Annotated in this window: 52 protein-coding genes and 1 tRNA gene (2 of these 53 cut by a window edge); 16 read left to right on the forward strand and 37 right to left on the reverse strand. The window is 71.2% G+C overall.

Annotated elements, in window-relative coordinates; translation table 11 throughout:
- Positions 1 to 618, reverse strand: the 5' portion of a protein-coding gene (locus QWU11_RS31250; protein WP_290118056.1) for a hypothetical protein. Its footprint begins 63 nt before the window's first position; only the first 618 of its 681 coding nucleotides appear in the window; its start codon is at positions 616 to 618; its stop codon lies beyond the left edge, outside the window.
- 92 nt (positions 619 to 710) lie between these two features.
- On the opposite strand from QWU11_RS31250, the gene QWU11_RS31255 reads away from it, so the two are divergent.
- Both QWU11_RS31255 and QWU11_RS31260 read left to right on the forward strand, forming a co-directional pair.
- Positions 711 to 1352, forward strand: coding sequence for a response regulator transcription factor (locus tag QWU11_RS31255; RefSeq protein WP_290118057.1), 642 nt, complete (start codon positions 711 to 713; stop codon positions 1350 to 1352).
- A 25-nt stretch (positions 1353 to 1377) separates the two neighbouring features.
- Positions 1378 to 1453 (forward strand) — tRNA-Gly (locus tag QWU11_RS31260).
- A gap of 2 nt (positions 1454 to 1455) precedes the next feature.
- Here QWU11_RS31260 and QWU11_RS31265 read toward each other — a convergent pair.
- From QWU11_RS31265 to QWU11_RS31330, 14 genes are all read right to left on the reverse strand, one after another.
- Positions 1456 to 2061 carry a PH domain-containing protein gene (locus QWU11_RS31265; protein ID WP_290118058.1) on the reverse strand — a complete coding sequence of 202 codons (606 nt, stop codon included), beginning with the start codon at positions 2059 to 2061 and terminating at the stop codon, positions 1456 to 1458.
- Entirely contained in the window at positions 2058 to 3164 is a 1107-nt protein-coding gene (locus tag QWU11_RS31270; RefSeq protein WP_290118059.1) for an adenosine deaminase, read from the reverse strand. Before QWU11_RS31270 ends, QWU11_RS31265 begins: the two co-directional genes overlap by 4 nt.
- Positions 3165 to 3174: 10 nt before the next feature.
- A complete protein-coding gene (locus tag QWU11_RS31275; RefSeq protein WP_290118060.1) occupies positions 3175 to 5460 on the reverse strand; it encodes a Xaa-Pro dipeptidyl-peptidase in 2286 nt (761 codons plus the stop codon).
- Positions 5461 to 6128: 668 nt separating this feature from the next.
- A complete protein-coding gene (locus QWU11_RS31280; protein ID WP_290118061.1) occupies positions 6129 to 7406 on the reverse strand; it encodes a thymidine phosphorylase in 1278 nt (425 codons plus the stop codon).
- Between the two features lie 2 nt (positions 7407 to 7408).
- Positions 7409 to 7795, reverse strand: coding sequence for a cytidine deaminase (locus tag QWU11_RS31285; protein ID WP_290118062.1), 387 nt, complete (start codon positions 7793 to 7795; stop codon positions 7409 to 7411).
- Positions 7795 to 9054 (reverse strand): ABC transporter permease, encoded by a 1260-nt coding sequence (locus QWU11_RS31290; protein WP_290118063.1) that lies wholly within the window; start codon positions 9052 to 9054, stop codon positions 7795 to 7797. The genes QWU11_RS31285 and QWU11_RS31290 overlap by 1 nt, the downstream gene beginning before the upstream one ends.
- The gene (locus QWU11_RS31295; protein WP_290118064.1) at positions 9051 to 10145 is read right to left on the reverse strand and encodes an ABC transporter permease; all 1095 of its coding nucleotides are present in this window, start codon (positions 10143 to 10145) and stop codon (positions 9051 to 9053) included. Before QWU11_RS31295 ends, QWU11_RS31290 begins: the two co-directional genes overlap by 4 nt.
- Positions 10142 to 11662, reverse strand: a complete 1521-nt coding sequence (locus QWU11_RS31300; protein WP_290118065.1) for an ABC transporter ATP-binding protein — start codon at positions 11660 to 11662, stop codon at positions 10142 to 10144. Before QWU11_RS31300 ends, QWU11_RS31295 begins: the two co-directional genes overlap by 4 nt.
- A 74-nt stretch (positions 11663 to 11736) precedes the next feature.
- Positions 11737 to 12741, reverse strand: coding sequence for a BMP family ABC transporter substrate-binding protein (locus QWU11_RS31305; protein WP_290118066.1), 1005 nt, complete (start codon positions 12739 to 12741; stop codon positions 11737 to 11739).
- A 222-nt stretch (positions 12742 to 12963) separates the two neighbouring features.
- On the reverse strand, positions 12964 to 14226 hold the full coding sequence (locus QWU11_RS31310) for a M20 family metallopeptidase (RefSeq protein WP_290118067.1): 1263 nt from the start codon (positions 14224 to 14226) through the stop codon (positions 12964 to 12966).
- Entirely contained in the window at positions 14213 to 15379 is a 1167-nt protein-coding gene (locus QWU11_RS31315; protein WP_290118068.1) for a glutamate--cysteine ligase, read from the reverse strand. The genes QWU11_RS31310 and QWU11_RS31315 overlap by 14 nt, the downstream gene beginning before the upstream one ends.
- 255 nt (positions 15380 to 15634) lie before the next feature.
- Entirely contained in the window at positions 15635 to 16408 is a 774-nt protein-coding gene (locus QWU11_RS31320) for a maleylpyruvate isomerase family mycothiol-dependent enzyme (RefSeq protein ID WP_290118069.1), read from the reverse strand.
- 26 nt (positions 16409 to 16434) lie between these two features.
- Positions 16435 to 18048, reverse strand: coding sequence for a methylmalonyl-CoA mutase family protein (locus QWU11_RS31325; protein WP_290118070.1), 1614 nt, complete (start codon positions 18046 to 18048; stop codon positions 16435 to 16437).
- A 62-nt stretch (positions 18049 to 18110) separates the two neighbouring features.
- Positions 18111 to 18326 carry an SCO4848 family membrane protein gene (locus QWU11_RS31330; RefSeq protein ID WP_290118071.1) on the reverse strand — a complete coding sequence of 72 codons (216 nt, stop codon included), beginning with the start codon at positions 18324 to 18326 and terminating at the stop codon, positions 18111 to 18113.
- A 115-nt stretch (positions 18327 to 18441) separates the two neighbouring features.
- On the opposite strand from QWU11_RS31330, the gene QWU11_RS31335 reads away from it, so the two are divergent.
- The gene (locus QWU11_RS31335; RefSeq protein WP_290118072.1) at positions 18442 to 19884 is read left to right on the forward strand and encodes a D-alanyl-D-alanine carboxypeptidase; all 1443 of its coding nucleotides are present in this window, start codon (positions 18442 to 18444) and stop codon (positions 19882 to 19884) included.
- Here QWU11_RS31335 and QWU11_RS31340 read toward each other — a convergent pair whose 3' ends face one another.
- From QWU11_RS31340 to QWU11_RS31355, 4 genes are all read right to left on the reverse strand, one after another.
- Complete coding sequence (locus QWU11_RS31340; protein WP_290118073.1) at positions 19885 to 20838, reverse strand: YihY/virulence factor BrkB family protein; 954 nt, start codon at positions 20836 to 20838, stop codon at positions 19885 to 19887.
- Positions 20839 to 20910: 72 nt separating this feature from the next.
- Entirely contained in the window at positions 20911 to 21420 is a 510-nt protein-coding gene (locus QWU11_RS31345; RefSeq protein WP_290118074.1) for a 2'-5' RNA ligase family protein, read from the reverse strand.
- Between the two features lie 22 nt (positions 21421 to 21442).
- Positions 21443 to 22486 (reverse strand): tryptophan--tRNA ligase, encoded by a 1044-nt coding sequence (gene trpS, locus QWU11_RS31350; RefSeq protein WP_290118075.1) that lies wholly within the window; start codon positions 22484 to 22486, stop codon positions 21443 to 21445.
- 12 nt (positions 22487 to 22498) lie between these two features.
- Positions 22499 to 23806: a hemolysin family protein gene (locus QWU11_RS31355; RefSeq protein WP_290118076.1), complete on the reverse strand. Its 1308-nt coding sequence runs from the start codon at positions 23804 to 23806 to the stop codon at positions 22499 to 22501.
- Between the two features lie 99 nt (positions 23807 to 23905).
- Here QWU11_RS31355 and galE point away from each other — a divergent pair, with 99 nt between their 5' ends.
- The 3 genes from galE to QWU11_RS31370 are packed head-to-tail and all read left to right on the forward strand — an operon-like array spanning position 23906 to position 26437.
- Entirely contained in the window at positions 23906 to 24853 is a 948-nt protein-coding gene (gene galE, locus QWU11_RS31360) for a UDP-glucose 4-epimerase GalE (protein ID WP_290118077.1), read from the forward strand.
- Positions 24854 to 24895: 42 nt separating this feature from the next.
- A complete protein-coding gene (gene galK, locus QWU11_RS31365; protein WP_290118078.1) occupies positions 24896 to 26008 on the forward strand; it encodes a galactokinase in 1113 nt (370 codons plus the stop codon).
- A gap of 42 nt (positions 26009 to 26050) precedes the next feature.
- Complete coding sequence (locus QWU11_RS31370; RefSeq protein WP_290118079.1) at positions 26051 to 26437, forward strand: hypothetical protein; 387 nt, start codon at positions 26051 to 26053, stop codon at positions 26435 to 26437.
- 50 nt (positions 26438 to 26487) lie between these two features.
- Here QWU11_RS31370 and QWU11_RS31375 read toward each other — a convergent pair whose 3' ends face one another.
- The 4 genes from QWU11_RS31375 to QWU11_RS31390 all read right to left on the reverse strand — a co-directional run bounded on the left by QWU11_RS31375 (position 26488) and on the right by QWU11_RS31390 (position 30281).
- Positions 26488 to 27468, reverse strand: a complete 981-nt coding sequence (locus tag QWU11_RS31375; RefSeq protein WP_290118080.1) for a malate dehydrogenase — start codon at positions 27466 to 27468, stop codon at positions 26488 to 26490.
- 155 nt (positions 27469 to 27623) lie between these two features.
- A complete protein-coding gene (locus tag QWU11_RS31380) occupies positions 27624 to 28541 on the reverse strand; it encodes a tetratricopeptide repeat protein (RefSeq protein ID WP_290118081.1) in 918 nt (305 codons plus the stop codon).
- Between the two features lie 20 nt (positions 28542 to 28561).
- Positions 28562 to 29776, reverse strand: a complete 1215-nt coding sequence (locus QWU11_RS31385; RefSeq protein WP_290118082.1) for an NADP-dependent isocitrate dehydrogenase — start codon at positions 29774 to 29776, stop codon at positions 28562 to 28564.
- 46 nt (positions 29777 to 29822) lie between these two features.
- On the reverse strand, positions 29823 to 30281 hold the full coding sequence (locus tag QWU11_RS31390; protein ID WP_290118083.1) for a DUF3017 domain-containing protein: 459 nt from the start codon (positions 30279 to 30281) through the stop codon (positions 29823 to 29825).
- Between the two features lie 243 nt (positions 30282 to 30524).
- On the opposite strand from QWU11_RS31390, the gene QWU11_RS31395 reads away from it, so the two are divergent.
- Positions 30525 to 31274, forward strand: a complete 750-nt coding sequence (locus tag QWU11_RS31395; protein ID WP_290118084.1) for an FHA domain-containing protein — start codon at positions 30525 to 30527, stop codon at positions 31272 to 31274.
- Between the two features lie 16 nt (positions 31275 to 31290).
- Here the strand turns inward: QWU11_RS31395 and QWU11_RS31400 are convergent, their stop codons facing one another.
- Genes QWU11_RS31400 through purN form a run of 4 tightly spaced genes read right to left on the reverse strand, consistent with a single transcriptional unit; the run spans position 31291 to position 35160 of the window.
- Positions 31291 to 32142, reverse strand: coding sequence for a bifunctional methylenetetrahydrofolate dehydrogenase/methenyltetrahydrofolate cyclohydrolase (locus QWU11_RS31400; RefSeq protein ID WP_290118085.1), 852 nt, complete (start codon positions 32140 to 32142; stop codon positions 31291 to 31293).
- Positions 32139 to 33002 (reverse strand): hypothetical protein, encoded by an 864-nt coding sequence (locus QWU11_RS31405; protein ID WP_290118086.1) that lies wholly within the window; start codon positions 33000 to 33002, stop codon positions 32139 to 32141. The genes QWU11_RS31400 and QWU11_RS31405 overlap by 4 nt, the downstream gene beginning before the upstream one ends.
- Positions 33002 to 34558: a bifunctional phosphoribosylaminoimidazolecarboxamide formyltransferase/IMP cyclohydrolase gene (gene purH / locus QWU11_RS31410; RefSeq protein ID WP_290118087.1), complete on the reverse strand. Its 1557-nt coding sequence runs from the start codon at positions 34556 to 34558 to the stop codon at positions 33002 to 33004. Before purH ends, QWU11_RS31405 begins: the two co-directional genes overlap by 1 nt.
- Positions 34555 to 35160, reverse strand: coding sequence for a phosphoribosylglycinamide formyltransferase (gene purN / locus QWU11_RS31415; protein ID WP_290118088.1), 606 nt, complete (start codon positions 35158 to 35160; stop codon positions 34555 to 34557). The genes purH and purN overlap by 4 nt, the downstream gene beginning before the upstream one ends.
- Positions 35161 to 35314: 154 nt before the next feature.
- Here purN and QWU11_RS31420 point away from each other — a divergent pair, with 154 nt between their 5' ends.
- The gene (locus QWU11_RS31420) at positions 35315 to 35815 is read left to right on the forward strand and encodes a hypothetical protein (protein WP_290118089.1); all 501 of its coding nucleotides are present in this window, start codon (positions 35315 to 35317) and stop codon (positions 35813 to 35815) included.
- Between the two features lie 9 nt (positions 35816 to 35824).
- Here the strand turns inward: QWU11_RS31420 and QWU11_RS31425 are convergent, their stop codons facing one another.
- The 3 genes from QWU11_RS31425 to sucC form a co-directional block, all read right to left on the reverse strand.
- Positions 35825 to 37333, reverse strand: a complete 1509-nt coding sequence (locus tag QWU11_RS31425; protein WP_290118090.1) for a DUF6350 family protein — start codon at positions 37331 to 37333, stop codon at positions 35825 to 35827.
- A gap of 149 nt (positions 37334 to 37482) precedes the next feature.
- Positions 37483 to 38367, reverse strand: coding sequence for a succinate--CoA ligase subunit alpha (gene sucD / locus QWU11_RS31430; RefSeq protein ID WP_290118091.1), 885 nt, complete (start codon positions 38365 to 38367; stop codon positions 37483 to 37485).
- Between the two features lies 1 nt (position 38368).
- Positions 38369 to 39559 carry an ADP-forming succinate--CoA ligase subunit beta gene (sucC, locus tag QWU11_RS31435; RefSeq protein WP_290118092.1) on the reverse strand — a complete coding sequence of 397 codons (1191 nt, stop codon included), beginning with the start codon at positions 39557 to 39559 and terminating at the stop codon, positions 38369 to 38371.
- Between the two features lie 232 nt (positions 39560 to 39791).
- On the opposite strand from sucC, the gene QWU11_RS31440 reads away from it, so the two are divergent.
- Complete coding sequence (locus tag QWU11_RS31440; RefSeq protein ID WP_290118093.1) at positions 39792 to 41159, forward strand: glycoside hydrolase family 15 protein; 1368 nt, start codon at positions 39792 to 39794, stop codon at positions 41157 to 41159.
- 51 nt (positions 41160 to 41210) lie between these two features.
- Positions 41211 to 43754, forward strand: coding sequence for a hypothetical protein (locus tag QWU11_RS31445; protein WP_290118094.1), 2544 nt, complete (start codon positions 41211 to 41213; stop codon positions 43752 to 43754).
- Here QWU11_RS31445 and QWU11_RS31450 read toward each other — a convergent pair.
- The 4 genes from QWU11_RS31450 to QWU11_RS31465 all read right to left on the reverse strand — a co-directional run bounded on the left by QWU11_RS31450 (position 43751) and on the right by QWU11_RS31465 (position 46604).
- The gene (locus QWU11_RS31450; RefSeq protein WP_290118095.1) at positions 43751 to 44173 is read right to left on the reverse strand and encodes a cobalamin B12-binding domain-containing protein; all 423 of its coding nucleotides are present in this window, start codon (positions 44171 to 44173) and stop codon (positions 43751 to 43753) included. The genes QWU11_RS31445 and QWU11_RS31450 overlap by 4 nt on opposite strands.
- Before the next feature lie 110 nt (positions 44174 to 44283).
- Positions 44284 to 44775 carry a carbonic anhydrase gene (locus QWU11_RS31455; RefSeq protein WP_290118096.1) on the reverse strand — a complete coding sequence of 164 codons (492 nt, stop codon included), beginning with the start codon at positions 44773 to 44775 and terminating at the stop codon, positions 44284 to 44286.
- Positions 44776 to 44973: 198 nt separating this feature from the next.
- Positions 44974 to 45915: a nucleoside hydrolase gene (locus QWU11_RS31460; protein WP_290118097.1), complete on the reverse strand. Its 942-nt coding sequence runs from the start codon at positions 45913 to 45915 to the stop codon at positions 44974 to 44976.
- 11 nt (positions 45916 to 45926) lie between these two features.
- Positions 45927 to 46604: a PIG-L deacetylase family protein gene (locus QWU11_RS31465; protein ID WP_290118194.1), complete on the reverse strand. Its 678-nt coding sequence runs from the start codon at positions 46602 to 46604 to the stop codon at positions 45927 to 45929.
- Positions 46605 to 46733: 129 nt separating this feature from the next.
- Between QWU11_RS31465 and dhaK the strand changes: the two genes are divergently transcribed.
- The 3 genes from dhaK to dhaM are packed head-to-tail and all read left to right on the forward strand — an operon-like array spanning position 46734 to position 48732.
- Entirely contained in the window at positions 46734 to 47729 is a 996-nt protein-coding gene (gene dhaK / locus QWU11_RS31470; protein ID WP_290118098.1) for a dihydroxyacetone kinase subunit DhaK, read from the forward strand.
- Positions 47729 to 48331, forward strand: a complete 603-nt coding sequence (dhaL, locus tag QWU11_RS31475) for a dihydroxyacetone kinase subunit DhaL (RefSeq protein ID WP_290118099.1) — start codon at positions 47729 to 47731, stop codon at positions 48329 to 48331. The genes dhaK and dhaL overlap by 1 nt, the downstream gene beginning before the upstream one ends.
- A gap of 5 nt (positions 48332 to 48336) precedes the next feature.
- Positions 48337 to 48732 (forward strand): dihydroxyacetone kinase phosphoryl donor subunit DhaM, encoded by a 396-nt coding sequence (gene dhaM, locus QWU11_RS31480; protein ID WP_290118100.1) that lies wholly within the window; start codon positions 48337 to 48339, stop codon positions 48730 to 48732.
- Between the two features lie 22 nt (positions 48733 to 48754).
- On the opposite strand, the gene QWU11_RS31485 is transcribed toward dhaM, so the two are convergent.
- Positions 48755 to 49180 (reverse strand): SRPBCC family protein, encoded by a 426-nt coding sequence (locus QWU11_RS31485; protein ID WP_290118101.1) that lies wholly within the window; start codon positions 49178 to 49180, stop codon positions 48755 to 48757.
- Positions 49181 to 49319: 139 nt separating this feature from the next.
- Between QWU11_RS31485 and pcrA the strand changes: the two genes are divergently transcribed.
- Positions 49320 to 51644: a DNA helicase PcrA gene (gene pcrA, locus QWU11_RS31490; protein WP_290118102.1), complete on the forward strand. Its 2325-nt coding sequence runs from the start codon at positions 49320 to 49322 to the stop codon at positions 51642 to 51644.
- Between the two features lie 109 nt (positions 51645 to 51753).
- Positions 51754 to 53217 carry a right-handed parallel beta-helix repeat-containing protein gene (locus QWU11_RS31495; RefSeq protein ID WP_290118103.1) on the forward strand — a complete coding sequence of 488 codons (1464 nt, stop codon included), beginning with the start codon at positions 51754 to 51756 and terminating at the stop codon, positions 53215 to 53217.
- Between the two features lie 32 nt (positions 53218 to 53249).
- Here the strand turns inward: QWU11_RS31495 and QWU11_RS31500 are convergent, their stop codons facing one another.
- Both QWU11_RS31500 and QWU11_RS31505 read right to left on the reverse strand, forming a co-directional pair.
- On the reverse strand, positions 53250 to 53876 hold the full coding sequence (locus tag QWU11_RS31500; protein ID WP_290118104.1) for a response regulator transcription factor: 627 nt from the start codon (positions 53874 to 53876) through the stop codon (positions 53250 to 53252).
- A gap of 12 nt (positions 53877 to 53888) precedes the next feature.
- Entirely contained in the window at positions 53889 to 55079 is a 1191-nt protein-coding gene (locus tag QWU11_RS31505; protein ID WP_290118105.1) for a PspC domain-containing protein, read from the reverse strand.
- A gap of 130 nt (positions 55080 to 55209) precedes the next feature.
- Here QWU11_RS31505 and QWU11_RS31510 point away from each other — a divergent pair, with 130 nt between their 5' ends.
- A protein-coding gene (locus tag QWU11_RS31510; protein WP_290118106.1) for a PspC domain-containing protein crosses the window boundary here: on the forward strand, positions 55210 to 57005 show its 5' portion. 61 nt of this gene lie beyond the right edge of the window; 1796 of the gene's 1857 nt are visible here — the first part of the coding sequence; its start codon is at positions 55210 to 55212; its stop codon lies off the right edge, out of view.

The following is a 57005-nucleotide window of genomic DNA, read 5'->3' on the forward strand; positions in this document are numbered from 1 at the left end:
CGCCGTGAGGAAGGCGGCCTTGTCGTAGGCGGCGAAGTCGTCGTCCGCGCGCCGGAGGTCGGCTCTGGCGAGGTGCAGCGCCTCCTCGTACCACTCCTCCCAGTCGCCGCCGATCCCCGCGACCAGCAGCGTCGCGGTGTCCGGGGATCCCGCCGCGTACAGGAGACGGAGATCTTCGGAGCCGAGCCGTAGCTCGCGGAGCGTCTCCGGTGGCCCGCCGAGCCGCCGCTCCAGGCCGTCGGCGTCGCGGAGGAGCTCGTCGACGGGCTCCTTCGCGGACCGGCCATCGGCGTGCGCCAGGGTGGCCTTGGCGACCTCCTTGCGAACGCGGAAGGCCTCCACCTGGCCGCGGAGCCGCTGCGCCGGCAGGGCGGGCCCGCGCCCGCGGAGAACCTCCTGCAGGAGTTCGAGCTGGCGCTGGTAGGAGTGGTCGAGCGCGACCGCGGGATGCTCCTCGCGCAGCGAGGACTCGACCTCGGCGATCAGGGATGAGTGCGCCCCGGCGTCGAAGAGCACGGTCACGGCCGCGCCGACCAGTCGCCCCATCCGGTCGTCCGTGGCCAGGAGGGCCGTCAGCCAGGCGCGTACCTCAGAGGACATACGGACCCGGTGGCTCATCTGCGCACCACGGTGACACGGACCGGGCCGGGGCGGCAAGCCTGCCGATTTCGGCATGGGGAAACGCGACGCGCCCGGCTAGTCTGTGCGGCGTGACCATCCGCGTGCTGATCGTTGACGATGACGCGCTGGTGCGTACGGGATTGTCGATGATGCTGGCCGGCGCCGATGATCTGCGGATCGTGGCCGAGGCCGACGACGGGGACAAGGTCGCGGCGCTGGTGGCCGAGCACAGCCCCGACGTGGTGCTCATGGACATCCGGATGCCCCGCGTGGACGGGCTGGCCGCCACCGAGCAGCTCCGTGGCCGCGACGGCGCCCCGGAGATCATCATCCTGACGACGTTCGACGCGGACGAGCACGTCGTACGCGCCCTGCGGGCCGGCGCCGGCGGGTTCCTCCTCAAGGACACGCCGCCCGCCGACATCATCAACGCCATCCGCAAGGTCGTGGCCGGGGAGCCGATCCTGTCCCCGAGCGTCACACGGCGGCTGATCGCGCAGGTCACCGAGGTGCACCGGAGTCCGGCCCGTGAGCTGCTCGGGGGGCTCAGCGACCGCGAGCGGGAGGTCGTCGTCGCCATCGGGCAGGGCAAGTCCAACGCGGAGATCGGCGCCGAGCTCTACATGAGCGTCGCGACCGTCAAGGCGCACGTCTCACGGCTGCTGACCAAGCTCGGCCTGAACAACCGCGTCCAGGTGGCTCTGTTCGCGCATGACGCCGGGCTCGTCTGAGAATCCGGTATCCTGGGCGGGTCACGCGGACGTGGCTCAGCTGGTAGAGCATCACCTTGCCAAGGTGAGGGTCGCGGGTTCGAATCCCGTCGTCCGCTCCATCTCACACCATCGCGACGACGATGGTCGCCAAGGTCAGCAGGCCCGGCGCGGCGAAGGCCAGCAGTGCGGCCCGGGACCACGTCGTGGTCACCTCGCCGGGTTCCGCGCCCTCCTTGCGGTTCTGCTCGATGATCTCGCGCAACTGCTCGACGGTGAAGTCCGTCGCCGTACGGCCGCGCATGTAGTCGGCGACGGCGTCCGGCAGCTTCTTGTCCTCGCGCTGGGCCCTCATCTCGGACTTGGCGCGGGCGCGCGGCGAGGTCTGCAGGATGAAGGCGCGGTACCTCTGCTCGCCGACGCAGGCGTACACCGCGTCGCCGCCCTCGAAGCGGTCCACCGACCCCCACGGCAGGCGTATGTCGCGGAGCAGGTTGTGGAAGTGCACGGCCTCGTCGTCGGCGACGATGCGGGGGCGCAGGGCGACGGCGTACGCGACGCCGCAGCCGAGCAGCATGACGGCCGCGGCGACCGCCGACGCGGCGTCGCGGCCCCGCCAGGCCAGGTCGGCGAGGTTCAGCACCGCGAAGATCATCCAGGCCCAGCCGGCGAACCGGATTCCGCCGGAGCGGAAGACACGGGCGGACTTGGGCACCACCGCGGCGGTCATGCGTGCGACCGCCACTTGAGCTGGGCGAACCCCGGCTTGATCACCCCGTTGATGAGCTCCATCCGCTCGTCGAAGCCGATGAAGGCCGACTTCATGGCGTTCACCGTGAACCACTGCAGGTCATCCCAGCCGTAGTCGAACGCCTCGACCAGCTTGGCGAACTCCTCCGACAGCGTCGTGCCGCTCATCAGCCGGTTGTCGGTGTTGACCGTGACGCGGAAGTAGAGGCGGCGGAGCAGCCCGATCGGGTGCGCGGCGATCGACTTGGCCGCGCCGGTCTGCACGTTGGAACTCGGGCACATCTCCAGCGGGATGCGCTTGTCCCGTACGTACGCGGCGAGCCGGCCGAGCTGGGGCACCTCGCCCTCGCGGTCGGTGATGTCGTCGATGATGCGCACGCCGTGGCCGAGCCGGTCGGCGCCGCACCACTGGATCGCCTGCCAGATCGACGGGAGGCCGAACGCCTCGCCCGCGTGGATGGTGAAGTGGGCGTTCTCGCGCTGGAGGTATTCGAAGGCGTCGAGGTGGCGGGTGGGCGGATAGCCCGCCTCCGCGCCGGCGATGTCGAAGCCGACCACGCCGGCGTCGCGGTAGCGTACGGCCAGCTCGGCGATCTCCATGCTGCGGGCCTGGTGGCGCATCGCGGTCAGCAGCGTGCCGACCCGGATGCCGTGGTCGCGGCCCCCGTCGGCGAACCCCTTGAGCACGGCCTCCACGACCTGCTCCAGCGACAGCCCGCGCGTGCCGTCGCCCTGCGGACCCCGGGTGTGCTGCTCGGGGGCGTACCGGACCTCGGCGTACACGACGCCGTCGCGTGCGAGGTCCTCGGCGCACTCATAGGCGACGCGGGTCAGCGCCTCCTCGGTCTGCAGCACGCCGACGGTGTGGTCGAACGTCTCCAGATAGCGTTCGAGCGAACCCGAGTCGGAGGCCTCCGCGAACCACGTGCGCAGGTTGTCCGGATCGGTCGCGGGCAGCTGATCGTAGCCGCTCTCGCGGGCGAGATCGGCGATGGTCGCGGGGCGGAGGCCGCCGTCAAGGTGATCGTGCAGGAGCACCTTGGGGGCTCGCCGGATGTCATCGAGAACAGGCCGATTGGTCACGTCTCGCACATTACCCGCCGTAGCCTCGCGTAGGAGCCCATCCATCCAGCGGCAGGTCGAGCTCGCCGCCGGTCACCGTCACCTTCGTACCGGCCGGGTAACGCAGCGTGTATTCGTGGTCGGTGGCCATGATCACCAGCCCGATGCGGTGGCCCGGCTTGAACACGTGGTCATAGGGAACCAGGGGCCAGCCGAACGCGTACGTACGGCCCTTCTCGATCTCCTCGGTCAGCGACGCCGACCGCCGGTTGCGTACGTCCAGCCAGCCGCGCGTGACGATCTCGTACGGGGTCCGCCGCGTGACGTACCGCCTCACCGTGCGGCAGCCGGAGTCGCCGGGGACGCTGTCGCCGAAGCACCATCGCTGCCCGGTCGCGGAGAAGCCGGCGAAGCGTGTGTCTTCTCCGTAGTCGACGAGCAGGGCGGTGAGGTACGGGGAGCTTCCGTCGACGGCCGCTTTCAGCCGTACTTTCGGGGTGCCGCTGAGGCGTGCGGGCGCCGTGAGCTTCGGGGTGAGGTAGATCAGGCGGTTGGGATCGGGCCGGTCGGGGCGTTCGGTGAGTTGTTCGGCCGTACGGGAGGGAGCGTCGACGAATCCCCTCCTGCCGTTGAGGCTCAGCGTGACCGTACGGGCCTTGGGGTCCGGCCAGTCGGGGGCGGTCGTCCACTGGCCGGGCGCGCGTTCGAGGTCGACCTTGGGTTCGGACATGATGCCGTTCTCGACGCCGTACAGCCAGTGGGCGAACCAGCGGTCGAGCGTGTCGAGCCAGACCTGTTGCCGTACGTCGATGGGGTCGTCATGGCGTGCCTGGTGGATCCAGAGCTTGCGGGGTACGCCGGCGCGGCCGAGGGCCTGCCAGAGATCGAGGAACTGGTCGGGTTTGACGTTCCAGTCGTTGAGACCGCCGGTGACGAGGACGCTGGCGCGGAGGTTTCGTGCTTTGGCGATGAAGTTCCTTGCGGCCCAGAACTGGTTGTAGTCGCCGCTGGTGCGGTCCATGTCCTTTTCGAGGCGTCGCATCTCTGGCGCACAGACGGCCGGGTTCTTGCGGGTAAGGACGACTTCGGCGTGCAGGTCGGCGTCTTCGCCCTCGTACCCGGCGGGCGCGACGACGCCGCCGTTCGCGCGGTAGTAGTCGTACCAGCTGCCGACGCCGGAGATCGACACGATCGTCTTCAGTCCTTCGACGCCGGTGGCGGCGGTCGCGAGCGGCAGGGTGCCGTCGTAGGACTTGCCGGCCATGGCGACGTTCTTCGTGGACCAGCCGGCTTCGGCCTTCCTGCCGTCCGCGGTGTGGGCGGTGGCCTTCCCCGTGAGCCATTCGACGACGGTCTTCATCGCCGTGGTCTCTTCGGGACTGACGGCGCCGGGACAGCCGGTGGACTCACCGGTGCCGAGGGTGCTGGCGGCCAGTACGGCGTAGCCGCGGGAGACGAAGTAGTTGTCGTAGTAGACGAAGGTGTGGTCGGGCGGCGTCCATGGGGCGGTCGGGGGCTGCCAGGGGGCGAGGCGGGGGCGGTCGGTGACGTCGGCGGGGTGGTAGGGGGTGTTGACGGTGCCGCCGTAGTACGGGCTCGCTTCTATGATCGAGGCGACTTTCAGCCCGTGGCCGGTCTCTTTGGGACGGGTTACGTAGACGGCTACGCGGTCGTGCTCACCGTCGTGATCACTGTCGACGGGGGTGTCGACGTAGACGGTTTCGCGGATCGCGTCCTGATAGGAGAAGACCGGGCGGGTCATCCCGCCTGCGATGACGATGTGGGGGGTGTTTCGGGGAGGCGGGTTCGCGGCCGGTGCGGTGGGGGGCGCGGTGGGGTCCGGCGGGGTCATGGTGCCGGAGGGTGCAGCGCCGACGGGGGCGGTGATGTCGGCGGACGCGGCATGGGCCGACCCGGCCGACCCAACGTGGCCCGACCCGGCCGACTCGGCGTGGCCCGCCCCAGCACGATCCGACCCGGCACGGTCCAGCCCACCGCGGTCCACGCCGACACGGTCCACGCCGACACGGTCCAGGCCTGCACGATCCGACTTGGCGCGGTCCAGCCCAGCGCGGTCCCATTCGGCGCGGTCCGACGCACCACGATCCGAGGTGGCGCTTCCCGAGGCGGCGCCGGCAGGCGTGGCGTTGCCGATCGCGGCGTCGGCCGCTTCGCCGCTCGCGGGTGTCACGCCTGCGGGCGCCGTACCGCCGGACACGGTGCCGCCGGAAGTGGCACCGCCATGTTCGACGCCGCCGGGCACGGCAGCCGGCGAGACGAGCAAGCCCAAGGCCGTGACCAGGTAGAACAGTCGCATCGTCGTTCCTCACCGATCACCGCCTCGGCAAGTTGTCCACAGCCTGTGGACCCCTCTTGCCCCTCCAGCCGCCTCAACGGAAGGATGGGAATTGGGATGAGCCCCCCAGGGCGGGCGGGGTCCCCTTCCCCGCCCCACCCAGGGCTTGCTGGGTGATCGTTTGTCACATTCGAGGGGGCAACGTGAGAAGTCAAGGACCTCGACCGATTCGGTCAGGATGCGGGGAAAGCTGAGGGCTGCCGTTGGTTCTGCGGCTTCTCCGCTGGGGTGGCGGAGCGACTCCCTTGGACGGTCACCGTCGTGGGACGGCGCGTTCCCGCCAGGCGGCCGTCGTCTACGTGTGGTCGTCGGCGCTCCGATCTCGCGGCGGCACCGCGGTCGTCCGCCAGAGGCGGGCGAACGGCGCCACGGGAAGCCGGACCCACGACAGCACCACCGGCTTGGCCCGCCGGCGAACGGCGCACTCGCGGCGCCGCTTGAGGACCCCCTGCCGCGGACCGGGAACAACGCGCGAGACGCCTCGCGGCCGCGCCCCCGGTTTCGCGATGGATCGGCAGCCGGTGCCGCGAACTCGGCATCGCCGGTCCCCGGCGAGCGGGCACCGAGCTTGCGGCACAGGTCACTTGCGGCTTCTGCCACGACGCTGCGCCCCGTGAGGGCGGGCCGCCTCAGGCGATGCGGTCGATGATCAGCGGTTGCGGGTCGGGCTTTCCGCCGATCTCGTACGCGCCCTCCAGGGCCTCCAGCGCCCTCTCGAAGCGGTCCGTCTCATCCGCGTGCAGGGTCAGCAGGGGCTGGCCCTCGCGTACCTCGTCGCCCGGTTTGGCGTGCAGCGTCACGCCCGCCGCGTAAGAGACCGTGTCCTCCTTGCGCGCCCGCCCCGCGCCCAAGCGCCAGGCCGCCACGCCCACCCCGTACGCGTCCAGACGGCTCAAAAAGCCCGTCTCCGGCGCCTTCACCTCGTGCGACTCCCGAGGGATCGGCAGCGCCGCGTCAGGGTCGCCTCCCTGAGCGGTGATCATCCGGCGCCAGGCGTCCATCGCCGAGCCGTCGCGCAGTGCCTCCGCCGGGTCCTTCGCGTCGGTCAGGCCCGCTCCGATCAGCATCTCGCGGGCCAGCGCCACCGCCAGCTCGACCACGTCCGCCGGGCCGCCGCCCGAGAGTACCTCCACCGACTCCGCGACCTCCACGGCGTTGCCGACCGCGCGGCCGAGAGGTGTGTCCATCGCGGTCAGCAGGGCGACCGTTCGTACGCCGTGGTCCGTGCCCAGGTCGACCATCGTCCGGGCCAGCTCGCGCGCGTCGGAGGCGTTCTTCATGAACGCTCCCGAGCCCACCTTCACGTCCAGGACCAGCGCGCCCGTGCCTTCGGCGATCTTCTTGGACATGATCGAGCTGGCGATCAGCGGGATCGACTCGACCGTGCCGGTGACGTCGCGCAGGGCGTACAGCTTGCGGTCGGCGGGGGCCAGGCCCGTGCCGGCCGCGCACACGACCGCGCCGGCCGTGCGCAACACCTCCAGCATCTCCTCGTTCGACAGCGACGCCCGCCAGCCCGGGATCGACTCCAGCTTGTCGAGCGTGCCGCCCGTGTGGCCCAGGCCGCGTCCCGAGAGCTGGGGTACGGCCGCGCCGCAGGCCGCGACCAGCGGCGCCAGCGGCAGGGTGATCTTGTCGCCCACACCGCCCGTCGAGTGTTTGTCCGTGGTCGGCGAGGAGAGCTCGGACCAGTCCATCCGCTCGCCTGAGCGGATCATCGCGTCCGTCCAGCGCGCCACTTCCGGCCGGGTCATCCCCCGCAGCAGGATCGCCATCGCGAGCGAGGCCATCTGCTCCTCGGCGATCGCACCGCGCGTGTACGCGTCGACCGCCCAGTCGATCTGTTCGGCGCTCAGCACACCGCCGTCGCGCTTGGTCCGGATGACGTCGACCGCGTCGAAACTCATCTTCACCTTTCCAGGTCGTCGGGGCCGAACGCGTCCGGCAGTACCTCGCTCATCGGCCGTACGCCGCGTGCCGTCTCCAGCAGCATCTCCGCGCCGCCGTGCTCCCACAGCAGCTGGCGGCACCGACCGCACGGCATCACCGGCTCGCCGTCACGCTGGACGACCGAGACCGCGACCAGCCGCCCGCCGCCCGAGCCGTGCAGCGCCGACACCAGGCCGCACTCCGCGCAGAGCCCGAGGCCGTACGACGCGTTCTCCACGTTGCATCCGGTCACGATCCGCCCGTCGTCGGTCAGACCGGCCGCGCCCACCGGAAAGCCGGAGTACGGCGCGTACGCGCGGGTCATCGCCGCGCGGGCGGCCTCCCTCAGCGGCTCCCAGTCGACCATCAGTGGCCACCGCCGCGGCGATAGCGCAGGCCGTCCGCCGCGGGCATCCGCAGCCGCTGCGCCGCGAACGCGAGCACCAGCAGTGTCGTGATGTGCGGGCTGTACGTGACGATCTCCCGGGGCAGCTCGTCCGTCGTGAAGAACCACACGAGCACGCCGATCGCGACCACGGCCGAGACCGCGGCGGCCACCACCCGGCCCTTGTAGCCGCGCCAGGCCGCCAGGGCCAGCAGGCCGATGCCGATCAGCAGCAGCATCGCGTGCACCGCGCCCGCGCCGCCGCGCAGCTGCAGCGCGTCGGCGTAGCCGAACAGGCCGGCGCCGCCGGCGACCATGCCCGGCCGCCAGTTGCCGAAGATCATCGCGGCGAGGCCGATGTAGCCACGTCCGTTGACCTGCCCCTCCTGGTAGTTCGACGACGCGACCATGGCCAGGAACACCCCGCCGAGCCCGGCGAAGGCGCCGGAGATCACGACGGCGGCGTACTTCATCCGGTAGACCTTCACGCCGAGCGACTCGGCGGCGGTGGGATTCTCCCCGCAGGAGCGCAGCCGCAACCCGAAGGCCGTGCGCCACAGCAGGTAGAACGAGGCCGGTACGAGCAGGATCGCGATCAGCGTGACCGGAGAGAGCCCGGTCAGCACGCCGCGTACGAGGCCGGCCAGGTCCGAGATCAGGATCCAGTGGTGTTTCTCGAGTGAGCCGAGCGGTTTGCCGACGCCCGGCACGCTCCAGGTTGGGAAGCTCGGCAGCGGTGGCGACTGGGTCGCGCCGCCGCCCTGCTCGTCGGTGAACAGCAGGTCCGACAGGTACCTCGTGACGCCCGGCGCGAGGATCGTGATCGCGACGCCGGACACGATGTGGTCGACGCCGAACGTCACCGTGGCGACGGCGTGCAGCAGCCCGCCGAGCGCGCCGGCGATGACGCCGCCGAGCAGGCCGAGCCACGGGTTGCCGCTGAAGTACGCGCCGAAGGCCGCGCCCCAGGTGCCGAAGGTCATCATGCCTTCGAGGCCGATGTTGACGACGCCGGAGCGCTCGGACCACAGACCGCCGAGCGCGGCCATCCCGATCGGCACCGCCAGGGCGAGCGTGGCGCTCATGGTGCCGCTGGAGGTGATGTCGGACTCGCCGGTGATCAGCCGCAGCAGGATGAGCGCGACGAAGACCCCGAGTCCGATGAGCAGTCCGCGGGTCGCGCCGTTCGAACGCGTGCCTCCGGTGTCCGGCGCAGGTGTCCGGACCTCCTGTTCGATCATGCCGGGACCTCTCCGAGCTGCGCGGCGACGTGCCGCTGGTCGATGCGCTGGCCGATCCGGTTGACGACCTCGTACACGATGACCACGGACAGCAGCACGGCCGCCTGGGTGATCGCCACGATCTCCTTGGGGATGTCGTTGAAGTCGAGGATCTGCGATGACTGGTCCAGGAACGCCCAGAGCAGGGAGGCGAACGCGATGCCGACCGGGCTGTTGCGGCCGAGCAGCGCGATGCCGATCCCGGTGAAGCCGATGCCGGTCGGGAAGTCCAGGGAGTAGGAGTAGGACCCGCCGAGCAGCTGCGGCATGCCGACCATGCCGGCCACCGCGCCGGACATGACCATCGCGACGATCACCATGCGCTTGGCGTCCACGCCGCTCGCCACCGCGGCGCTCTGGGACAGGCCGGTCGCCCGCAGGTCGAAGCCGAACCGCGTGCGGTTGATCATGTACCAGAAGCCGATGCCGGCCAGGACCGCGACGATGACGAAGCTGTAGATCTTCAGCTCGCTGCCCGGGTACGTGATGCCGGGCATCCGGCCCGACGGGGCGATCGGCTTGGTGCCGATGTTGTTGCTGCCGGCCACCTTCGTCGCGAGCCGCTGCGGGTTGAGCAGGAAGGCGATGACGCCGGAGGCGATGAAGTTCAGCATGATCGTCGAGATGACCTCGCTGACGCCGCGGGTCACCTTGAGCACGGCCGCGATCGCGGCCCACAGCCCGCCGACGACGACCGCGACGACGACGATGAAGACCTGGTGCAGCACGGTCGGCAGTGCCCACGCGCCGCCGGCCGCCGCCGCGAGCATCGCCGCGAGGCGGTACTGCCCGTCGACGCCGATGTTGAACAGGTTCATCCGGAACCCGATCGCCACCGCCAGCGCGGACAGGTAGTAGGTAGCCGCCCGGTTCACCGTGTTGACGATGCTGTCGGGATCCTTGCCGAACTCGAACATCGCCTGGAACGTCGACGGCGGGTTGAACCCGCTGACCGACAGCACGATCGAGGTGAGGATGAGCGAGAAGATGAGCGCGATCAACGCGGCGACGATGGTCCGCGTGTACGACTTCGCGAGCACTCGGTAGATCACGCGGCGCTCCCCTCTCCGGCGCCGGTCATGAGGGAGCCGAGCTGGTCCGGTGTGATGGTGGCGGGGTCGGCCTCGCCGACCAGGCGGCCGCGCAGGATCACCCGCAGCGTGTCCGACATGCCGATGAGCTCGTCGAGGTCGGCCGAGATGAGCAGCACCGCGAGGCCCTCGGCGCGGGCGTGCCGTAGGTGGTCCCAGATCGCCGACTGCGCGCCCACGTCGACGCCGCGCGTCGGGTGGGCGGCGATGAGCAGCTTCGGGGCGCCCGACATCTCCCGGCCGACGATCAGTTTCTGCTGGTTGCCGCCGGACAGGGACGCCGCGGCGACGTCGATACCAGGCGTGCGCACGTCGTAGTCGCGGACGATCCGCTCGGTGTCGCGCCGGGCGCCCTGGCGGTCGATCAGCCCGCGTCTGACATTCGGCGGCTGGGTCTGGTGCCCGAGGATGCGGTTCTCCCACAGCGGGGAATCCAGCAGCAGGCCGTGCCGGTGGCGGTCCTCGGGGATGAAGCCGATGCCCGCCTCGCGCCGCCGCCGGGTGGCCAGCTTGGTCAGGTCCGTCTCACCGAGCCGGATGACGCCGGTCTCGACGGGCAGCATGCCCATGATCGCCTCGACGAGCTCGGCCTGGCCGTTGCCCTCGACGCCGGCGATGCCGAGGATCTCGCCCTCGTGGATCGTGAGTGAGACGTCGTCCACGAGCGCGCGGCCCGCGGCGTCGCGTACGGTCACCTCGCTCAGGCTGAGCACCGGGACGTCGGTCACGGTCGACTCGCGCAGCTCGGGTACGGGCAGTTCGCTGCCCACCATGAGCTCGGCGAGCTGGCGGGCGGTGACCTCGCCGGGCTCGACGGTGCCGACCGTGGTGCCGCGCCGGATCACGGTGATCGTGTCGGCCACCGACAGGACCTCGTCCAGCTTGTGCGAGATGAAGATGACGGTCAGGCCCTCGCGCTTGAGCTCGCGCAGGTTGCCGAAGAGCTCCTCGACCTCCTGCGGCACGAGCACCGCGGTGGGCTCGTCCAGGATGAGGATCTTCGCGCCGCGGTAGAGCACCTTGAGGATCTCGACACGCTGCCGGGCGCCGACGCCGAGCTGTTCGACGAGCCGGCCGGGTTCGACGCCCAGGCCGTACTGGCGGGAGATCTCCTCGATCCGGCGGCGTGCCTTTCCGCCGATGCCATACAGCTTCTCGGCGCCGAGCACGACGTTCTCCAGCACGCTGAGGTTGTCGGCGAGCATGAAGTGCTGGTGCACCATGCCGATGCCGCGCGCGATGGCGTCCGACGGGGTGTGGAGGCTGACCTCGGCACCGGCTATCTTGATCGTCCCCTCGTCCGGCCGCTGCATGCCGTAGAGGATCTTCATCAGGGTGGACTTGCCCGCGCCGTTCTCCCCGACGATGGCGTGCACCGTGCCCTCCGCGACCTCGATGTCGATGTCGTGGTTGGCCACTACGCCGGGAAAGCGCTTGGTGATGCCGTGCAGCTCGACCGCCGGCTCAGTGGGGGACATGCGTCACTCCTACACCAGTGAGCCCGGGAGGGAAGCCGAGTCGGCCACCCTCCCGGGCCTGAGTACTGTCGCCGTCACTTCTCGGGCGGCGTGATACTTCCGGAGATGATCTGCTGCTTGAGGTCGTTCAGCGTCGTCGGCAGGTCGCCCAGCGCCGTCGGGTTCGACGTCGAGTAGTCGACACCGTCGTTCTTGAGGCTGAACCGCACGTCGCCCTTCTGCACGGTGCCGTCGCCGACGCTCTTGACGAAGTTGAACACCGCGGTGTCCACGCGCTTGAGCATCGAGGTCAGGACGTAGGGCTTCTCGGCGGCCGAGGCCGTCTGGTACTGGTCGGAGTCGACGCCGATGAACCACTTCTTCTCGGACGTGGCCGACTGAAGGGAACCGGTGCCCGACAGGCCCGCCGCGGCGTAGACCACGTCGGCGCCCTGGTCGTACATGCCCTGGGCGATCGTCTTGCCCTTGGCCGGGTCCTTGAAGCCGCTGAAGTCCGGCGGCTGGGAGATGTACTTGACCTGGACCTTGATCTTCGGGTTGATCTTCTTGGCGCCCGCGATGTAGCCGACCTCGAACTTCTTGATCAGCGGGGTCTGCACGCCGCCGATGAAGCCGATGTTGCCGGTCGTGGACTTCTTCGCGGCCGCGGCACCGACGAGGTAGGAGCCCTCCTGCTCGGCGAAGAGCAGGTCGGTGACGTTCGCCTGCTGGATCGTGTTGTCGTCCACGATCGCGAACTTGGTGTTCGGGTACTTCGGCGCGACCTTGCCCAGCGCCGTGGCGTACACGAAACCGACCGCGACCACGGGGTTGTAGCCCGACTTGGCCAGCAGGTCGAGCCGCTGGATCTTGTCGTTGTCGCTCTCGCCCTCTTTGGCCTCAAGGTCCTTGACCTGAAGGTTCAGCTCACTCTGGATCTTCTGCAAACCGGCGTACGCGGCGTCGTTGAACGACTTGTCACCGCGGCCGCCGATGTCATAGGCGAGCCCGACCTTCAGGGTCTTCTTGGCGTTGCCACCGCCGCCGTCGCCACCGGTGGTCGCCTTCTTCCCACCACAACCGGCGGCGCTCAGCGCCATGACCGCACTCGCCGCAATGGCGGTTATCTTCAATCCACGGCGCAAGGTAGTTCCTCCGTCTGTCCCAACTCCGCCCGAAATGTGCCACCGGCACGAATCTCCTGGACCCTAGTCCGCGGCGGAGTGTGGACGGAACAAAGCTACCGTGTCGCAACGTGTCCGTTATCAACGCGAAAGCGCGTCGTCACAGGTCAGGACACATGATCGTAACGTGCGGCGGAGTCAGGCGGGCTCGCCGACCGGCTCCGTGGCACCCGCGCTACGGCTCCCCCACAGCGCGGTGAGCGCGGTGGCGACCATCACCCGGACGCCGATGGCGATGCACCGCTCGTCGACGTCGAAAGTGCCCCGGTGGAGGTCGTATGCCCCGGCCATGCCGGGCGCGGCGACACCGAGCCGGGCCAGAGCGCCCGGAATCGACTCGAGGTACCAGCCGAAATCCTCGCCACCGAGGCTCTGCGGCGTGCCGGTCACGCCGTCCTCGCCCAGCACGCTCGTCACGGCGGCGCGGAACATCTCGACGCTGGTCTTCTCGTTGACCGTGGGGGGAACGCCGCGGACGTAATCGAGCTCGGCCTTGACGTCGTACGCGCTGGCGACCGAGTCGAGCAGGGCCTTCATCAGGTCCGGCGCCGAGTGCCACGCCTCGTCGTCCAGGCAGCGGACCGTGCCCATCGCGACGCCGTCGTCGGGGATGGCGTTGGCCACCGACCCGGCCGAGATCTGGCCCCAGACCAGACTGAGGCTGGACCGGGGGTCGACCCGGCGCGACAGCGCGGCCGGCAGCTCGGTGACGATCTTGGCCAGGGCGTAGACCAGGTCGGCGGTGAGGTGCGGGCGGGCGGTGTGGCCGCCGGGCCCGGTGACCCGGACGTTGACCTTGTCGCAGGCGGCGGTGATGGGCCCGGCGCGCAGGCCGAGCTGGCCGACCTCCACCCGGGGGTCACAGTGCAGCGCGAAGATCCGGTCGATGCCCGCGATGCCGCCGGCCGCCATGACGTCCAGCGCGCCGCCGGGGTTCTCCTCGGCGGGCTGGAAGATCAGGCGAACCCGGCCGGGCAGCTGCTCGGCGTCGGCCTGCTGGGCGAAGAACCGTGCCACGCCGAGCATGATCGTCGTATGCACGTCGTGCCCGCAGGCGTGCGTGACGCCCGGCACCGTGGAGCGGTAGGGAACGTCCTTCTCGTCCGGCAGCGGCAGCGCGTCGATGTCGGCGCGCAGGGCCACGACCGGCCCGTCGCCGCAGCCGACCTCGCAGATCAGGCCGGTGCCCTTGGGGAGCTGCGTCGGCCGTAGCCCGGCCGCGGTCAGCTCCTCCGCGATGCGCGCGGTGGTCCGGTGCTCGGCGTAGCCGAGCTCGGGGTGCATGTGAACGTCGCGCCGGAAGGCGATGAGCCGGTCTTCCTGGCTGGCGAGAAAGGAGTCGAGCTGCGCCTGCAACCCGCCCCCTTTCGGCTCATTGCCGCGGAGTTCAGATCCCCGCATGTGTCACCTCCCGTGGATTCACGAATCTGTCCTCCCGGAACTCCGTGATGCCGGCTCGCACGACGTCCTCGATCGAACCGCCGGCGGCGAGGATGGCGCGCTGGCGTTCGTACGGGGCACCGTGGTCGAGCACTTCCGAGACGACCTTCAGGTCTTCGGCGCAGCCGAGCCGGTCCGCGATGGGCTCCAGCTCGTGCACCAGTTCGTACAGCTCGTCGCGGAGCGGCGCCGTCGTGCCCTGGTCGTCGGTGATGACGATGGCGTCCAGGCCGTAGCGGGTCGCGCGCCACTTGTTGTCGCGTACGACCCAGGCGGCCGGGCTGGGCAGGGTATAGCCCCGGTCGAGCTGGTGGTCGAAGAGCTCGACGAGTGACTGGCAGAGCGCAGCCACCATGCCGACCTCACGAAGCGTGGGGATGCCGTCGAACATCCGGATCTCGATGGTGCCGAAGTCCGGATGCGGGCGGATGTCCCACCACACCTCTTTGATGCTGCGGATCGTGCCGGCCCGCAGCAGCGTGTCCATGTATTCCTCGAACTCGCCCCAGTCGGCGAGCAGGTGCGGCGGCCCGGCGGTGGGGAGCGAGCCGAAGACGATCGCCCGGCTCGACGCGAGCCCGGTGTCGTGGCCGCTCCAGTAGGGGCTGGAGGCGGTCAGCGCGAGGAAGTGCGGGAGGTAGGCGGCCAGGGCGTTCACGATCGGCACGGCCTTGTCGGCCGCGCGTACGCCGACGTGGACGTGGACGCCGAAGGTCTGGATGCGGCGCGCGAGCCACTGCATCTGCTCGACGAGCTCGGCGTAGCGCTGGACCGGCGCCATGACGGCGTCGCGCCAGTCACTGATCGGATGGGTGCCGGTGCAGGCGAGCGCCGTGCCGCGCGGGTCGGTCACCGAGCGCAGGTCGCCGATGGTCCCGGCGAGGTCGGCACGGGCCTCGGAGACCGTGTGGCAGATGCCGGTGACGATCTCGACCGTGGATTCCATGAGCTCGTGGCGGATTTTCGGTTTCCCCTGGGCCTCACCGACCCCAGGCAGCGCGGCCAGCACCTCACGCGCGTCCTGCCGAAGACGCATGGTTTCGGCGTCGACGAGCTGGAGCTCCCACTCGACTCCGAGGGTCGCTCCTCGTGATGCGTTGAACTCGATGGCCACGGCCAACCTCCGATCTCAATCCTTGCAGGTTAATGCCGCGCACGTGGCACAATCCGGCCAGCACGTCCGATCTTTGGCGACCGCTCGGGCCGCGTCTCTTCGATGATCACCATGCCGACGATGGCACGTGACCTCGCGACGTGTTTGCCCCGCGATGTGCGGTTGACTCAACCTGAGCACCCGTGCGCTCATCGTCGCCACCCGTTTCGGCTACGCACAATCCCTACTAATGACCAAACTGATCATGCCCGGAGGTCAGGGCGTGACGGCCATGCCCGCCAGGACGCGTCCCGCGAGGTCGGCGTCTCCGGCGACCTCGACCTCGGCCGCGGAGGCGTGGACCCGTCCGCCGCCGAGCCGCGCGAACGTCTCCCACTCCATCCGGAGCCGTACGGTCGGCTCGGTCACGCCGTCGCCGAGACGTGCCCGGCGGTCGTCGCCGACCTCGACGCACCAGCGGTGGTCCGGCGTCTCGACGACCACGGTCTGACCGGGTACGGCCGCCGCGCGCTTGCCGACCACGAAGGGCAGGGCGCCCCCGATGATCTGCCGGGAGCAATCCGCGGCCGGCCCTGCGAGGTTTCCGGGGCGGCCCGCGGCCCGTCGTACGTCCTGCTCGTGCATCCAGATGTCGAACGCACGAAAACGCATGAAGTCGCCGTAGGTCATACGGCGTTGTAACGGCGTGTCGATGACCTCGGCGAGGTCGATCGCGCCGGAGCGCAGCACCGCGACGCGCCGGTCGATGACACCGCGCAGCTCTCCGAGGATCTCCTCGGGCGCCCGGCCGCGCAGCGCTTCGACGTCGAGTTGGGTGTTGGCCACGGTACGGATCCGACCGTCGTCGGTCTCACCGAGCAGCCACCGTTCGACTCCCAGGATATGTGAGTACTGATCCTTGACGGACCAGCCCGGGCACTCAGTTGGACACCCCCAGTCCGCCTCGTCGAGTTCGCCGCCGAGCGCGAACATCGACCGTAAGGTCTGCTCGAACGCGTCGATGTTCGCCTGCCAGGCCGTCTCGCTCATTCCTGCCTCCTGCGACCGGAACCGGATCAGTACGCGTCGGGCGGCACGTAGACGCCCCAGACATCGCGGAGCGCGTCGCAGACCTCGCCGACGGTCGCCCGCTCGCGCAGCGCCTCGCGCAGCGGATAGAGGAGGTTGGCGTGGCCGGCGGACATGTCGCCGCTCTCGGCCTGCGCGCCCTCCTTCTCGGCGAGCCCGCGCAGCTCGTCGAGCCGGCGGCGTACCTCGCCGCCGTCGCGCTCGTCGCGCAGCCGCCCGAGCTTGGCGGCCTGCGCCTCGCCGATCGCCGGGTCCACTCGCAGCGGCTCGTACGGCTCGTCCTCGTCGGTACGGAACTTGTTCACACCGACGACGACCCGCTCCCCGTTGTCGATCTCCAGGGCGGTGCGGTAGGCGGACCGCTCGATCTCGGTCTTCTGGAAGCCCTTCTCGATGGCGCTCACCGCGCCGCCGTACTCCTCGACCCGCTCCATCAGGGCGCGAGCCGCCTCCTCGATGTCATCGGTCATCGACTCGACGGCGTACGAGCCGGCGAACGGGTCGACGGTCCTGGTCAGGTCGGACTCGTTCGCGATCACCTGCTGGGTGCGCAGGGCGAGCCGGGCGGCCTTCTCCGTGGGCAGCGCGATGGCCTCGTCGTAGGAGTTGGTGTGCAGCGACTGGGTGCCACCCAGGACGGCGCCGAGCGCCTGGACGGCGACGCGCACCATGTTGACCTCGGGCTGCTGGGCGGTGAGCTGCACGCCGGCCGTCTGGGTGTGGAAGCGCAGCATCTGCGACTTTGGGTTCTTCGCGCCGAACTCGTCCCGCATCATGTGCGCCCAGATCCGCCGCGCCGCCCGGAACTTGGCGACCTCCTCCAGCAGCGTCGTACGGGCCACGAAGAAGAAGGACAGCCGGGGGGCGAAGGAGTCGACGTCCAGGCCGGACTCGACCGCCGCCCGGACGTACTCACGGGCGTTGGCCAGCGTGAACGCGATCTCCTGTACGGGCGTCGCCCCGGCCTCGGCCATGTGGTAGCCCGAGATCGAGATGGTGTTCCAGCGCGGGATCTCGTCCTTGCAGTAGCGGAAGGAGTCGGCCACCAGCCGCAGGCTGGGCTTCGGCGGGAAGATGTAGGTGCCCCGCGCGATGTACTCCTTGAGGATGTCGTTCTGGATCGTGCCGGTGAGCTTGCTCGCCGGCACGCCCTGCTCCTCGGCGACCAGTTGGTAGAGCAGGAGGAGCACCGCCGCGGGCGCGTTGATCGTCATCGACGTCGATACCTGGTCCAGCGGGATCCCGTCGAAGAGCAGCCGCATGTCCTCGATGGAGTCGATCGCGACGCCGACCTTGCCCACCTCGCCGGACGCCATCGTCGCGTCGGAGTCATAACCCATCTGCGTCGGCAGGTCGAAGGCGACCGAGAGGCCGGCCGTACCGGCCTCGATCAGCTGGTGGTAGCGGCGGTTGGACTCGGTGGCGGTGCCGAACCCGGCGTACTGCCGCATCGTCCACGGGCGGCTGGTGTACATCGTGGGGTAGACACCCCGGGTGAAGGGGAACTCTCCTGGTGTGCCGAGCGCGGCGGCGGGGTCGGCCCCGGCCAGCGCGTCCGGCCCGTAGACCGCCTCGATCGGCAGTCCCGACTCAGAGTCCATGACGCCATCACCTTCCCGCTCGGCTCCTCCTGCGGTCTGCCCGGTCCGCGGCGCGAATCACATCAGTCGCGCCGCGAGGAGCTCCAGGCTCGCCAGCCGATGGCACCGAGCACGATCGCCAGCACGATGTTCACACACACGAGGATTCCGTGCACGACGTAGAACGCCGTCGGCCGCTGTGGGCCGCTACCCAGATTCTTCGCGAGCATGAGCCATTCAAAGATCATGAATGCGGCAAGTCCGAGTACAAATCCGGATGCGAGGCGAGAGGTGTTCATCAGGCACCATTATCGAGGGTAGACCCGAGTGGTCATTCAAGTACCGGTCGTCTAGCGTTGGGCCGCCATGCGAAAAGTCGTCACCATAGTCGCCGTCTGTGGCGTCACGGGGTGTTTGTTCGTCTCTCCCGCCCATGCCGACACCACGGTCGGCGGCACCAGGCTGGCCGGCCACGGCTACATCTGGGACCGGGGCTCCGGCGTGCCGGAGCCGCCGCACATCGCGGCGTCGTCGTATGTCATCGCCGACCTGGAGACGGGGCACGTGCTGGCGGCCAAGGACCCGCACGGGCACTACAAGCCCGCGAGCACGCTCAAGACGCTCACCGCGATCACGCTGATCCCGCGGCTCGACCCGCACAAGAAGATCAAGCCGTCGCTGAACGCGGTCAACGCCTCGGGCTCGGCGGTCGGCCTGGACACCAAGATGTCCTACACGATCAACGACCTGTTCCACGGCCTGCTGATGCAGTCGGGCAACGACGCCGCCATCGCGCTGGCCGAGGCGGGCGGGAGCATGCACCAGACGCTCGCCGCGATGAACGCCGAGGCCAAACGGATCCAGGCGTACGACACCGAGGCCCGTACGCCGAACGGCCTGGACGACGACCCGCCGCTCACCCTGAAGCAGCAGCACAGCTCCGCGTACGACCTGGCACTGATCATGAAGCAGGGGCTCACCCTGCCCGACTTCCGCAAGTACGTCGGGGCGAAGCTCTACCACTGGCCGGCGCTGCCGACCAAGGAGGAGCGCAAGAAGGGCAAGAAGACCGGCGGCTATGAGATCGGCACGCACGACCACCTGCTGATCGGCCAGCACTACCCCGGCATGATCGGCGGCAAGAACGGCTGGACCAGCCACGCCCTCGGGAGCTTCGTCGGCGCGGCGACGCGCAACGGGCACACGATCATCATCGCGCTCATGCACGCCCAGTCCGACTTCTGGCCCGACGCCCGCGAGCTGCTGAACTGGGGCTTCGCCGAGCGCGCCAAGGCCGACCCGGTCGGCACGCTCGTGGACCCGACACCGCCGCCGCCCAAGCCCACGCCGAAGGCCGTGGTCGCCAAGCCGGCCTCCGACGCGGGCACGTCGTCCGCCGGCGGGCTCGACTGGTGGAAGATCGGCCTGCCCGCCGGGGCGGCCGTCGCGATCCTCGCCGGGCTGATCCTCGGCCTGCGGCGACGGCGGCGCCCCGCCGCGGCCGGGACGCCGTCCGAGCCGATCGCCATCGAGGCGCCCGCCGCCGAGCGGACCCGCCCCGACGGCGATCCGCCGGGGCGGCGCACACCGCCCGGTGACGTCAAGGTCGCGGGTGCGCCGCTCACACCGCGCGGAGGGGACCGCCCGCCGTCGTGGGAGACGGCCCCGAACCCTGCCCAGGAGCCTCCGGCCGCACCGGGCGAGGGCCGCACCTGGACGGTGCCCCTGCCCAAGCCGGTGAACGGAAACGCTCAGGCCGACGACGCGGGGAACGGGCGCGGGCCGTTCGAGCCCTCCGGCCGGGAGGACGCGGACGGGGAGAACGAGTCACGGGGTGACGAGGCGGCGCACTCCTGATCAGGACTCCGCCGCGTCGGCGTCCTTCTCCTCGGCCTCGGCCTCGGCGTCCGTCGCGTCCGCCTGGAGGATGACCCGGCGGGTCGCGGTCCACGCGGCGGTGAACAGGATGAACCGGGACGAGAGGTAGATCCACACCACCAGCCCGGCGATCACCGCGAACGAGGCGTACACCGGGTTGTGGACGGTGTGCGCGATGAAGAGGGCGCCGACGAGCTTCAGCACCTCGAACCCGACCGCCCCGAACAGGCAGCCGCGCAGCAGCTGCCGCCAGGTCGCCTTGGTGCCGGCCAGCGTGGTGAACAGGATGAAGAAGATCAGGCCGTCCGCGACGATCGCGACGGACAGCGCGATGAGCCGCAGGAGGGTGCCCGCGCCGGGCACGTCCCCGAGGCCAACCCAGCCGAGGACGGCGTGCGTGGCCGACGATGCCGCCGAGGAAAGGACCACCGAGGCCAGCAGCGCGAGGCCGAGCAGGCACAGCACGCCCAGGTCGCGCAGCCGGTTGACGACCGCGTTCCCCTCGCCGTCGGCGCCCTGCCAGATCGTGCGCAGCGACTCGCGCCAGACCCCGATCCAGCCGAGGCCGCTCCACGCGAGCCCGAGCAGGGCGAAGACGCTCGCGCCCGCCTTGGCCTGGGCGATCTGGTCGACCGGCAGCCGGCGGGACAGCTCGGGCAGGATCTGGTCGATCGCCTGGGCGACGGAGTCACGGGCGTGCGGGCTGATCGCCACGGCGTACCCGGTGACGGCGTAGGCCAGCGCGACCAGCGGGAAGAAGGACAGGAAGCCGTAGAAGCTGAGCGCCGCCGCCATCCGGTCGCCGCGCTGGTCGCGGAAGCGGATGTAGGCCCGGCCGAGATGGTCGACCGTGCGCCAGCGGGCACGGGCCCGGCGCAGGACGCGCTTGACGCCATCCTCGATCGAGGAGATCCAGTGACGCACGCTGTCCACGACCGCCGGCATTCCGCCCGACTACCCCCGTAAAGCCAGAAGATTCAAAAAGCCGAAACCCTAATAGGGGTTTCAGGCCGAAAGTCCGGCCCCGAACGCGAAGTCGCGCTGGGGCCGCCACACCCCGTCCACCCCGTGCTCGTACAGCGAGAACCCCCGCACGGGGAACTCCGCCTCGTACTCGGACAGCTCCTTGAAGGCCCGGTCGAGCAGATCATCGGAGAGATGGTGCGCGACCGTCACGTGCGGGTGGTACGGGAAGCTCGGTGTCCGGTCCAGCGGGCCCCGGCGGATGCGGCGTTCGAGATTCTCACACTCGCTCATCCCGATGGCCAGCGACACGAACACCACCGGCGAGATCGGCCGGAACGTCCCCGTCCCGCGCAGCAGGATGGGGAACGGCCGCTCGTCGGCCGCCACCGCGAGCAGGTGTCCCTCGATCTCCGCCAGGGCCCCGGCGGCCACCCGGACCGGCGGGACCAGCGTGACGTGCGTCGGAATGGAGGGGGCGAGCGGATCTCCGAAGGAGGCGCGCGACCGCTGCAGCGCCCGGCCGTACGGGTCGGGGATGGGGACGGCCACCCCGATGGTTCGCTCCCCCGGGTCAGGCACGGCCCAGGAACCCCACCCGCTCGCGTACGTCCTCCATGGTGCGCCGGGCGACCGCGCGCGCACGCTCCGCGCCGAGACCCAGCAGCCGGTCGAGCTGCGCCTCGTCGGCGAGGAGCTTTTCGGTGCGCTCGCGGATCGGCGTGAACGTGTCGAGCACGGACTGGGCGAGGTCCTTCTTCAGCGTGCCGTAGCCCTGGCCCTCGTAGCGGCGCTCGAGGTCGGGGATCGAGGTCTCGGTGAGCGCGGAGTAGATGCGCAGGAGGTTGGTGACGCCGGGCTTGTTCGCCTCGTCGGCGACGATCTCGGTGCCGGTGTCGGTGACCGCCCGCATGACCTTCTTGCGCAGCGGGCCCGGCTCCTCCAGCAGGTCGAGGATGCCCTGCGGCGACGACGAGGACTTGCTCATCTTGGCCGTCGGCTCCTGCAGGTCGGTGATCTTCGCGGTGGCCTTCGGGATGTAGGCCTCCGGCGTAACGAACGTCTCGCCGAACCGGTGGTTGAAGCGCTGCGCGAGCGTGCGGGTCAGCTCCAGGTGCTGGCGCTGGTCCTCGCCGACCGGGACCTGGTCGGCCTGGTAGAGCAGGATGTCGGCGGCCTGGAGGATCGGGTACGTGAACAGCCCGATCGAGGCCGCAGAGGTGCCCTCTTTGGCCGACTTGTCCTTGAACTGCGTCATCCGGCTCGCCTCGCCGAACCCCGTGATGCAGCCCATCACCCAGGACAGCTCGGTGTGCTCGGGGACGTGGCTCTGCACGAAGAGTGTGCTCCGCTCCGGGTCGATCCCGAGCGCGAACAACTGCGCGGCGGCCACCCGGGTGCGGCGGCGCAGGAGCGCCGGGTCGTGCGGCATCGTGATCGCGTGCAGGTCGACGACGCAGTAGAACGCGTCGTGGGTGTCCTGCATGGCGACCCACTGGCGCAGCGCGCCCAGGTAGTTGCCGAGGTGGAACGAGTCAGCGGTCGGCTGGATCCCGGACAGCACGCGCGGGCGGGCGTTGCCCGGAGTGACGGACGACGGGTTGGGCTCGGTGGGCATACGTGAATTCTCTCAGGACTCGTCGGGCTCCGCTTCGGGGACCGGCGGAGGCGTGACGCGTACGCGCGCCACCCGCCTGCCGTCCACCTCGGTGACAGAGAGACGATGCCCGCCGACCATGGTCATCTCCCCTACCTGAGGAAGATGACCGAGAACGGCCATGAGATAGCCCGCGACGGTTTCGTAGGGTCCTTCCGGCAGCTCGACGCCGGTCTCGTCGGCGAAGTCGTCGATGTTGAGCAATCCGTCGACCTCCAGCGCGCCACCGTGCAGCCGCCGCGCCTGGGCGCCCTCGACGTCGTACTCGTCGCGGATGTCGCCGATCAGCTCCTCGACCAGGTCCTCCAGCGTCACGATCCCGGCCGTGCCGCCGTACTCGTCGACGACGATCGCCAGATGGTGCCCCTCGCGGCGCATCTCCGACAGGACGGCCAGCACGCGCTTGCTGGCGGGCAGGTAGAGCACCGGGCGTACGACCTCGCCGACGGGCGTCGAGCGCCCGGACTGCTGCGGGTCGAGCAGGTCGCGTACGTGGACGAAGCCGACGACCTCGTCGTGGGACTCGCGGTAGACCGGATAGCGGGAGTGCGGGCTGCCCGCGGCGATCTGGGCGGCCTTGTAGAGCGGCGTCGCCTCGTCCAGGAACTCCACCTCGGTACGCGGCACGAGCACCTCGCGCAACTGGCGTTCGCCGGCCGCGAAGACCTCCTCGATCAGGTCCCGCTCGTCCGGGGCGATCTCGGTGTTGCCGGCCACGAGAGCGCGCACCTCCTCGGCGGTGATCGCCTCGCGGGAGGTGTTGGGGTCGCCGCCCAGCATCCGCACCACCACGTTGGTCGACCTGGACAGCAGCCAGATGACCGGCCGTGAGACCCTCGCCATCCGGTCCAGGAACGATCCAACCAGCAGTGCCGCGCCCTCGGCGTTCTGGAGGGCGAGCCGCTTGGGCGCCAGCTCGCCGATCACGAGCGTGACGTAGGAGATGATCAGCGTGACGCCGACGACGCCGACGAAACCGGCCAGCCCGTCGGACATCCCGGCGTGTTCGATCAAGGCGTCCTTGGCCGTGCCGGACAGCGAGACCGCGCCGTACGCCGAGGAGAGCAGGGCCGTCAGGGTGACGCCGATCTGCACCACGGCGAGAAAGCGATTGGGATCGCTTACGAGCTTGGCCACTGCCGCGCCGCGCCGGCCCCGCTCGGCGAGCCGGCGGACCTGGCTGTCACGCAGTGAGACAAGGGCGATTTCGGACGCGACGAAAAGCGCCTCGATCAGAATGAGCGCCAAGACGATGGCGGCGCTCGCGAGCGTCTCCGTCATGGGGAACGCCGGTGTCTATGTGGGTCGTCCATGTCCTGGTGGGTTGTTCGGAAAGACTAGGGCTGCAAGCGTACCCGTACATGATTACAGGAGGTATCCATGAAGCTTCTCGTCACGGGGGGCGCAGGCTATATCGGCAGCGTGGTGGCGGCTCGGCTGCTCGAATCCGGGCATGAAGTCGTCGTTTTGGACGACTGCTCCACCGGGCATGAGGACGCCGTGCCCACGGGTGCCACGCTGGTCCGCGCGACGCTGCGGGCGGCGGCCTCCGACGTCCTGTCGGGCGGTTTCGACGGGGTGCTGCACTTCGCGGCCAAGTCCCTGGTCGGCGAGTCCGTGGAGAAACCAGGACTTTACTGGGACAAGAACCTCGGCGAGTCGCTCGCTCTGTTCGACGCGATGCGGGTGCACCGCGTGCCGCGCATCGTCTTCTCCTCCACCGCCGCGACGTACGGCGAGCCGGAGCGCACCCCGATCGCCGAGACCGACCCCACGCGCCCCACGAACCCCTACGGCGCCTCGAAGCTGGCGATCGACACGACGCTCGCGGAGTACGCCCGGATGTACGGCATCGGCGGGGTGAGCCTGCGCTACTTCAACGTCGCCGGGGCGTACGGGACGTACGGGGAGCGGCACACCGTCGAGACCCACATCATCCCCAACGTCCTCAAGGTGCCGCTGGGCGAGCGCGAGTCGGTCTCGATCTTCGGTACCGACTACCCGACGGAGGACGGCACCTGCATCCGCGACTACATCCACGTCGTGGACCTCGCGGCGGCCCACCTGCTGGCCCTGGACGCCTGCGCCCCGGGCACCCACGAGATCTTCAACCTGGGCAGCGGCTCCGGCTACTCGGTCCGCGAGGTGATCGACGTCTGCCGCGAGGTGACCGGGCACGGGATCGACGCGGTGGAGAGCCCGCGGCGCCCCGGCGACCCGGCCGTTCTGGTCGCGTCCTCGGCGAAGATCACCGAGCGGCTCGGCTGGAAGCCCGAACGCGACCTGCGCGCCATGGTGACCGACGCGTGGGCGTTCGCAAGCAGGTGAAACGCTATGCTCACTGCCCTCCTCCGACCGGCATGGTGACACTTGAGCTTCGATGAGATCTACGGGCGCGGGCCCGACGGGGTCTGGCGCGCGCCGGGCCGGGTCAACCTGATCGGCGAGCACACCGACTACAACGACGGCCTGGTCCTGCCGTTCGCGCTGGGCCAGGGGGTCACGGTGAGCGCCGCCCGCCGCGACGACGGGGTGTTCGAGCTGCGCTCCCTCCAGGCGGCGGAGACGGCCACGGTGCAGGACCCGGTGCCGGGCTCGATCGGCGGCTGGGCCGCCTACGCCGTCGGCGTCGCGTGGTCGCTGCGCGCGGCCGGTCACCCGGTCGGCGGGGCGTCCCTGCTGATCGACGCCGACCTGCCCCAGGGCGCGGGCCTCTCGTCCTCGGCGGCGCTGGAGTGCGCGGTGGCGGTGGCGCTGTGCGACCTGTACGACGTGCGGGTGCCACGGCCGGAGCTGGCCCGCATCGCGCAGCGCGCGGAGAACGACTTCGTGGGCATGCCCTGCGGGATCATGGACCAGTCGGCGTCGCTGCTGTGCACGGAGGGCCACGCGCTGCTGCTCGACTGCCGCAGCGGCCTGTCGGCGCAGGTGCCGCTCGACCTGTCCGGCCTGACGCTGCTGGTGATCGACACCAGGGCCGAGCACGAGCTGGTCGACGGCGGGTACGCCAGCCGCCGCGCCGCCTGCGAGAAGGCGGCCGAGCTGCTGGGCATGCCCGCCCTGCGGGACGTCACGGACCTGGGCGAGGCCCTGTCGAGGCTGGAGGACCCGGTGCTCCGCCGGCGTACCCAGCACGTGGTCACCGAGAACCACCGCGTCGAGGCTGCGGTCGGCCTGCTGCGCGCGGGCGCGGTCGCCGAGGTCGGCGCGCTGCTGACCGCCTCCCACCTGTCGCTGCGGGACGAGTTCGAGGTGTCGTGGCCGGAGGCGAACGTCGCGGTCGAGGAGTCCGTACACGCCGGCGCGCGCGGCGCCCGCATGGTCGGCGGCGGTTTCGGCGGCTCGGTGATCGCCCTCGTGCCCTCGGACCGCGTCCCGCGGGTCCGAGAGGCCGTCGCCGCGGCGTACGCGAGCCGTGAGTGGCCCGAGCCCCGCTTCCTCGCCGCGGCCCCCTCGGAAGGCGCTCGCCGGGTAGATCGGTGAAACGGGTGTGGCGCGTGGGTCCGGACCGCCATGCTTGGGGACATGCGCCGGTATGACGCGGTAACCCTGCTTCTGCTCCTCGTCGGAGGTGTGATCGTTCCGGTGGCCGGCTGGGTGGCCGGTGCCGTCATGCTGCTCGTCTCGCGGCGCTGGACGCTGCGCGACAAGCTGATCGGCCTGCTGGTCTGGCCGGGCGGACTCATGACCGCGGCGGCGCTCATCGTGTTCTCGCCGACCCAGGAGTGCGTCTACGTCGACGACACCGGCGGCCGGCGGCACGGCGGGCAGTGCACGGGCACGACGATCCCCGGCTGGATCGGCGTCCCGCTGTTCGTGCTGGCGCTCCTCGGCCCGGTGGTCACCGCGGTGTACCTCGGCCGGCGCGCGCGCCGTGCCGCCCGAGCCGAGGCCGCGGAGTCCTCCGAGTAAGACGAGACGGCCGCCGGAGTCCGTACGGGCTCCGGCGGCCGTCTGACGTCTTAGATCAGGCCGAGCTCGCGGACAGCGTCGCGCTCCTCCTCCAGCTCGCGCACCGAGGCGTCGATGCGCTCGCGGGAGAACTGGTTGATCTCCAGGTCCTGGACGATCTTCCACTTGCCGCCCTCGCAGACGACCGGGAAGGACGAGACGAGGCCCTCGGGCACGCCGTACGAGCCGTCCGAGACGACCGCCATCGAGGTCCAGTCGCCCTCGGGGGTGCCGTTCACCCAGGTGTGGACGTGGTCGACGGCCGCCGAGGCCGCGGACGCCGCCGAGGAGGCACCCCGCGCCTCGATGATGGCCGCGCCGCGCTTGGCGACGGTCGGGATGAAGGTGTCGCGGAGCCAGTCGGCGTCGTTGAGCGCCTGGGCCGCGTTCTGGCCGCCGACCTCGGCGTGGAAGACGTCGGGGTACTGCGTGGCGGAGTGGTTGCCCCAGATCGTCAGCTTCTTGATCTGCGAGACCGGGGTGTCCAGCCGCTTGGACAGCTGCGCCATCGCCCGGTTGTGGTCCAGGCGGGTCATCGCGGTGAAGCGGTCCGACGGGACGTCGCGGGCGTGCGAGCGGGCGATCAGCGCGTTGGTGTTGGCCGGGTTGCCGACCACCAGCACGCGTACGTCACTGGCCGCGCCGGCGTTGATGGCCTCGCCCTGCGGCTTGAAGATGCCGCCGTTGGCCTCCAGGAGGTCGCCGCGCTCCATGCCCTTCGTACGGGGGCGGGCGCCGACGAGCAGGGCGACGTTGGTGCCGTCGAAGGCGCGCTTGGCGTCGTCGGTGACGTCGATGCCCTCCAGTAGCGGGAAGGCGCAGTCGTCGAGCTCCATCGCGGTGCCCTCGGCGGCCTTCACGGCCGGGGGGATCTCCAGCAGGCGCAGCCGCACCGGGGTGTCGGGGCCGAGCAGCTGTCCGGAGGCGATGCGGAAGAGCAGCGCGTAGCCGATCTGGCCCGCGGCGCCGGTCACGGTCACATTGACGGTCATCTTTGGTGTCTCCTGCTGTGAGAGGTCCTCGTCGAGCGCCGAGCGGAACTCCGAGGAGGTCTCTCGCCGTCGAGATATTCCGGAGGCCAGGCTACCGCGCGGCTTCAGCGCGAGCCCTCGCGGGTGGGATCACCGGGAAGCCGGCACCCCGAGGGTCACTCTCGGTGATGCCGCCGCAGGAACTCCTTCAGCATGAAGACCGCGCTGGGCGCCTCATGCCCGACCGCCTGCCGCAGGGTGGCCTCGGCGCCGTCCAGGTCACCGCGCCGTTCCAGGAACTGGGCCAGGTCGTGCAGGGGGCTCCTCAGCTCCAGGGAGGCGAGGGGCTCCCTTCGCCGGACCCACAGACGCAGGGCCGATTCGGCGCCGTCCAGGTCCCCCAGCTTCTCCAGGACGTTCGACAGCGCGAACGGCGCCTGGTCGTCGCCGCGGTCCGTCGCACGCTCGAACGCCGACCGGGCGGCGGCCAGGTCGCCCTTCCTCAAGAACGCGTGGCCGACCATGAGCGCGCCGAAGGCGTCGCCGCGGTCGTCGGCGCGCCGGAACGCCTTCTCGGCGCCCGCTTCGTCGTGGGGCATCGCGTCATCGCGTGCCCGCTGCCCCGACAGGTGGTGACCGATGCTCCTGGCGGCGAACGCCGAGCCCCGGCGGTCGGCGCGTCTCCAGGCCGCCAGCGCGCCCGGCAGGTCGTCATCGGCGAACAGGAGATCGCCGATCTTGTTGGCGCCCTCCGCGTCGCCGCGCTCGTCGGCGCGCCGCCAGGCCGCCGCGGCGCGGCGGAACGCCTTCTCGGCGCCCTTGTGGTCTCCGCGGGCGCTCAGCATCCACCCCAGCCGGCTCGTGCACTCGGGGTCACCGCGCCGGTCGCCGCGCTCGAACGCCTTCAGCGCCTCGGCGAGATCGCCGCGCTCGTACGACAGCCACCCCAGGTGACGGGCCGACCTGGCGTCGCCGTTCCGGTCGCCGTCGTGCCAGCCCGCCTCGGTGGACGCCGCGGCGCCGGGGTCGCGGCGCGCGGCGGCCAGCCACGCCATCTCCTCGACGTCGGCCTGCCAGCCTCGCCAGCCCGTCATGGTGTTCGGCCTCCGTCAGGTCAGAGCGGCTTCTCGTGGAGATTCTCCTCGAGTGCGGTGAGGAACTCCTCGGTGGTCAGCCAGTCCTGGCCGCCGCCGACGAGAAGTGCCAGGTCCTTGGTCATCTGACCGTTCTGGACCGTCTCGACGCAGACCCTCTCCAAGGCGGCGGCGAAGTCGCACACCGCGGGCGTGCCGTCGAGCCTGCCGCGGTGGGACAGGCCCCGGGTCCAGGCGAAGATCGAGGCGATCGGATTGGTCGAGGTCGGCCTGCCCTGCCGGTGAAGGCGGTAGTGGCGGGTGACCGTGCCGTGCGCGGCCTCCGCCAGGGCCGTACGGCCGTCGGGGGTCAGCAGGACCGAGGTCATCAGGCCCAGCGAGCCGAAGCCCTGGGCGATCACGTCGGACTGCACGTCGCCGTCGTAGTTCTTCGTCGCCCAGATGAAGCCGCCCTCCCACTTGAGGGCCTGCGCGACCATGTCGTCGATGAGCCGGTGCTCGTAGGAGACCCCGGCCTTCTTGAACTCCGTCTCGAACTCCGCCGCGTAGACCTCGGCGAACAGGTCCTTGAAGCGGCCGTCGTAGGCCTTGAGGATCGTGTTCTTGGTGGAGAGGTAGAGCGGGAGCCTCCGGTCGAGCGCGTAGCGCATCGTGGCGCGGGCGAAGTCGCGGATCGAGTCGTCGAAGTTGTACATCGCCATCGCGACGCCACCGACGGGAAACTCCGCGACCTCGAACTCCATCGGCAGCGAACCGTCGGCCGGCTCGAACATGACGGTCAGGCGGCCCGGGCCGGGGACGACGAAGTCGGTGGCGCGGTACTGGTCGCCGTGGGCGTGACGGCCGATGACGATCGGCTTGGTCCAGCCGGGCACGAGCCGCGGGATGCCGGAGATGACGATCGGCTCGCGGAAGACGACGCCGCCGAGGATGTTGCGGATCGTTCCATTGGGCGAGCGCCACATCTCCTTGAGGCCGAACTCCTCGACCCGCGCCTCGTCGGGCGTGATGGTCGCGCACTTCACGCCGGCGCCGTGCTCCTCGATGGCGTTCGCCGCGTCGACCGTGACCTGGTCGCCGGTCGCGTCCCGGTGCTCGATGCCGAGGTCGTAGTAGCGCAGGTCGACGTCGAGGTGGGGAAGGATGAGCCGGTCCTTGATGAACCGCCAGATGACGCGCGTCATCTCGTCGCCGTCGAGTTCGACGACGGGGCCCGTCACCTTGATCCTGGGCATGCTGCAGCCGTCCCTTCCAGGGCTCGCTGCCCGGACCGGACGAGCGTCAGCCGCTCGTCCCCTTGGCGACGAACGCGACCAGCGTGATCCCCACCGCCGCCGTGGTCATCAGGAAGACGTCCAGCCATCGGCGGCGTACCGCGAGCATTCCCACTTGGCTCTCCGGCAACATCAGCCGGGCCAGCGCGCCGATGAAGACCGCCGCCGCGATGAGCATGCTGCCGCGGCGGAAGTGGTTCGTGGCGACGACGGCGAGACCGGCCGCGACTCCGCAGAGCACGAACCCGTACGGCAGGCGTACGAGCCAGCGCGGCACGCCGGGGCGCGTCCGCACCCGGTCGGCGCCGCCGGAGGGCGGCGGAGTCGAGGGCCCCGGCATCGGGTGGGCGGCCTGGGGCGGAACCGCGGCCTGCGGCGGGACCACGGTCTGCGCGGGCCGGTCCCGCGCGGGCCGGTCCTCGTGCGGCGACCCGTGCGTTTTTGGCGGATCGTACGGCTCTGACATGGCTCCTATCTTGGCAGCGCGGGTCAACGGCGCGGGACGGTCCCGCGCGGATCCGCCGGTCTCCTGCCCCGGTCATGCGGGTCACAGGGGCGCCAGGAGGCTTGCGATATACCGGTCCAAAATGCTCTTCATGCCCCGGGAATCCCGTCGTACTCGGCCTTACCGACGAGTAAGTGGGTGTGACCATGGCCGGTCCGGGTAACCCGCCAGACAGGGGTCGCTAACTAGCTGGGAGGGACCGCCGTGGAGGGCCCGTTCATACGGATCGAGGAAAACGGCACCGTACTGCCGTTGCGACCCGAGGTGACCACGATCGGGCGGGGGCGAGGCGTCGACATTCGACTCGACGAACCCAGCGTCTCCCGGCTGCACGCCGAGCTGATCCGGCGCGGCCCGTACGTCTATGTGGTGGACCTCGGACTCTCGCGCAACGGCACGCGTGTCAACGGCCGGCCGATCGCACGGCGTGTGCTCGAGGACGGTGACGTCGTGAGCTTCGGTGCCGCGCGCTGCCGTATGGGCGGCATTCCGCGCGAAGACGTCGATCCCGACGTCGAGCTGCGCCGGGCCGTCGCACCGGACCTGACGCGCCGCGAGGTCGACGTGCTCACGTCGCTGTGCCGGCCGGCACTGTCCGATGAGGCGTTCGTGGCCCCGGCCACGGCACGCGAGATCGCGACGGACCTGGTCGTGACGGAGGCGGCGGTCAAGCAGCACCTGCTGCGGCTCTACCAGAAGTTCCGCATCCCCGAGGGCGCCAACCGGCGCACCCGGCTGGCCAACGAGGTCATCGCGCTCGGCCTCGTACGCCCGCTGCCGCCGGTCCACGTGCCGCCCCAGGGCGGACGCACCCCGGAGACCACACGGCGCACGGAGGGCCAGCGCCCGGGCGGCGGAACCGGCACGGTCGGCGGAGCTCCGGGCGCCCCCCGGCAGCCCGGACCACGACGCCCGGCCGCACCCGGCGCCCCCAACCGGCGGGCGGCGAGCTGAACCCGGCCGGCCGGCCCTAGGAGAGCGCGGCCTCGGCGGATTCGACGACGTTCGCGAGCAGCATGGCGCGGGTCATCGGGCCCACGCCGCCCGGCATCGGGGCCAGCCAGCCGGCCACCTCGCGTACGGCGGGGTCGACGTCGCCGGTCAGGCCCGCGTCCGTACGGGTGATGCCCACGTCGAGCACCGCCGCGCCCGGCTTGACCATGTCCGCGGTCACCAGGCCGGGGACGCCGGCGGCGACCACGACGATGTCGGCGCCGCGCGTGTGCGCGGCGAGGTCCTTCGTGCCGGTGTGGCAGGTCGTCACGGTGGCGTTCTCGGACCGGCGGGTGAGCAGCAGGCCGAGCGAGCGGCCGACGGTGATGCCGCGGCCGATCACGGTGACGTCGGCGCCGCGCAGCGGCACGTCGAAGGCGCGCAGCAGCTCGACGATACCGTGCGGCGTGCACGGCAGCGCGCCCGGCTGCATCAGCACGAGCCGGCCCAGGTTGACCGGGTGCAGGCCGTCGGCGTCCTTGTCGGGGTCGATGCGCTCCAGCACGCGCTGCTCGTCCAGGCCCTTCGGCAGCGGGAGCTGCACGATGTAGCCGGTGCAGGCCGGGTCGGCGTTGAGCTCGTCGACCACGGCCTCGACCTGCTCCTGCGTCGCCGACGCCGGAAGGTCGCGCCGGATGCTCGCGATCCCGACCTCGGCGCAGTCGCGGTGCTTGCCGGCGACGTACGCGTGGCTGCCCGGGTCGTCGCCGACGAGCACGGTGCCGAGCCCGGGGACGACGCCCCGCTCCTTCAGGGCCGCCACCCGCTCCTTCAGCCGGGTCCGGATCGCCGCCGCCGTCGCCTTGCCGTCAAGTATCTGTGCGGTCACAGGCGCCATTGTGTCAGGCGCTGGCCTTCCGGGCCGACCCGGCTCATCGCCTCCAGGCGGCCCGCCTCCAGATCGGCGCAGGCGATCGTGAAGTCGCCGTTCGGATGCAGCCCGGTGTAGGTGCGCCCGGCGATCCACTCGGGCAGGAACGGGCCCGCCGGGCCGTCCCGTACGTCCTCGCTCCAGTCCGTGGGGGCCGTCTCCCAGCCCGGGGCACCGGGCACCGGCTCGTCCGTGCCGAGGATCACCCAGTGGTCGACCGGCACCGGCGCGCCGATCTCCGGGATCGCCCCGGTGTGGCAGTCGATCGCGGGCAGTTCGGCGCGGTCGGGCCGCGACGGGGTGTACCAGAGCAGGAGCGGGTCCGACCGCGCGGCGTCGCGGTTGTCGAAGCAGCACAGCGCGACGGCATGGCCGGGGTAGACCCGCGCGTAGAAGGCGAACAGCGCCGGGTTGGCCGCGACGCGCCGGTGCTCGGGCACGAGGGCCAGCGCGTCCGTGATCAAGGTTGCGTCCGCCGCGAGCACGACCGTGTAGATGTCGTGCTCGAACACCTGCACCGGAGGCGGCGCGGCCCGGTCCACCATGCCGCCCGGCGCCGCGCCGTACCCGACCGACCGCGGCGTGAGCGCCGCGGTCATGTCGGTCAGGATGTGGCGGGCGCCGCTCGTGTCCACGAAGTTGTCCTGCGTCATGCCGGTCCCGGGCAGGTGGAGCAGCATGGCGTTCGGACCGGTGGCACGGTTGACCGCGACGTTCTGGTACCCGAGCACGTGCACGAGCCCGTGCTCGGGATGCCGGCGGCGGCCGTGATAGAGGATCGTGTCGCTGAAGTGGGCCGGGCCGGCCGAGACGCACATCAGTGGAAGAAGTGCCGTACGCCGGTGAAGTACAGCGTGATCCCGGCCTTCTCCGCGGCCTCGATCACGTCGGCGTCGCGTACGGAGCCGCCGGGTTCGACGATCGCGCGCACGCCCGCCTCCGCGAGCACCTCCAGGCCGTCCGGGAACGGGAAGAAGGCGTCCGAGGCGCCCACCGAGCCCGCCGCCCGGTCGCCGGCCCGCGCGACCGCGAGCCGCGCCGAGTCGACCCGGTTGACCTGGCCCATGCCGACGCCGACGGTCGCGCCGTCGGCCCCGAGCAGGATCGCGTTGGACTTCACCGAGCGGCACGCCCGCCACGCGAACGCCAGGTCGCGCAGCGTCGCCTCGTCCGCCGCGGAGCCGGCCTTGAGCTCCCAGTTCGCCGGGTCGTCGCCCTCGGCGTCGACCTTGTCGGTGGTCTGGGTCAGCAGGCCGCCGTCGATGCGCCGGAACTCCGACGTCCCGGCCGGGCCCTCGGGGCAGACCAGGAGGCGGATGTTCTTCTTCACCGTCAGGAGCGTGACCGCCTCGGCGTCGAAGGCGGGCGCGACGAGCACCTCGGTGAAGATGTCGGCGACCTGGCGGGCCAGGTCCGCGGTGACCGGCCGGTTGGTGGCGATCACGCCGCCGTACGCGGACAGCGGGTCGCAGGCGTGCGCCTTGCGGTGCGCCTCGGCGATGTCCGCGCCGACCGCGATGCCGCACGGGTTGGCGTGCTTGATGATCGCCACGCACGGCTCGGCGAAGTCGTACGCGGCGCGGCGCGCGGCGTCGGCGTCCACGTAGTTGTTGTAGGACATCTCCTTGCCGTGGAGCTGCTCGGCCTCGGCGAGCCCGCCCCGGCCGCTGGTGTAGAGCGCGGCGCGCTGGTGGGGGTTCTCGCCGTAGCGCAGCACGGCCTTGCGGTCCCACACGCTCGCCACGATCGGCGCCCAGCCGCTCTCCTCGCCGACCTCGTCGGCCGCGTAGGAGTTCGCGAACCAGGAGGCGACCGCCGCGTCATAGGCCGCCGTGTGGGCGTACGCCGCCGCCGCGAGCCGCTTGCGCTCGGTCGGCTCGTAACCGCCGCGGCGTACGGCCTCCAGCACCGCGGCGTACGCGCCCGGGTCCACGACGACCGCCACGCTCTGGTGGTTCTTCGCGGCGGCGCGGACCATCGCGGGGCCACCGATGTCGACCTGCTCGACGATCTCGTCCGGCGACGCTCCGGAGGCGACCGTCTCCTGGAACGGATAGAGGTTGGAGATCAGCAGGTCGAACGGCTCGACGTGCAGGTCCTCGAGCTGCTGCACGTGGTCGGGGTTGCGCCGGTCGGCGAGCAGCCCGGCGTGCACCTTGGGGTGCAGGGTCTTGACCCGGCCGTCCAGGCACTCGGGGAAGCCGGTGAGCTTCTCCACCTTCATGACCGGCACGCCGGCGTCGGCGATGCGGGCCGCCGTCGAGCCCGTCGAGACGATCTCGACGCCCGCCCGGTGGAGGCCCGTGGCGAGCTCCTCCAGGCCGGTCTTGTCATAGACGCTGATCAGCGCACGCTTGATCGCGATCCGGGTCACCCGATCCTCACTCTCCTGCTTTCGGTCGTCCATCCCTCGCGGACCAGGCGGCCCACGGTCCGTACGAGCAGCGGACGCTCGGCGTCCTTGATCCGCTCGTGCAGCGTGTCTTCGTCATCGTCGTCGAGGACGGGTACGGCCTCCTGCGCGATGATCGGGCCGGTGTCGACGCCCGCGTCGACGAAGTGCGCGGTGCAGCCCGTCACCTTGACGCCGTGTTCCAGGGCGTCGCGCGCGGCGTGTGTGCCGGGGAACGACGGCAGCAGCGCGGGGTGCGTATTGATCACCCGGCCGCCGAACCGGTCGAGGAACCGCTTGCCGAGGATCTTCATGAAACCGGCCGACACCACCAGGTCAGGGGCGTACGAGGCGACCGCCTCGGTCAGGGCCGCGTCCCAGGCGTCGCGCGTGTCATGGTCCTTCACGCGCTCGACGAACGTGGACACCTCGGCGCGGCCGGCGCGGGTGAGTCCTTCGATGCCGTCGCGGTCGGCGCCGACGGCCGAGACGCGGGCACCATAAGCTGGGTCGGCACACGCGTCGAGCAGCGCCTGTAGGTTGGTCCCCGCACCGGAGACGAGGACGACGAGCCGGGCGGACACCGTGACTCCCAGGGGAAGACAGACTGGTTGGCGGGCCGTACCAGCCTATCGGCCGGCGCTCGGCCGGGTTCGGCCGACACCGGGAGGCATCCGAACGCGCCGGACCCTGACCATCAGCGACCATCAGCCACGCGGACCGAGACCAGGAGACACCGTGAGTGACGCCCAAGGCCCGGGCGAGAGCGGACCGCAGACCCAAGCTCCCGAGCCGCCCCCATCCTCGCCGCCACCGCCCCGTCCGCCGCTGCCGCCGACCGCGGCCGAGCGCGGCGGGGTGCGCGCGATGTTCCTCAGCATCACCGGCCTGCTGCTTCTCTTCCTGCCCATCCCCGGGGTCGCGCTGATCGGCCTGGCCCTGCTCGTCGCGGGCGTGGTCAACGGCATCCGCGCCCGGCGGCGTGCCCGGCGCATCCTCACCCGCGCGCCGGGAGCCATCGCGGGCATCATCATCGGCGCGATCGGCCTGTGCCTGGCGCTGGCCGGCATCGTGCTCGGCGCGATGGTCGCGACGGAGTTCAACGACTACCAGAAGTGCCGCTCGTCGGCTCTGACGATCACCGACAAGCAGACCTGCCAGGACCGCTACTTCCCGAAGATGGAGCACAAGCTCCACCTGCCCAAGGGGTCGCTGGACCGCTACCGCTCGATGCTCTGACCTACGCGGTCACCGCGGGCGGTCGCGCGGGGGGCGTTTGCGCAGCGGCGTGACCGAGCCGGAGTCCGCGTCCTTGCGGGGCCTGGGCACGCCCGGAAGCTGTTGTCTCTCCCCGATCGGCGTGACGCCGTCGGGCAGCGGCGCCTGCAGGTCGACCGTTGCCAGCACGGGCTCGGGGTCCTCGTCGAACTCCACCCGGCCGGGCACCCGTGTCCGCTCCTCGTCCGGGGCGGCCTCCGCGTCCGCCTCCAGCTCCTCCTGCGGCATGCGGCGCAGGAGCCGCCAGTTGGCCGCCCAGGCGGCGATGGCGGCCGAGACGCCCACCTCCAGCACCGCCATCAGCCCGGTCTGCCACGCCGACGGGCCCATCACGGCCATGCGCGCACCGCCGACCGGGCCGCCCGACAGGGCCGCCAGGAAGGCGACCACGCCGCCGGTGAGCACACCGCACACGAAGCCCCAGAGCGGCGCGGCCTCGCTCACCGCGCTCGGCAGCGCCCGGATGGTCAGCACACCGCCCGCGACGCCCGCGGCGAACGGCACGACGAGCGCCAGCAGGGACACCAGCGGGGCCGGGCCCGGCGCGGGCAGCGCCGCGAACGGCGGGAACGACGGGATCATGCCCACGAACACCCCGGAGGGCGCCACACTCGTCCCCGCGCCGACCGCGAAACCGGGGCCGACGGCGTACGACACGGCCCAGATCGCGGCGTTGGGCAGGTAGGCCAGCGCGACGATGGACAGCAGGATCCCGCCCACGACGCCCGGACTGAGCACGCCGTAGATGTTCGTCATGTCCGAGATGTGAAAGAGCAGCGAGACCAGGAAGATCAGCAGGCCGGACCCGATCAGCACCGCGGTGGCCCCGGTGACTCCGGCGGCCACTGAGCGCGCGCGGTGCGGCAGGATCATCAGCATCGCCACCCAGGGCGAGCCCTTGGTCGTCGAGGCGACCAGGGTGCGCGCCGCGCCGAGGCCGCCCGCGATGAGCGCGAGCAGGAAGCAGGCCAGCAGCGCCTGCCAGGGCGACGGCGACACCACGGTCGAGCGGGCGATGAGCGCGAGCAGGAAGGCGAGGACGGCGTACGGGACGGCGAGCGCCAGCGCGGCGTGCACGACGCCGATGCGGTAACGCCCCCGGACCCGGCCCGTACGGGTGATCCACCCGCCGCCGCGGAACAGCAGCGCGCCCGGCAGGACGATCAGGCCGAGCGGCAGCAGGCCCACCCGTCCGTGCGGCACCGAGAAGCCGGCGTGATGGGAGACCAGCCAGAAGTTGACCGCGGTGCGGAACACGCCCGGCAGGCCGGTGCCAAGGGCCGTACGCGGCGCGGCGATCCAGCCGATCAGCGTGACGGTGGTCAGGGTGGTGAGGCCGAGCCCGGCGCACCAGACGGCGGCGACGATGCCGGAGACGGCGAGCGGGCGGGCGACCACCTCGTCGTCGCTCTCGGGTCGTGGCCTGGCGCGATCCGGTGTCCGGTCCTCGCTCGGCGGCCCATTCGGCTCCGGGCTCATCGGTCACTCACCGTTCCTCGGCTGGCTGGGCACAGGCGGGCACCATGCTCGCAGCCGGACGCTCTCTGATTCGGGCAGCGCGTCCGGCGTGTCGCAGATCATGACGAAGCCCCGGCGCCCGCCTCGGGCACCGGGGCTTCGTGACGACGTCAGCGCGACATGATCTCGCGCATGAGGCGTGCGGTCTCGCTCGGCGTCTTGCCGACGCGGACGCCGACCTTCTCCAGCGCCTCTTTCTTGGCCTCGGCGGTGCCGGAGGAACCCGAGACGATCGCGCCGGCGTGGCCCATGGTCTTGCCCTCGGGCGCGGTGAACCCGGCGACGTAGCCGACCACCGGCTTGGTGACGTGCTGCTCGATGTACGCGGCGGCCCGCTCCTCGGCGTCGCCGCCGATCTCACCGATCATCACGATCGCGTCGGTCTCGGGGTCGGCCTGGAACGCCTCGAGCGCGTCGATGTGCGTCGTGCCGATGACCGGGTCGCCACCGATGCCGATGCAGGTGGAGAAGCCGATGTCACGCAGCTCGTACATCATCTGGTAGGTCAGCGTGCCCGACTTGGACACGAGGCCGATGCGGCCCGGCGTCGTGATGTCGGCCGGGATGATGCCGGCGTTGGACTTGCCGGGAGAGGCGACGCCGGGGCAGTTGGGGCCGATGATCCGGGTCTTGTTGCCCTTGGCCACCGCGTGCGCCCAGGCGTAGGTGCTGTCGTGCACCGGGATGCCCTCGGTGATGACGATGCACAGCGGGATCTCGGCGTCGATGGCCTCGAGCACCGCGTCCTTGCTGAACTTCGGCGGGACGAAGGCCACGGACACGTCGGCGCCGGTCTGGGCCATCGCGTCGGCGACGGAGCCGAAGACCGGCAGGTCCTTGCCCTCGTACGTGGCGGTCTGCCCGGCCTTGCGGGCGTTGACGCCACCGACGACGTCGGTGCCGGCGCGCAGCATGCGCGCGGTGTGCTTGGAACCCTCGGAACCGGTCATCCCCTGGACGATGACCTTGCTGTTCTCTGTCAGCCAGACCGCCATCTCAAACTCCCTGGGAAGCCAGCTCGGCGGCGCGGCGCGCCGCTTCGTCCATGGTGTCGACCTGTTCGAGGACCGTGATGCCGGCCTCGTTGAGGATGCGCCGGCCCTCTTCGGCGTTGTTGCCGTCGAGGCGTACGACGATCGGGCGGTCGACGGTCTCGCCACGGTCGCCCAGCAGCTTGACCGCCTGGACGATGCCGTTCGCGACCGCGTCACCGGAGGTGATGCCGCCGAAGACGTTGATGAAGACGCTCTTGACGGCGGGGTCGCCGAGGACGATCTCCATGCCGTTGGCCATGACCTCGGCCGACGCGCCGCCGCCGATGTCGAGGAAGTTGGCCGGCTTCTGCCCGCCGTACTGCTCGCCGGCGTAGGCGACCACGTCGAGCGTCGACATGACCAGGCCGGCGCCGTTGCCGATGATGCCGACGGAGCCGTCCAGCTTGACGTAGTTGAGGTCCTTCTCCTTGGCCTTCGCCTCGAGCGGGTCGGCGGAGGCCGCGTCCTCCAGAGCCGCGTGCTCGGACTGGCGGAACTCGGCGTTGCCGTCGAGGGTGACCTTGCCGTCGAGGGCGATGACCTTGCCGTCCTGGGTGAGGATCAGCGGGTTGACCTCGACCAGCGTGGCGTCCTCGTCGACGAAGGCGGCCCACAGGCGCTCGATCAGCTCGGCGGCGCCCTCGATGGCCTCCTGGGGCAGGCGCCCGGCGGTCGCGATCTCGCGGGCCTTGGCGCGGTCGACGCCGGTCAGGGCCGCGATCGGCACCTGGGCGACGGCGTCGGGCTTGGTCGCGGCGACCTCCTCGATCTCCATTCCGCCCTCGACGGAGCAGATGGACAGGAAGGTGCGGTTGGCGCGGTCGAGCAGGAAGGAGAAGTAGAACTCCTGCGCGATGGCGCTCGCCTCTTCGACGAGGACCTTGTGGACCGTGTGGCCCTTGATGTCCATGCCGAGGATCTGGCGTGCCTTCTCCTCGGCGTCGGCGGGTGAGTCGGCGACCTTGACGCCACCGGCCTTGCCTCGGCCGCCGGCCTTCACCTGCGCCTTGACGACCACACGCGCGGTGCCGGCGGCGGCGAACTCATCGGCGATCGCGCGAGCCTCCTCCGGCGTCGTGGCGATCTTGCCGGCAGGGACCGGGACGCCGTACTCCGCGAAGAGCTCCTTCGCCTGATGTTCGAACAGGTCCACGGGGGTCCGTCCTTAACGGGATCGACAGGTTGCGACCGCGTCCAAGCGGTCCGCTCCAGACCAGGCAGCCTAGTCGCAATGGGTCCCCCCGCCGACCGCCGGGTCCCAAGGAGTGCTTCGCATCGGTGACACTCGGGTAATGAGGACGTGAACTACAGGTGTTTGCCGCTGTTTGGTCTACTGGGGCCGTGATTTACGGGAGTTGCGGGTGAGTACGAACAGGGCACGGGATGTGCGCCGTGTCGCTTCGTTCCTTCTTGTCGCCGCGCTCACCGCGACCTGCGCCGCGACGATCCCGCAGAACTCCCGTCCCGACTGGCGGAGCCCCGGCCTGATCGGCAACGGCGGCTGGCCGTTCTCCCGCGCCGCGATCGTCGCCGAGGACGCCGAGGGCGCGGCGTACATCCCGGGAAGCTCGGTCCTCGGCCTGCCCGACGGACGAGCCCGGCTGATCCCGTTCGGGCTCGACGACCCGGTGACGCTCCGGCGCGACGACCCGCGCGTGGTCGAGGCCGTCCGCGCCGACCAGGACTGGCTGGCCGCCGGAAATGTGCCCGGATTCACTCCGGCCGAGCGCGACGCCTCCGGGCGCGCCCTGCTCGACCTGCGCATGCTGACGTTGCCGAACGGCGCCTCGACCGCCTCCTGGTACGGCGCGTGGAACTACATGTGGCCGCGCGACGGCGCATTCACCGCGGCGGCGTTCGCGGTGACCGGCCACGGCGAGGACGCCCAGCGGGTGCTGTACTTCCTGGCCCGCGCGCAAGACCACGGCGGGCTGTGGGCGGCGCGGTACCGGCCGGACGGCACGGCCGTCGCTGACGGGCGCCAGGTGCAGCTCGACAGCCTGGGCTGGGTGCTGTGGTCCACGTGGTTCCTGCACCAGACCGACCCGCAGGCGGCGAACCTGACCACGCTGTGGCCGATGGTCCGCCGCGCCGCCGACCGCGCCGCCGACTCCCTGCGCTCCGACGGCCTCCCGCCGCCCTCCCCGGACTACTGGGAGCGCGGCACGTCCCACGAGCAGGTCCCGCACGCCGCGACCCTGGGCGTGTGCGCGCCGCTGCTGGCCGGGCTGCGCGCCGCCGCGTCACTGGCGACGACACGGGGCGAGACCGACGAGGCACAGCGCTGGCACCGGAGCGCCGACCGCCTGGCCCAGGGCATCGAACGGCGCTTCGCCCCGTACGGCTATCCGCGCTCGCCGATCGCGGGCGGCATGCTGGACTCCTCGGTGACGTTCCTGGCGCCGCCGTTCGGCCCGGCGGCACCGGGCGTGCTGGCCGCGGTGACCAAGACGGGCGACCGGCTGCGGCTGCCGACGGGCGGAGTCGTGCCTGGTGAGGGGTACGGCGCGGAGGTGGCGTGGACCCCGGAGACGGGCCTGTTCGCCCTGGCGGCGGCGGCCTCGGGCGACCTGACGGGCGCGCAGGGGTGGCTGACCTGGCTCCTGGGCCACCGCTCGACGCTGGGCTCATTCCCGGAAAAGGTCGACGCGAACGGCACCCAGGCGGGCGTGGCCCCGCTGGGCTGGACGTCCGCTCTGGTCGTCCTCGCCCTGACCGCCGACCAGACGACCCTGCCCAGCCCGCCCGCGTAGTAGGAGAATGCGTCTCACCATCGGCTCGCGCTGAGTTGTGAGGTGCCGCCCGTGCCCGAAAAACCGCGCACGCGCCGGGTCACGCCCGCCCAGGGGCTCCTGAGGCGTCTCCAGGACCGACTGCCGGGCGCCCTGTCGGCACCCGGCGATCGCGCCGACGCCGGCCCACCGGGACCGAATCCCCTGTACTCCGACAGTGAGCTCTTCTACGAGTACATGAAGCTGCTCGACGACGTCCTCGAACAACCGGAGATCCGGTCGGGGCTGTCGGATCAGAACCTGTCCCCCACCACCATGCGGATGACCTGTGTGTCCGGTGCCAAGGACGTGCTGCGCGAGGCGGTGGCCGAGTACACGGCGTACGAGCTGGCGCTGGCGGGCTACCGTGAGGCGCTCGTCGAGGGGCGCCGGCCGGGAAACCGGGACGCCGGGGACCACGCCCTGCGCCTCCTGTCGGTCCTCCTGGGCGTCACCGGAGCGGTGGCGATCGTCGTCGGCTCGGTCGCCGGGCGCTGGTGGGGGCCGGTCGCGTTCCTCTGGAAGCCCGGCCTGGCCGCGCTGGCGGTCGGCGTCCTCGCCTTCACCATGGCGCTCGTCCGGATGACCGAGGCCGGCGTCCGCCTGCTGGGCGGGGAGATCACCGGTGTACGGGGCGGCGAGCTGGACCGGGCGCGGCGGATCCTTCTCGACACGGTGCGCGCCCAGCACCTGCTCGCGTTCGTCCGCACGAAGATCAACGAGGCCCGCCGGTCGACGCTCGGCGAGGGTTTCATGGTGACCGCGAGCCCGGGGCTCAGCGAGGTGAACGACTCCGCGTACGACGTGCCCACCGAGATCACGGCGGAGATGGACGAGCTGGCCGGCCGCCTGGCCGGCGGCAGCATCGGGGTGGCCGGGCCGCGCGGCTCCGGCAAGTCCACGCTGGTGCGGGGCTACTGCGAGGACCCAGGTTACGGCTCCGGCGACCTGCGCTGCATGGTCGCCGCGCCCGTCGACTACGCGGCACGCGACTTCATCCTTCACCTGTTCGCCACCTTCTGCCGCTGCGTGCGGGCGCAGGTCGGCCGCTCGTGGGACGACGCGGACGACGAGCCGCCGTATGTGCGGTGGGCCACCGGGCTGACGGAGATGGCGCTGAGCCTTTCACTCTGGAGCGGCGCGCTCCTGCTGTTGTTCCGGCACCGCGTGGCGGCCGTCGTGGACCGGCCGGCGAGCCTCGTCGTCTACGCCGGCCTGGGAGTCGCGGCGTACGGGTTCCTCGGCATGGCCGCGCGGGCGACATTGACACTGCCGGGCGGCCGGGAACGCTTCGCCGAGGTCTGCACCGGCGCCGCGCTGAACACGTTACGGCCGGCGCTGCGCTGGGGCGCGGTCGGCGCCGGGCTGCTGTACTTCCGTGGCGACATCGCCGGCCGGCTCGGCCGCTCACCGCGCCTGGTCGAGTACGGCGCCTGGGCCGTCATCGCCGTCGGCGCGCTCTCGGTGCGGGCCACGTTCGCCCGCGAGCGGCGTCGCGTGCTGGGCGGCCGGGCGATGGCCCTGCGCCGCCTGATGGCCGCCGCGGGCCGCAACCTGGAGCGGGTGCGTTACCTGCAGACGAGCTCGTTCGGGTGGAGCGGCGGGCTGAAGCTGCCGTTCGGGACGGAGGGGTCGCGGACCCGCGGCGTCTCACGCGCCGAGCAGCCCATGAGCTATCCCGAGATCGTGGACGAGTTCCGGGCGTTCGCCGCGGAGGTCGCCGCGTTCCTGGACGAAGACGGCAACCGTGTCTTCATCGGGGTGGACGAGCTCGACAAGATCGGCTCGGCCGAGCAGGCCGAACGCTTCCTGAACGAGATCAAGGGCGTCTTCGGCATTCCGCACACCTATTTTCTCGTCTCGGTCTCCGACGACGCGCTGACCTCGTTCGAGCGCCGGGGTCTGCCGCTCAGGGACGCCTTCGACAGCTCCTTCGACGAGATCGTCCGTGCCGATCCGCTGACCTACCTGGAGTCGCGGCGGCTGATCTACCGGCGGGTCATCGGGCTGACCGAGCCGTACGTCGCGTTCTGCCACTGCCTGTCCGGCGGGCTGGCCCGTGACCTCATCCGCGCGGCCCGCCAGGTCGTACGCGCCGGTCAGCACGGCGTCGAACCGCGCGGGTCCGGCGAGATCTGCGCGACCATTCTCGGCGAGGAGGTGCGGCGCAAGCTGACCGCGACCGCGCAGGTGATCGCCGCGATGGAGGGCGCGGAGCAGGCCGGGCCGTTGCTGGAGCGCCTGTTCGCGATCACGCATACGCCGTCGGCCGTCCGGCCGACCCTCGGGTTGCTCAAGGAGATCGGCGCGGCCGGCCCCTCAGAGCCCGCCCCGCTGGTGGCCGTCCATCGTGACCTGACCGCGTACCTGTACTTCTGCGCCACCCTCCAGGACGTGTTCGGGCAGCGTGTCGAGGAGTCCGTTCTGCTGTGGGCCACGGCGGACGGGGACCGCCATCCGGGGCACTTGGACACCCTGGCCACCGTACGGCTCACGCTCGGGCACAGCGCTCACGTCGCCTGGCAGCTGGTCGACGGGCTTCGCGACGCCTGGTCGTTTCCGCGTGCGGAGATCTAGCCTTCGGCGACCGGTTCGCGGGCGTCCTCGCCGACGTTGGCGCGGACCCACTCGACGATCTCCTGGGTGGTCGCGCCCGGGGTGAAGATGCGGGCCACGCCGAGCTTTTCCAGCTCCGGGATGTCGCCGTCCGGGATGATGCCGCCCACGAAGACCGAGATGTCCAGGGCGTCGCGTTCCTTGAGGAGCTCGAAGACCTTGGCGCACAGCGTCATGTGCGCGCCCGACAGAACGGACAGGCCGATGCCGTCGGCGTCCTCCTGCAGTGCCGCCTCGACGATCTGCTCGGGGGTCTGGTGCAGGCCGGTGTAGATGACCTCCATACCGGCGTCGCGCAGCGCTCTGGCGACGACCTTCGCGCCCCGGTCATGGCCGTCGAGACCGGGCTTGGCGACGACCACGCGGATCGGACCAGCCATTACCGCCTCCATCCTCGGATACTCCGCACACTAGGGCCTGCTCGAGACAGGCTCCAGCCGTACGGTACCCGTGGCGGCCCCGCCGAAGACGGGGCCGCCCTCGGATGGCGTCAGGTCACCTCGTTCAGCTCACCGCTCTTGACGTCGTACACGAAACCGCGCACCGAGGACTTGTCCGGGATGAACGGACTCGCCGTGATCCGTGCGATCGACTGGCGTACGTCGTCCTCCAGGTCCGGGAAGGCCTCGGCCGCCCACTCGGGCTTGATCCCGGTGTCGGCCTGCACCTGCGCGCGGAACTCGTCGTCGGTGAACGTCAGCATCCCGCAGTCGGTGTGGTGGATCAGCACGATCTCCTTCGTGCCGAGCAGCCGCTGGCTGATCGCCAGCGACCGGATCTCGTCCGCCGTGATCACGCCGCCCGCGTTGCGGATGACGTGGGCGTCGCCTTCGGACAGGCCCAGGAGGCCGTACGGGTTGAGCCGCGCGTCCATGCAGGCGACGATCGCGACGCCCTTGCCGGGAGGCAGCGGGAGGTCGCCCTTGTCGAACCCGGCGGCGTAGCGCCGGGCGTTGTTCAGTAGTTCGTCCGTGACGGACATTCGACCGCTCCTTCTCGCCGTCAAGAGGGGACCGGGGCGGGCCACAGGCCTGCAGGCGCCGGCCTGCGACCCTCAGGACTGAGCTGGTCGAACAGGTAGAGGCGACGGCTCACCCAGAAGACGTCGAGCAGGATCCCGGGTCCGTCCGCCATGAGGAGATCTCAGCACACAACACGCTCCGTGGCCAGACCTCCACCCTCAGAGAAGGCTCGAGAGCAACCGCTCCTGGAACGCGGCGGCGTCCGCGCGTACGGCCACCCTGACCGCCGGGCGGTCGCCGTCGTCGGCGTACCGGCGCCGGTCCCACAGCGTCGCCCCGCGCGTACGGTCACCGCGCAGCTCGACCCGTACGGGCCGTTCGGTGTACTCCCCCAGCGAGGGGTCCACCGCCAGCATGGCGGCGAGCGCGTCGTGGATCACCGCGCCGCGTACGCCCAGGGAGCGGTGGTACGCCGTGACGTAGAACTCCAGGATCCGGCTCGCGAACCGCGCGACCTCTCCCTCACCGGCGGCCAGCCGGTCCAGCCACGCCCCGTCCAGTGCGGTGGGGTGGGTGACGTCGAGCGGTACGAGGGTGAGCGGCCAGCCGGCGGCGAAGACGAGTTCGGCCGCCTCCGGGTCGTGCCAGACGTTCGCCTCGGCGTGGCCGGTGATGTTGCCGTGGTGGTCGAAGGCCCCGCCCATGACGACGACCTCGCGGAACAGCCGGGGCAGCCGGGGTTCGAGCAGGAGCGCGATGCCGAGGTTGGTCAGCGGGCCGACGGCCAGGAGGGTCAGCTCGCCGGGGTTCGCCCGCGCCAGCCGTACGATCTGCTCCGGCGCGGAGACGTCGGCCGGGCGCGCGGCCGGCTCGGGCAGCCCGATGTCGCCGAGGCCGTCCGTACCGTGCCACTCGTCGGCGAACTCCACCGGCTGGGCCATCGGGCGTCCCGCGCCGACCGCCACGGGCACGTCGTGCACACCCGCGCGCTCCAGCACCCGGAGGGTGTTCAGCGCCCCGGTCTCCGGGGCGACGTTGCCGTGCACCGTGCCGATCGCCACGAGGTCGATCTCGCCCGATCTGACCAGCGGGGCGAGGTACAGCAGCGTCAGCGCGTCGTCGATGCCCGTGTCGCAGTCGAGCAGGATCCTGGTCTTCAACGCGTCTCCGGTCACTGGGCGGGCACGATCGTGAAGGCCTCGGCCAGCCGTCCCTCGGCGAGGCCGCCGCGTTCGGCGTTGGCGGACAAAAAGCCGCGCAGCATGCCCTCGAGGTCGGCGTTGTGGGCGACCTGGCTGACGTGCGAGCGCAGCGCCGCGAGCTTGCGATCGAAGACGTCGGTGACGTCGACGAAGTGGTCGCCCGCACGCCCGCCGGTGATCCACACCTCGCGGGCGGTCCACGCCTCGTGGCCCTCGGCGCGCAGTTCGGGGAAGGCGTACGGGTTTCGCGCGTCCGGGTAGACGGCGTCGAGCGCGGCCGAGCCCACCGCGCGGTGGTCGGGGTGGCTCGGGGCGAGCCGCTGGTAGTTGCGCTCCGGGCTGGGGATCATCACCCGGTCGGGCCGTACCTGCCGGATCACCCGCGCGATGTCGCGCCGCAGGTCGAGGGTGGCCTCGACGCGTCCGTCGGGGTACCCGAGGAAGCGGACGTCGCCAACGCCCACGCACTTGGCCGCGGCCCGCTGCTCGGCGCGGCGGAGCGGCGCCATCTCCTCGCGCGGAAGATCGTCGTCGAAACCGCCCGCGTCACCGTCCGTCACCATGAGGTAGGCGACCTCGACGCCGGCGTCGGTCCAGGTCGCGACGGTCCCGGCCGCGGCGAAATCGACATCATCGGGATGGGCCATCACAACAAGCGCACGCGCCACGTCTTCGATCACTGTCACATCTTAGGACCGGCCAGGATCACCAGGGCTTTACCCGTCTCACCACCATCAAGTCTGGCGTTTTCGGAGTACGCGGGGTATTCCGGACAGATGAAGAAACTGATCGACGCCGTTGACGACGTTGTCCTCGACGCCCTTCGCGGCATGGCCGCCGCGCACCCGTCGCTGCGGGTGGACCTGGAACAGCGGATCATCGTACGAGGCGACGCGCCGCGTACGGGCAAGGTCGGCCTGGTCTCCGGAGGAGGTTCCGGACACGAGCCGCTGCACGGGGGTTTCGTGGGGTACGGCATGCTCGACGCCGCCTGCCCGGGTGAGGTGTTCACCTCGCCGGTACCCGACCAGATCCTCGCCGCGACGACCGCCGTCTCCGGCGGCGCCGGGGTCGTGCACATCGTGAAGAACTACACCGGTGACGTGCTGAACTTCCAGATGGCCGCCGAGCTCGCCGAGGACGAGGACGTCGAGGTCGTCCCGGTCGTCATCGACGACGACGTGGCGGTGCAGGACAGCACCTACACCGCCGGCCGCCGCGGCACCGGCGCGACCGTCTTCGCCGAGAAGATCGCGGGCGCGCTCGCCGAGTCCGGCGGCCCGCTGGCGGACGTGGCGGCGGCGGCCAAGGAGGTCAACGAGCGGAGCCGGTCGTTCGGCGTCGCGCTGACGGCCTGTACGGTCCCGGCCGCCGGTCAGCCCACCTTCGAGCTCGGCCCCGACGAGATCGAGCTCGGCATCGGCATCCACGGCGAGCCCGGCCGCGAGCGTACGAAGCTGCGTACCGCCTCGGAGATCGTCGACTTCTCGCTGTCGGCGATCAACGACGACATGTCGCTGGACGGGGCCGAGCTGCTCGTGATGGTCAACGGCATGGGCGGCACCCCGCTCATGGAGCTGTACGGCGCGTACGCGGCGGCGGAGAAGTGGCTGACCGGGCACGGGGCGACCGTCGCGCGGCGGCTGGTCGGCAACTACGTGACCAGCTTGGACATGGCCGGCAGCATGATCTCGGTCTGCCGCCTGACGCCGCGGCTCACCGAGCTGTGGGACGCGCCGGTGGAGACGGCCGGCCTGCGGTGGGGGCGCTGATGGACGCCCGCGAGTGGATCGCCTGCTTCTCCGCGCTGGTCACGGCCGACGCCGAACGGCTGACGCGGCTCGACTCGGCGATCGGCGACGGCGACCACGGCTCGAACCTCGACCGCGGTCTGCGGGCCGCCGTGTCGGCGCTGGAGGGCGCCGACCTGCCGCCCGGCAAGGTGCTGATGACGGCCGGGCGGACGCTGGTCTCCAAGACCGGCGGCGCGTCCGGACCGCTGTACGGCACCGTGCTGCGCCGGGCGGGCAAGGCGCTCGGCGACGCCTCCGAGGTGGACGCCCCTGGTCTCGGGGCCGCGTTGCGCGCCGCGCTGGAGGGCGTCCAGGAGCTCGGGAAGGCCGTGGAGGGCGACAAGACGATGGTCGACGCCCTGGCCCCGGCGGTGGCGGCGTACGAGGCGGCGGCCGGGGACGGCCTGGCCGCCGCGGCGTCGGCCGCGCTGGACGCGGCGTCGAAGGGCGCCGAGGCGACCGTGCCGCTGCAGGCCCGCAAGGGCCGGGCGAGCTATCTGGGGCCGCGGAGCGTGGGCCACCTCGACCCGGGCGCGGCCTCGACGGTCCTGCTGTTCCGCGCCCTCGCCGAGGTGAGCTGATCTCCATGGCCAATGTGGGAATCGTGCTGATCTCGCACAGCCGGACGCTCGCCGAGGGCGCCGCCGAGCTGGCCCGGCAGATGGGCGTGGGCGAGGTGGCCGTGGCGGCCGCGGGCGGTACCGAGGACGGCGGGCTGGGGACGAGCCTGGAGCTGCTGGAGTCGGCGGTACGCGAGGCGGAGCAGGGCGCCGGGGTGGTCCTGATCGCCGATCTGGGCAGCTCGGTGCTGACCGCCAAGACGTATCTGGAGGACCTGGAGGACGCCGAGACCGAGGTGGTCCTGGCCGACGCGCCGTTCGTGGAGGGCGCGGTGGCCGCCGCCTCGGCCGCGGCGGGCGGTGCCGATGTGGCGGCCGTGACGAAAGCGGCGGGAGAGGCGTACGACTTCCGCAAGACGTGATTCCGGCGGTGCCGGCGGCGGGTCAGGGCGTGGGCTCGCAGCGGCGTTTCAGGCCCTCGGCCTCCAGGCCGATGTAGTGACGGACCAGCTTGGCCGTGAACAGCCCTACGAGCGGTGCGAGGAAGCCGGTCAGGTCGACGGTGAGCCGTACGGTCGCCCGGCCGTCGCCGCGCGGGTCGACGTAGTGGCCGCCGGTGACGGTCACGCCCGGCGACTTCGCCGCCCAGTCGAAGGCCCGGCCCGGCTCGTACTCCGTGACGGTGTACGTGGCCGCCGGCAGGCGGGGCTGCCGTACGCGTGCCTTGCTGCCGCTGCCGAACGGGCCGTCCTCCAGCCGCCGTACCGAGATCATCGACTTGGTCCACTCCGGCCAGCGCTCCACGTCGGCCAGCACCGCCCACACCGCCTCCGGCGCGGCGTCGATGTCGTTCTCGATCTGGTAGCGCACGGGGGCCTCCCGAAGTCGTCGATCTTCCTCACTTTTACCAGGCGCGCCCGGCCGGAGGCGCGGGCATCCGGGAGGATCGGGCCGGCCGGTTGGGGCGGCTCGCCGCGCGTTGTCGGTTCCAGGCCGTAGGCTTCTTTGAGTGTCCACGCTCGTAAGCCATCCCCTTCTCGACGGCCTCAACGACGCCCAGCGCGCGGCGGTCGTGCATCACGGCGGCCCGCTGCTGATCGTCGCCGGAGCCGGCTCTGGCAAGACCCGTGTGCTCACCCATCGCATCGCCCACCTCCTCGGTGAGCGCGGCGCGCAGCCCGGGGAGATCCTGGCGATCACGTTCACCAACAAGGCCGCCGGTGAGATGCGCGAGCGCGTCGAGGCGCTCGTCGGCAACCGGTCGCGTGCCATGTGGGTGATGACGTTCCACTCGGCGTGCGTGCGCATTCTGCGGCGTGAGGCCAAGCGGCTCGGGTTCCCCAGCGGTTTCTCGATCTATGACCAGGCCGACTCGCAGCGGCTCATGGCGCTGGTCTGCCGCGAGCTCGACCTCGACCCCAAGCGATACCCGCCGCGCGGCTTCTCCGCCCAGGTCTCCAACCTGAAGAACGAGCTCATCGACTACGAGACCTTCCGCGGTCAGGCCTCGACCCATCTCGAAAAGACGCTCGCCGAGGCGTACGAGACCTACCAGGCCCGGCTCCAGCAGGCCGGCGCGCTCGACTTCGACGATCTGATCATGACGACCGTCAACCTCCTGCAGGCGTTTCCGGACGTCGCCGAGCACTACCGGCGGCGGTTCCGGCACGTGCTGGTGGACGAATACCAGGACACCAACCACGCGCAGTACGTCCTCGTACGCGAGCTGGTCGGCCAGCAGGGCGACGACGACGAGCTCGCCCCCGCCGAGCTGTGCGTGGTCGGCGACGCCGACCAGTCGATCTACGCCTTCCGCGGCGCGACGATCCGCAACATCCTGGAGTTCGAGCGCGACTACCCCGACGCGAGCGTCATCCTCCTGGAGCAGAACTACCGCTCCACCCAGACCATCCTGTCCGCGGCCAACGCGGTGATCGAGCGCAACGCCGACCGTAAGCCGAAGCGTCTCTGGTCCGACCAGGGCAACGGCCCGAAGGTCACCGGCTACGTCGCCGACAACGAGCACGACGAGGCCGCGTTCGTCGCCCAGGAGATCGACCGGCTCAGCGACGACGAGGAGATCAAGCCCGGCCAGGTCGCGGTCTTCTACCGCACCAACGCGCAGTCCCGTGTCTTCGAAGAGGTCTTCATCCGCGTCGGCCTGCCCTACAAGGTCGTCGGCGGCGTCCGCTTCTACGAGCGCAAGGAGATCCGCGACCTGCTCGCCTACCTGCGGGTCCTCGGCAACCCCGAGGACACGGTGAGCCTGCGGCGCATCCTCAACGTCCCCAAGCGCGGCATCGGCGACCGGGCCGAGGCCTGCGTCGAGGCGCTCGCGGGCCGCGAGCGCGTCTCGTTCTGGCAGGCGCTGCGGCGGGCCGAGGAGGCCCCCGGCATCGCCACCCGCTCCCTCAACCAGATCAAGGACTTCGTCGCCCTCCTCGACGAGCTGGGCGAGATGGTGGAGACCGCCACGCCGGCCGAGCTGGTCGAGGCCATCCTGGTCAAGAGCGGCTACCTCGCCGAGCTGGAGGGGTCGCGCGACCCGCAGGACGAGACCCGCGTCGAGAACCTCCGCGAGATGGAGTCGGTGGCGGCCGAGTTCGAGGAGCGGCTCGCCACGGGCGCGCTGGCCGTGTCCGGCGAGGGCGAGGGCGAGGGCGAGGAAGTACGGGAACGGCCCGCCGAGGGCCGGCTCGTGGAGTTCCTCGAGCAGGTCGCCCTCGTCGCCGACGCCGACCAGATCCCCGGCGGGCAGAACGGCGTGGTGCCTCCCGGCGAGCGCAGCCCCGAGGGCGGCGACGGCGTCGTCACGCTGATGACCCTGCACACCGCGAAGGGCCTGGAGTTCCCGGTGGTCTTCCTCACCGGCATGGAGGACGGCGTCTTCCCGCACCTGCGCTCGCTCGGCGACCCCAAGCAGCTGGAGGAAGAGCGCCGGCTCGCGTACGTCGGCATCACCCGTGCCCGGCAGCGGCTCTACGTCTCCCGCGCGACGATGCGCAGCGCCTGGGGCGCGCCCTCCTACAACCCCGCCTCGCGCTTCCTCACCGAGATCCCCGAGACCCTGGTCGAGTGGGAGCGGTCCGAGGCGGCCGGCAAGGGCACGCCCGCGATGGCCTCGCTCTCCCAGCGGCCCGGCGTACGCTCCCCGGGCAACCGCGAGGTTCCGGCGCTCTCCACGGGCGACCGGGTCGTCCACGACGCCTTCGGTCTCGGCACCGTCGTGACCGTCGACGGGGCGGGAGAAAAGGCGGCGGCGACCGTTGACTTCGGTGGCGACTACGGAGTCAAGCGATTTGTCCTGCGTTACGCGCCGATACAGAAGCTCTAAAAAGGTTGCACGGCCGAAATGGCCGGATGCGGGCGTCGACATGTTGCGGGTGGACCTGCATGATGCACCTGGGAGCACCTGCGGCCCGTATGGGAGGAAAATGGGGCGGTTGGCGCGGCGTCTCCTCGTCGCAGTCGTCTTCATCGTGACAACGGTCTGGTTCGCCTCTCCGGCCCTCGCCGCTGACAACCCCTCCGTCACGCCTCTGTCCGCGACCGCGTGGGCGGTCGCCCCCGTGCCCGGCACCTACCACGTCCCCGCCTACCGCGCGCCGGCCGCCGCCCCGCGCCTGGTCGTCTGCGAGCGTGGCGCCCGGCTGACCGGTCTGGCCCGCGAACTCGCGGGCGAGTGTGCCTACCACCAGATCCAGCAGGCGGTCGACGCCGTACGGGCGCGCGGGACCACGATCTACGTGCTGCCCGGTATCTATCACGAGCCGGCCTCCCTCGCCGCGCCCAAGGGCCACTGCGCCAAGCTCGACGACGGCGCCCCGCTCGCGTACGCCGACCAGGTCGCCTGCCCGCACGTGCAGAGCCTGATCAGCATCACCGGCCTGAACGACCTGCAGATCGAGGGCCTCGGCGGCCCGGTGATCATCGAGGGCAAGAAACAGGTCGGCATCCTCGCCCAGCGGGCCGACGGCTTCTACCTGCGCGGCGTGACCGTACGCGGCTTCGGCGAAGACGGCGTGAGCGTCAGCGAGACCGACGGTTTCGTCCTCGACCAGGTCACCGGCCTGGCCAACGGCGGGCACGGGCTCGCCTCCTCCACCTCCGACCACGGGCTGATCACCGACTGCGCCGCGTCCGGCAACAACGACGCGGGCATCTCCACGGCCTCGGCCGCCGACCAGAAGGGCGGTCGGCTGTCCGTCGAGATCCGCCGCTGCCGGTCGTACGGCAACCTGATCGGCTACTCCGGTACGGCGGGCGACTCGGTCTACGTCCACGACAACCAGTTCAACGGCAACTCCACCGGCGCCATGCTCGACAGCAGCGTGCAGGCGATCGGCATGCCGCAGAACCACGCGATGTTCGTCGCCAACCGCGTCTTCGGCAACAACGCCGACTTCTACCGCGGCTGCGGCGCGACGTGCCCGCGGCGCGCGGTTCCGGTGGGTACGGGACTGCTGCTCGCGGGCGGCGACGAGAACACCTACGCGAGCAACCTGGTCTATGACAACTGGCGGTACGGCATCGCCCAGTACTGGATCCCGGCGAGCCGGCGCGGCGAGACCGACCCGGCCAAGCAGCGCGACACCTCCCACGGCAACCGTTATGTCGGCAACCTGATGGGCGTGACACCCTCCGGCACTGCGGCGCCGAACGGCGTCGACTTCTGGTGGGACGAGCAGGGCGACCGCAACTGCTGGCAGAGCAACGCCTCGCCGGCGGGCGTGCCGCGCAGCGACCCGGCGACGCTGCCGACCTGCGACCATCCGTCGGCCGGCGGCCCGTACGCGCAGCAGGGCAACCCCTTCAAGACCGCGATCACCACCGCCTGCGCGGCGTACCGGCCGGGCCGCGCCGACCCGCCCGGCTGCTCCTGGCTGAGCCCGCCGCCGCACCCCTAGGGCCCGCTTCGGGGCCCCGCCCGAGACAGGCCCTAAACCAGGCGCCGGGCGGCGGCCCAGCGGGAGAGTTCGTGGCGATTCGAGAGCTGGAGCTTGCGCAGGACGCTGCTCACGTGGGTCTCGACCGTCTTGACCGAGATGAACAGCTCCTTGGCGATCTCCTTGTACGCGTAGCCGCGCGCGATCAGGCGCAGGACCTCGCGCTCGCGCTGGGTGAGCTGGTCGAGTTCGGGGTCGATGGCGGGTACGTCCGCGGCGGCGAACGCGTCCAGGACGAAGCCCGCGAGCCGGGGTGAGAAGACCGCGTCGCCCTCGGCGACCCGCTCGATCGCGTTGGTCAGCTCCCCGCCGGAGATCGTCTTGGTGACATAGCCGCGGGCCCCGCCGCGTACGACGCCGATGACGTCCTCGGCGGCGTCGGAGACCGACAGGGCGAGGAAGCGCGTCTCGGAGGGAAGGACCTGGCGCAGCACCTCGACGCCACCGCCACCGGGCAGGTGCACGTCGAGGAGCACGACGTCCGGTCGGTTCGCCTTGATCACCGCTATCGCCTCGTCGACGTCGCCGGCCTCGCCGACGATCTCGACGGACGCGCCCAGCTCGGCCTTCACGCCGCTTCTGAACATCTGGTGGTCATCGACCAGCACAACGCGGGTCATCTATGCCTCTTCTCATTTCGAGTCACGCCGCATCTCCAGTCTGACCTCAGTGCCCTCGCCGGGAGCCGTACGGATCTCGGCCTTTCCGCCGTTGCGCTCCATCCGGCCGATGATCGACTCGCGCAGGCCCATGCGGTCGTGCGGCACGGCGTCGAGGTCGAAGCCCGTGCCCCGGTCCCGTACGAAGATCGACACCTCGTCGCCGGCGACCTCGGCGTAGACCGAGAGTGAGGTGTGCGCCTGGTCACCGAACTCGCCGTGGGCGTGCTTGGCGGCGTTGACCATGGCCTCGCGGGCGGCCTGGAGCATCGCGCCGAGGCGGTCGTCGAGCGGGCAGTCGCCCACGCAGACGACCTCGACGGGCACGCCGTGGTGGTCTTCCACCTCGGCCGCGGCCTTGCGCACCGCCGCCGCGAGATCCTGCTCGGCGTCGGCCTTCGGCTCGTACAGCCAGGCACGCAGGTCGCGTTCCTGCGAGCGGGCCAGGCGCTGCACTTCGCGCGGGTCGTGGGCGCTCCGCTGGATCAGCGTGAGCGTGTGGAGCACGGAGTCGTGCACGTGCGCGGCGACCTCGGCACGCTCCTGCGAGCGGATCCGCTCACGGCGCTCGGTGTCCAGGTCGCGCCAGAGCCGCAGCAGCCACGGGGCGACGACCACGGCGATACCGGCGAGCATGACGATCGAGCCGAGCAGGACCTGCCCGGCCTGCCCGGGGCGGACCTTCTGGGCCAGGAACGCGATCAGCCCGCCGGCGACGAGCAGCGTCCCGACGATGCTGCGCAGCCACATCGCCTGCGTGTTGCGAACCCAGCGCAGCCGCCGCTCGGGGTCGGCCTGCTGCCAGATGATCCCGACCCCGATGCCGCCCGCGACGACCGGCCACACGGCCCAGTTCAGCGCGCCCGCACCCCAGGTGAACAGGCACAGGAGACCGACGAGCGCGGCGTACGCGAAGAGCTGCCCGTACTCGCGGCGCCCCGATGGCTCGTCGCGCTGCGGCACGAGCAGCCAGAGCGCGACGTACGCGACGACGCCCACGCCCGCGGCGATCAGCACGGCGAACGCGAGGCGTACGACCAGCACGTCGAGCCCGAGGTGGTCGGCGAGCCCGGAGCACACGCCACCGGCGAGCCGTCCGTCGGCTCGCCGGTCGAGACGCGGGGGGATCAGGTCCGTGGACTCCCCGCTGGGTGTTTCAGGCACAGTGAGATGTTCTCGCGTTTTGGTCCATCACCGCATCGGGGACCGCCCTGGGAGACCCCGGAGATCCTCAGGGGCGAGTCAGGGGTCTCCCGGATGGTCGCGGGCTCGCCGAACCGGAACGATAGGCACCATGAACGAGGAAAGCGTCCCGTCTCCCGGCTCCGAGCCGGCCCCGAAGCCCGCCGACCAGGCCGGCTCCGAAGCGGCCGCCCAGCCGAACCCGGACGCCCCGGCCGCCACCCCACCGGCCACCCACGAAGCCTCCCAGCCTGGGACGGAAGCCGCCGACCGGGCGAGTGCGAGCACCGAAACACCCGCCGACTCCCCTGCGGGCGCTCCGCAGAGCCCCCAGTCCGCCACGGAAACCGACGCCATCCGGCCCGGCACGGCCACCTCAGCCGACCCCGAATCGGCCCCCGAGCCCTCCGGCCGGCCGAACGCGAGCGCCGAAACACCCGCCGGCACCTCGCAGGACTTCCCTGCAGACGCTCCCCAGAACCCCCAGTCCGCCACAGACGCCGACGAGCCGGTCGACACCCCGCCGGGCGTCGACGAGGCCGCTCGGCCCTCTGGTGTGCTTCCCCCGGCAGGCTCTCGTTCCGGTTCGCCGTTCGGGTCCGCAGGGTCGGCTCCGGCCGGGGCCGGGAACGAGCCTCGGACAAGTCCCGCCGCTTCGGCGGGTTCCCGGCGGCTCACGCGGGCGCAGGACGGACGGCTGATCACCGGTGTCTGTGCCGGGCTGGCCCGCTACACCCGGATCGACGCGATCGTCTTCCGGGTCGGGTTCGCGTTGCTGGTGATCGCGACCGGGATCGGGGTGCTGCTCTACGTCGCCGCCTTCCTGCTCATGGGCGCGCCCGACGGCGGTCCGTCGTGGATCGAGAAGAGGAGCAAGCGCGTCTTCGACGGTGACACCGCGCTGACGCTGCTGGCCGCCGTCCTCGGCGTCTCCGTGGTCTTCAACATCGTCGGAAACTGGGGCTCCGGCGACGCTCTGGCCGTGGTCGTCGTGTTCGGGCTGGCGCTGCTCGTGGCCAGGTCGCGCGGGGTCGACCTCGTGCAGGTCACGCGTGGGCTGCCGGAAGGGATCAAGGGGCGGCCGTTGTCCTCCTGGACGCCGCCTCCGCCGACCGAGACGGCCGGTCCCCGCCAGGCCGACGGCATGATCGACCTGGCCCGCCTCGGCCGCCGCACCGACTCCTACGCGGCCGGCCCCTACGCGGGCGAACGCACCACCGACCCGACCAGGCCCCACGACGCCGACCCGTACGAGGACGGTCCCTACGAGGACGACCTCTACGCCCAGCGCCCCACGGCCCCGTACCCTCACAGCCCCCACACCCCCGAGACCGCGCCGAACCAGCGCCCCTCCTCGGTCCTCGCCACGCTCACGATTCTGGCCGCCGCCCTGGTCGCCGCCGTGCTGTACTCCACTGTCCGCGACCGGCCGAACCTCAGCGGGCTCCAGATCGTCATAGCCGGAGCGCTCATTGTCGTCGCCGTCGGACTCATCCTCGGTGCCTGGTTCGGCCGGGACCGCAAGCTCGTCCTCGTTGGAGCGATCATGTCCTTCGCCCTCGCGTCAACCTCGATCGCCGGTAATCCCGCGGTCGCGCGGAAGACGCATCACATGATGTGGCGCCCTGCCGCGACCACGCAGGCCGAGCAGTCCCACAAGGTCGTGGTCGGCCAGGGCGTCGTGGACCTCACCACGGTGCCGCTCTCCCCGGGCCAGCGCCTGCAGGTCTCCGCCGAGGTAGTGCTCGGCATGCTGGCCGTCAAGGTGCCGGCCAGCGCGCGGGTGGAGGTCGACGGCCACGCCTACATCGGCGACATCACGATCGACCACCAGGTCACCGGCGGCCCCGGCGCACGGGTGAACCGCGTGCTGGAGCCCGAGCGCCCGGCCCAGGGCGGGACGCCCAC

It is taken from the genome of Actinomadura sp. DC4 (assembly GCF_030406325.1).
Classification (GTDB): Bacteria; Actinomycetota; Actinomycetes; order Streptosporangiales; family Streptosporangiaceae; genus Actinoallomurus.

Coding starts and splice junctions, on each gene's coding strand:
- QWU11_RS31290 (WP_290118063.1), bottom strand. CDS start 9,054: ATGATCGAACAGGAGGTCCGGACACCTGCGCCGGACACCGGAGGCACG.
- QWU11_RS31370 (WP_290118079.1), top strand. CDS start 26,051: ATGCGCCGGTATGACGCGGTAACCCTGCTTCTGCTCCTCGTCGGAGGT.
- QWU11_RS31305 (WP_290118066.1), bottom strand. CDS start 12,741: ATGGCGCTGAGCGCCGCCGGTTGTGGTGGGAAGAAGGCGACCACCGGT.
- QWU11_RS31300 (WP_290118065.1), bottom strand. CDS start 11,662: ATGTCCCCCACTGAGCCGGCGGTCGAGCTGCACGGCATCACCAAGCGC.
- QWU11_RS31385 (WP_290118082.1), bottom strand. CDS start 29,776: ATGCCCAGGATCAAGGTGACGGGCCCCGTCGTCGAACTCGACGGCGAC.
- QWU11_RS31450 (WP_290118095.1), bottom strand. CDS start 44,173: ATGGCTGGTCCGATCCGCGTGGTCGTCGCCAAGCCCGGTCTCGACGGC.
- sucD (WP_290118091.1), bottom strand. CDS start 38,367: ATGGCGGTCTGGCTGACAGAGAACAGCAAGGTCATCGTCCAGGGGATG.
- QWU11_RS31465 (WP_290118194.1), bottom strand. CDS start 46,604: ATGGCCCATCCCGATGATGTCGATTTCGCCGCGGCCGGGACCGTCGCG.
- QWU11_RS31275 (WP_290118060.1), bottom strand. CDS start 5,460: ATGCGACTGTTCTACCTGGTCACGGCCTTGGGCTTGCTCGTCTCGCCG.
- QWU11_RS31355 (WP_290118076.1), bottom strand. CDS start 23,806: ATGACGGAGACGCTCGCGAGCGCCGCCATCGTCTTGGCGCTCATTCTG.
- QWU11_RS31310 (WP_290118067.1), bottom strand. CDS start 14,226: ATGCGGGGATCTGAACTCCGCGGCAATGAGCCGAAAGGGGGCGGGTTG.
- QWU11_RS31325 (WP_290118070.1), bottom strand. CDS start 18,048: ATGGACTCTGAGTCGGGACTGCCGATCGAGGCGGTCTACGGGCCGGAC.
- QWU11_RS31330 (WP_290118071.1), bottom strand. CDS start 18,326: ATGAACACCTCTCGCCTCGCATCCGGATTTGTACTCGGACTTGCCGCA.
- QWU11_RS31375 (WP_290118080.1), bottom strand. CDS start 27,468: ATGACCGTCAATGTGACCGTGACCGGCGCCGCGGGCCAGATCGGCTAC.
- QWU11_RS31280 (WP_290118061.1), bottom strand. CDS start 7,406: ATGAGTTTCGACGCGGTCGACGTCATCCGGACCAAGCGCGACGGCGGT.
- QWU11_RS31455 (WP_290118096.1), bottom strand. CDS start 44,775: ATGTCCGTCACGGACGAACTACTGAACAACGCCCGGCGCTACGCCGCC.
- QWU11_RS31380 (WP_290118081.1), bottom strand. CDS start 28,541: ATGACGGGCTGGCGAGGCTGGCAGGCCGACGTCGAGGAGATGGCGTGG.
- dhaL (WP_290118099.1), top strand. CDS start 47,729: ATGGACGCCCGCGAGTGGATCGCCTGCTTCTCCGCGCTGGTCACGGCC.
- QWU11_RS31265 (WP_290118058.1), bottom strand. CDS start 2,061: ATGACCGCCGCGGTGGTGCCCAAGTCCGCCCGTGTCTTCCGCTCCGGC.
- QWU11_RS31320 (WP_290118069.1), bottom strand. CDS start 16,408: ATGAGCGAGACGGCCTGGCAGGCGAACATCGACGCGTTCGAGCAGACC.
- QWU11_RS31285 (WP_290118062.1), bottom strand. CDS start 7,795: ATGGTCGACTGGGAGCCGCTGAGGGAGGCCGCCCGCGCGGCGATGACC.
- dhaM (WP_290118100.1), top strand. CDS start 48,337: ATGGCCAATGTGGGAATCGTGCTGATCTCGCACAGCCGGACGCTCGCC.
- QWU11_RS31390 (WP_290118083.1), bottom strand. CDS start 30,281: ATGTCAGAGCCGTACGATCCGCCAAAAACGCACGGGTCGCCGCACGAG.
- QWU11_RS31500 (WP_290118104.1), bottom strand. CDS start 53,876: ATGACCCGCGTTGTGCTGGTCGATGACCACCAGATGTTCAGAAGCGGC.
- galE (WP_290118077.1), top strand. CDS start 23,906: ATGAAGCTTCTCGTCACGGGGGGCGCAGGCTATATCGGCAGCGTGGTG.
- QWU11_RS31405 (WP_290118086.1), bottom strand. CDS start 33,002: ATGTGCGTCTCGGCCGGCCCGGCCCACTTCAGCGACACGATCCTCTAT.
- QWU11_RS31425 (WP_290118090.1), bottom strand. CDS start 37,333: ATGAGCCCGGAGCCGAATGGGCCGCCGAGCGAGGACCGGACACCGGAT.
- trpS (WP_290118075.1), bottom strand. CDS start 22,486: ATGCCCACCGAGCCCAACCCGTCGTCCGTCACTCCGGGCAACGCCCGC.
- dhaK (WP_290118098.1), top strand. CDS start 46,734: ATGAAGAAACTGATCGACGCCGTTGACGACGTTGTCCTCGACGCCCTT.